The sequence below is a fragment of the Amorphus suaedae genome (assembly GCF_053629675.1).
The window spans coordinates 963,802-1,019,838 of record NZ_JBRJIT010000001.1 but is presented as its reverse complement, the minus strand read 5'-3'; the positions used below and the strand labels follow the sequence as shown (position 1 = coordinate 1,019,838).

53 protein-coding genes and 1 riboswitch (2 of these 54 cut by a window edge) are annotated in these 56,037 nt (G+C 70.0%); of the genes, 29 read left to right on the top strand and 24 right to left on the bottom strand.

Features of this window, described 5'->3' with window-relative positions; all coding sequences use genetic code 11:
• Positions 1-128, bottom strand: partial view of an EAL domain-containing protein gene (locus AB7M35_RS04580; RefSeq protein ID WP_453957633.1) — the start only. 3,628 nt of this gene lie to the left of the window's left edge; the window shows 128 of its 3,756 coding nt (coding positions 1-128); its start codon is at positions 126-128; its stop codon lies beyond the left edge, outside the window.
• Between the two features lie 570 nt (positions 129-698).
• Here AB7M35_RS04580 and AB7M35_RS04575 point away from each other — a divergent pair.
• The 3 genes from AB7M35_RS04575 to AB7M35_RS04565 all read left to right on the top strand — a co-directional run bounded on the left by AB7M35_RS04575 (position 699) and on the right by AB7M35_RS04565 (position 4,271).
• A complete protein-coding gene (locus tag AB7M35_RS04575; RefSeq protein WP_453957631.1) occupies positions 699-1,031 on the top strand; it encodes an SMR family transporter in 333 nt (110 codons plus the stop codon).
• 542 nt (positions 1,032-1,573) lie between these two features.
• Complete coding sequence (locus AB7M35_RS04570; RefSeq protein WP_453957630.1) at positions 1,574-2,950, top strand: aspartate aminotransferase family protein; 1,377 nt, start codon at positions 1,574-1,576, stop codon at positions 2,948-2,950.
• Positions 2,951-3,041: 91 nt separating this feature from the next.
• Positions 3,042-4,271: a PrpF domain-containing protein gene (locus AB7M35_RS04565; protein WP_453957629.1), complete on the top strand. Its 1,230-nt coding sequence runs from the start codon at positions 3,042-3,044 to the stop codon at positions 4,269-4,271.
• 19 nt (positions 4,272-4,290) lie between these two features.
• Here the strand turns inward: AB7M35_RS04565 and AB7M35_RS04560 are convergent, their stop codons facing one another.
• The 4 genes from AB7M35_RS04560 to AB7M35_RS04545 all read right to left on the bottom strand — a co-directional run bounded on the left by AB7M35_RS04560 (position 4,291) and on the right by AB7M35_RS04545 (position 7,962).
• The gene (locus AB7M35_RS04560; protein WP_453957627.1) at positions 4,291-4,854 is read right to left on the bottom strand and encodes a hypothetical protein; all 564 of its coding nucleotides are present in this window, start codon (positions 4,852-4,854) and stop codon (positions 4,291-4,293) included.
• A 164-nt stretch (positions 4,855-5,018) separates the two neighbouring features.
• A complete protein-coding gene (locus AB7M35_RS04555; RefSeq protein WP_453957626.1) occupies positions 5,019-6,251 on the bottom strand; it encodes a patatin-like phospholipase family protein in 1,233 nt (410 codons plus the stop codon).
• 169 nt (positions 6,252-6,420) lie between these two features.
• The gene (locus tag AB7M35_RS04550; protein ID WP_453957625.1) at positions 6,421-6,636 is read right to left on the bottom strand and encodes a hypothetical protein; all 216 of its coding nucleotides are present in this window, start codon (positions 6,634-6,636) and stop codon (positions 6,421-6,423) included.
• A 159-nt stretch (positions 6,637-6,795) separates the two neighbouring features.
• Positions 6,796-7,962, bottom strand: coding sequence for an MFS transporter (locus tag AB7M35_RS04545; RefSeq protein WP_453957624.1), 1,167 nt, complete (start codon positions 7,960-7,962; stop codon positions 6,796-6,798).
• A gap of 363 nt (positions 7,963-8,325) precedes the next feature.
• Between AB7M35_RS04545 and lipA the strand changes: the two genes are divergently transcribed.
• A complete protein-coding gene (gene lipA / locus AB7M35_RS04540; RefSeq protein WP_453957622.1) occupies positions 8,326-9,306 on the top strand; it encodes a lipoyl synthase in 981 nt (326 codons plus the stop codon).
• Between the two features lie 371 nt (positions 9,307-9,677).
• Positions 9,678-10,130, top strand: a complete 453-nt coding sequence (locus AB7M35_RS04535) for a type II toxin-antitoxin system RatA family toxin (protein ID WP_453957620.1) — start codon at positions 9,678-9,680, stop codon at positions 10,128-10,130.
• Positions 10,131-11,833: 1,703 nt separating this feature from the next.
• Here AB7M35_RS04535 and AB7M35_RS04530 read toward each other — a convergent pair.
• On the bottom strand, positions 11,834-13,363 hold the full coding sequence (locus AB7M35_RS04530; RefSeq protein ID WP_453957619.1) for a YifB family Mg chelatase-like AAA ATPase: 1,530 nt from the start codon (positions 13,361-13,363) through the stop codon (positions 11,834-11,836).
• Between the two features lie 119 nt (positions 13,364-13,482).
• Positions 13,483-14,409 (bottom strand): LysR family transcriptional regulator, encoded by a 927-nt coding sequence (locus tag AB7M35_RS04525; RefSeq protein WP_453957618.1) that lies wholly within the window; start codon positions 14,407-14,409, stop codon positions 13,483-13,485.
• A gap of 129 nt (positions 14,410-14,538) precedes the next feature.
• Between AB7M35_RS04525 and AB7M35_RS04520 the strand changes: the two genes are divergently transcribed.
• Entirely contained in the window at positions 14,539-15,255 is a 717-nt protein-coding gene (locus AB7M35_RS04520) for an SDR family NAD(P)-dependent oxidoreductase (protein WP_453957617.1), read from the top strand.
• Positions 15,256-15,270: 15 nt separating this feature from the next.
• Here AB7M35_RS04520 and AB7M35_RS04515 read toward each other — a convergent pair whose 3' ends face one another.
• The gene (locus AB7M35_RS04515; protein WP_453957616.1) at positions 15,271-15,819 is read right to left on the bottom strand and encodes a TetR/AcrR family transcriptional regulator; all 549 of its coding nucleotides are present in this window, start codon (positions 15,817-15,819) and stop codon (positions 15,271-15,273) included.
• Positions 15,820-15,909: 90 nt separating this feature from the next.
• Here AB7M35_RS04515 and AB7M35_RS04510 point away from each other — a divergent pair, with 90 nt between their 5' ends.
• Positions 15,910-16,929, top strand: coding sequence for an NADP-dependent oxidoreductase (locus AB7M35_RS04510; RefSeq protein ID WP_453957614.1), 1,020 nt, complete (start codon positions 15,910-15,912; stop codon positions 16,927-16,929).
• Between the two features lie 89 nt (positions 16,930-17,018).
• On the opposite strand, the gene AB7M35_RS04505 is transcribed toward AB7M35_RS04510, so the two are convergent.
• Complete coding sequence (locus tag AB7M35_RS04505; RefSeq protein ID WP_453957613.1) at positions 17,019-17,231, bottom strand: tautomerase family protein; 213 nt, start codon at positions 17,229-17,231, stop codon at positions 17,019-17,021.
• Positions 17,232-17,333: 102 nt separating this feature from the next.
• A complete protein-coding gene (locus AB7M35_RS04500) occupies positions 17,334-18,074 on the bottom strand; it encodes an SDR family oxidoreductase (RefSeq protein ID WP_453957611.1) in 741 nt (246 codons plus the stop codon).
• A 100-nt stretch (positions 18,075-18,174) separates the two neighbouring features.
• Here AB7M35_RS04500 and AB7M35_RS04495 point away from each other — a divergent pair, with 100 nt between their 5' ends.
• Positions 18,175-19,068 (top strand): LysR family transcriptional regulator, encoded by an 894-nt coding sequence (locus AB7M35_RS04495; protein WP_453957610.1) that lies wholly within the window; start codon positions 18,175-18,177, stop codon positions 19,066-19,068.
• Positions 19,069-19,121: 53 nt separating this feature from the next.
• Here the strand turns inward: AB7M35_RS04495 and gshB are convergent, their stop codons facing one another.
• The 3 genes from gshB to rsmI form a co-directional block, all read right to left on the bottom strand.
• Positions 19,122-20,063, bottom strand: a complete 942-nt coding sequence (gene gshB / locus AB7M35_RS04490; RefSeq protein WP_453957609.1) for a glutathione synthase — start codon at positions 20,061-20,063, stop codon at positions 19,122-19,124.
• 103 nt (positions 20,064-20,166) lie between these two features.
• Positions 20,167-20,538 (bottom strand): YraN family protein, encoded by a 372-nt coding sequence (locus AB7M35_RS04485; RefSeq protein ID WP_453957608.1) that lies wholly within the window; start codon positions 20,536-20,538, stop codon positions 20,167-20,169.
• 2 nt (positions 20,539-20,540) lie between these two features.
• The gene (gene rsmI, locus AB7M35_RS04480) at positions 20,541-21,461 is read right to left on the bottom strand and encodes a 16S rRNA (cytidine(1402)-2'-O)-methyltransferase (RefSeq protein ID WP_453957606.1); all 921 of its coding nucleotides are present in this window, start codon (positions 21,459-21,461) and stop codon (positions 20,541-20,543) included.
• 132 nt (positions 21,462-21,593) lie between these two features.
• Between rsmI and AB7M35_RS04475 the strand changes: the two genes are divergently transcribed.
• The 11 genes from AB7M35_RS04475 (at position 21,594) to AB7M35_RS04425 (ending at position 32,999) form a co-directional block, all read left to right on the top strand.
• On the top strand, positions 21,594-22,784 hold the full coding sequence (locus tag AB7M35_RS04475; protein WP_453957604.1) for a penicillin-binding protein activator: 1,191 nt from the start codon (positions 21,594-21,596) through the stop codon (positions 22,782-22,784).
• 35 nt (positions 22,785-22,819) lie between these two features.
• Entirely contained in the window at positions 22,820-24,061 is a 1,242-nt protein-coding gene (coaBC, locus tag AB7M35_RS04470) for a bifunctional phosphopantothenoylcysteine decarboxylase/phosphopantothenate--cysteine ligase CoaBC (protein ID WP_453957602.1), read from the top strand.
• Between the two features lie 10 nt (positions 24,062-24,071).
• Positions 24,072-24,545, top strand: a complete 474-nt coding sequence (gene dut / locus AB7M35_RS04465) for a dUTP diphosphatase (protein ID WP_453957601.1) — start codon at positions 24,072-24,074, stop codon at positions 24,543-24,545.
• A gap of 125 nt (positions 24,546-24,670) precedes the next feature.
• Positions 24,671-25,468 (top strand): HesA/MoeB/ThiF family protein, encoded by a 798-nt coding sequence (locus AB7M35_RS04460; protein WP_453957599.1) that lies wholly within the window; start codon positions 24,671-24,673, stop codon positions 25,466-25,468.
• Between the two features lie 104 nt (positions 25,469-25,572).
• A complete protein-coding gene (locus AB7M35_RS04455) occupies positions 25,573-26,847 on the top strand; it encodes a multidrug effflux MFS transporter (RefSeq protein WP_453957598.1) in 1,275 nt (424 codons plus the stop codon).
• A gap of 174 nt (positions 26,848-27,021) precedes the next feature.
• Entirely contained in the window at positions 27,022-28,482 is a 1,461-nt protein-coding gene (ccoG, locus tag AB7M35_RS04450; protein ID WP_453957596.1) for a cytochrome c oxidase accessory protein CcoG, read from the top strand.
• 62 nt (positions 28,483-28,544) lie between these two features.
• A complete protein-coding gene (locus tag AB7M35_RS04445; RefSeq protein ID WP_453957595.1) occupies positions 28,545-29,075 on the top strand; it encodes a FixH family protein in 531 nt (176 codons plus the stop codon).
• Positions 29,072-31,315 (top strand): heavy metal translocating P-type ATPase, encoded by a 2,244-nt coding sequence (locus AB7M35_RS04440; protein ID WP_453957594.1) that lies wholly within the window; start codon positions 29,072-29,074, stop codon positions 31,313-31,315. The genes AB7M35_RS04445 and AB7M35_RS04440 overlap by 4 nt, the downstream gene beginning before the upstream one ends.
• Positions 31,312-31,488, top strand: a complete 177-nt coding sequence (gene ccoS, locus AB7M35_RS04435; protein WP_453957593.1) for a cbb3-type cytochrome oxidase assembly protein CcoS — start codon at positions 31,312-31,314, stop codon at positions 31,486-31,488. Before AB7M35_RS04440 ends, ccoS begins: the two co-directional genes overlap by 4 nt.
• Before the next feature lie 144 nt (positions 31,489-31,632).
• The gene (locus AB7M35_RS04430) at positions 31,633-32,007 is read left to right on the top strand and encodes a DUF427 domain-containing protein (protein WP_453957591.1); all 375 of its coding nucleotides are present in this window, start codon (positions 31,633-31,635) and stop codon (positions 32,005-32,007) included.
• A 125-nt stretch (positions 32,008-32,132) separates the two neighbouring features.
• Entirely contained in the window at positions 32,133-32,999 is an 867-nt protein-coding gene (locus tag AB7M35_RS04425) for a dienelactone hydrolase family protein (RefSeq protein ID WP_453957589.1), read from the top strand.
• A 223-nt stretch (positions 33,000-33,222) separates the two neighbouring features.
• Here AB7M35_RS04425 and AB7M35_RS04420 read toward each other — a convergent pair whose 3' ends face one another.
• The 7 genes from AB7M35_RS04420 to AB7M35_RS04390 all read right to left on the bottom strand — a co-directional run bounded on the left by AB7M35_RS04420 (position 33,223) and on the right by AB7M35_RS04390 (position 41,867).
• Positions 33,223-33,417: a heavy-metal-associated domain-containing protein gene (locus AB7M35_RS04420; RefSeq protein WP_453957587.1), complete on the bottom strand. Its 195-nt coding sequence runs from the start codon at positions 33,415-33,417 to the stop codon at positions 33,223-33,225.
• Between the two features lie 124 nt (positions 33,418-33,541).
• On the bottom strand, positions 33,542-34,876 hold the full coding sequence (locus AB7M35_RS04415) for a M16 family metallopeptidase (RefSeq protein ID WP_453957585.1): 1,335 nt from the start codon (positions 34,874-34,876) through the stop codon (positions 33,542-33,544).
• Between the two features lie 133 nt (positions 34,877-35,009).
• Positions 35,010-36,380: a M16 family metallopeptidase gene (locus AB7M35_RS04410; RefSeq protein ID WP_453957583.1), complete on the bottom strand. Its 1,371-nt coding sequence runs from the start codon at positions 36,378-36,380 to the stop codon at positions 35,010-35,012.
• Between the two features lie 294 nt (positions 36,381-36,674).
• On the bottom strand, positions 36,675-37,391 hold the full coding sequence (locus tag AB7M35_RS04405; protein WP_453957582.1) for a hypothetical protein: 717 nt from the start codon (positions 37,389-37,391) through the stop codon (positions 36,675-36,677).
• A gap of 170 nt (positions 37,392-37,561) precedes the next feature.
• Positions 37,562-38,095 (bottom strand): signal peptidase II, encoded by a 534-nt coding sequence (gene lspA / locus AB7M35_RS04400; RefSeq protein ID WP_453957580.1) that lies wholly within the window; start codon positions 38,093-38,095, stop codon positions 37,562-37,564.
• 25 nt (positions 38,096-38,120) lie between these two features.
• Positions 38,121-41,117, bottom strand: coding sequence for an isoleucine--tRNA ligase (gene ileS, locus AB7M35_RS04395; RefSeq protein WP_453957578.1), 2,997 nt, complete (start codon positions 41,115-41,117; stop codon positions 38,121-38,123).
• A 264-nt stretch (positions 41,118-41,381) separates the two neighbouring features.
• Positions 41,382-41,867 (bottom strand): redoxin family protein, encoded by a 486-nt coding sequence (locus tag AB7M35_RS04390; protein ID WP_453957577.1) that lies wholly within the window; start codon positions 41,865-41,867, stop codon positions 41,382-41,384.
• 222 nt (positions 41,868-42,089) lie between these two features.
• Between AB7M35_RS04390 and AB7M35_RS04385 the strand changes: the two genes are divergently transcribed.
• The 5 genes from AB7M35_RS04385 to AB7M35_RS04365 all read left to right on the top strand — a co-directional run bounded on the left by AB7M35_RS04385 (position 42,090) and on the right by AB7M35_RS04365 (position 49,218).
• A complete protein-coding gene (locus tag AB7M35_RS04385) occupies positions 42,090-42,686 on the top strand; it encodes a YqgE/AlgH family protein (RefSeq protein ID WP_453957575.1) in 597 nt (198 codons plus the stop codon).
• A 139-nt stretch (positions 42,687-42,825) separates the two neighbouring features.
• Complete coding sequence (gene thrC / locus AB7M35_RS04380) at positions 42,826-44,238, top strand: threonine synthase (RefSeq protein ID WP_453957574.1); 1,413 nt, start codon at positions 42,826-42,828, stop codon at positions 44,236-44,238.
• Positions 44,235-45,539, top strand: a complete 1,305-nt coding sequence (locus AB7M35_RS04375) for a M16 family metallopeptidase (RefSeq protein ID WP_453957572.1) — start codon at positions 44,235-44,237, stop codon at positions 45,537-45,539. Before thrC ends, AB7M35_RS04375 begins: the two co-directional genes overlap by 4 nt.
• A gap of 3 nt (positions 45,540-45,542) precedes the next feature.
• Positions 45,543-46,169 carry a GNAT family N-acetyltransferase gene (locus AB7M35_RS04370; RefSeq protein ID WP_453957571.1) on the top strand — a complete coding sequence of 209 codons (627 nt, stop codon included), beginning with the start codon at positions 45,543-45,545 and terminating at the stop codon, positions 46,167-46,169.
• Between the two features lie 166 nt (positions 46,170-46,335).
• The gene (locus AB7M35_RS04365) at positions 46,336-49,218 is read left to right on the top strand and encodes an EAL domain-containing protein (RefSeq protein ID WP_453957569.1); all 2,883 of its coding nucleotides are present in this window, start codon (positions 46,336-46,338) and stop codon (positions 49,216-49,218) included.
• Positions 49,219-49,254: 36 nt separating this feature from the next.
• On the opposite strand, the gene AB7M35_RS04360 is transcribed toward AB7M35_RS04365, so the two are convergent.
• Genes AB7M35_RS04360 through ispH form a run of 4 tightly spaced genes read right to left on the bottom strand, consistent with a single transcriptional unit; the run spans position 49,255 to position 52,683 of the window.
• Complete coding sequence (locus AB7M35_RS04360; protein ID WP_453957568.1) at positions 49,255-50,220, bottom strand: diacylglycerol/lipid kinase family protein; 966 nt, start codon at positions 50,218-50,220, stop codon at positions 49,255-49,257.
• A 40-nt stretch (positions 50,221-50,260) separates the two neighbouring features.
• A complete protein-coding gene (gene rnhA, locus AB7M35_RS04355; RefSeq protein ID WP_453957566.1) occupies positions 50,261-50,740 on the bottom strand; it encodes a ribonuclease HI in 480 nt (159 codons plus the stop codon).
• Entirely contained in the window at positions 50,737-51,702 is a 966-nt protein-coding gene (locus AB7M35_RS04350; RefSeq protein WP_453957565.1) for a homoserine kinase, read from the bottom strand. The genes rnhA and AB7M35_RS04350 overlap by 4 nt, the downstream gene beginning before the upstream one ends.
• A gap of 9 nt (positions 51,703-51,711) precedes the next feature.
• Positions 51,712-52,683: a 4-hydroxy-3-methylbut-2-enyl diphosphate reductase gene (gene ispH, locus AB7M35_RS04345; protein ID WP_453957563.1), complete on the bottom strand. Its 972-nt coding sequence runs from the start codon at positions 52,681-52,683 to the stop codon at positions 51,712-51,714.
• 171 nt (positions 52,684-52,854) lie between these two features.
• Here ispH and AB7M35_RS04340 point away from each other — a divergent pair, with 171 nt between their 5' ends.
• The 5 genes from AB7M35_RS04340 to gcvPA form a co-directional block, all read left to right on the top strand.
• Positions 52,855-53,325 (top strand): GNAT family N-acetyltransferase, encoded by a 471-nt coding sequence (locus AB7M35_RS04340; RefSeq protein ID WP_453957562.1) that lies wholly within the window; start codon positions 52,855-52,857, stop codon positions 53,323-53,325.
• 99 nt (positions 53,326-53,424) lie between these two features.
• Positions 53,425-54,006 carry a hypothetical protein gene (locus tag AB7M35_RS04335; RefSeq protein ID WP_453957560.1) on the top strand — a complete coding sequence of 194 codons (582 nt, stop codon included), beginning with the start codon at positions 53,425-53,427 and terminating at the stop codon, positions 54,004-54,006.
• Positions 54,007-54,130: 124 nt separating this feature from the next.
• Positions 54,131-54,218, top strand: a riboswitch (glycine riboswitch).
• Between the two features lie 165 nt (positions 54,219-54,383).
• Positions 54,384-55,523, top strand: coding sequence for a glycine cleavage system aminomethyltransferase GcvT (gcvT, locus tag AB7M35_RS04330; RefSeq protein WP_453957559.1), 1,140 nt, complete (start codon positions 54,384-54,386; stop codon positions 55,521-55,523).
• A 52-nt stretch (positions 55,524-55,575) separates the two neighbouring features.
• On the top strand, positions 55,576-55,947 hold the full coding sequence (gene gcvH, locus AB7M35_RS04325) for a glycine cleavage system protein GcvH (protein ID WP_453957557.1): 372 nt from the start codon (positions 55,576-55,578) through the stop codon (positions 55,945-55,947).
• A 46-nt stretch (positions 55,948-55,993) separates the two neighbouring features.
• A protein-coding gene (gene gcvPA / locus AB7M35_RS04320) for an aminomethyl-transferring glycine dehydrogenase subunit GcvPA (protein WP_453957556.1) crosses the window boundary here: on the top strand, positions 55,994-56,037 show its 5' portion. Its footprint extends 1,297 nt past the window's final position; 44 of the gene's 1,341 nt are visible here — the first part of the coding sequence; the start codon lies at positions 55,994-55,996; the stop codon falls past the right edge of the window.

Here is a 56,037-nt window from a genome sequence, read left to right as displayed (position 1 = left end):
GCCAGCCGACCTGGCAGGTCGACGAACGCCATGCTCGCAAGGGCCAGCACGAAGCAGCCGGCGGCCAGGCTGAGCGTGCGCGCCGTGCGGCCGTCAAGCCGATGAAAATGGTCTGTCGCGCCGGTCACCAGTAACGCTTTCACCTTCCGAGACGTGCTGTGACCCAGCGGCAACCCGAAGCCTGTCCAGGCGCGTCCGCCGTGGTCTGTCGCGAACCTGCTTCCCCGCCGGCCTTCCGTTCATTCGCCCCGCTGCGCTGGCCGACGCGAAGCAATCCAGTCGGGTAGAATCATCTGCGGGTCGGGCGAACACAAGTCCTCCCTCTCATTTGCGCGGCGATGGGAGGGCGTGGCGCGTTGCTCGGACCGGGTTTTTCGGCATCACAGTATGCCTCCGGAACTGGCGCCAGGCTGGCTGTGGATGTGTCGTCCCCGAGCCTCGCGGAAGCTCCATGGGTAGCACGCCACGGCCGCCGCGTCTGGTCCGCACGCGGATTGCGATGCAAGCCCATGGCTGGCCGGCCCGGTTTGCCTGTAGTGTCGGCCGGGATGCGGCCGGCCCGAAGGCTCCGGATCCCGCTCGCTTTCTGCCGAATTGACGACCGCCGGCGCGCTCGAGGCCGGCCTTCATGCGCGGAGCGCAGGCCCCAGGGGCCCGTGCCCCGCTCTCCCATCCGCGCCCGACGGAGGTTGCCGGCGGTGAAGACCTATCTGCTCCTGTTCGCCGCGATCGTCGCCGAGGTGATCGCCACGACGGCGCTTGCGCGCTCGGAAAGCTTTACCCGGCTCGCACCGAGCCTCATCGCCGTGGTCGGATACGCCGCCGCGTTCTGGTTCCTGTCGACGCCGCTGAGGACGATGCCCACCGGCATCGTCTACGCCATCTGGTCCGGCCTCGGCATCGTGCTGATCGCGCTGGTGGCCTGGGTCTGGGCGAAGCAGCCGCTCGACACCGCGGCCATCGCCGGTCTCGGCCTGATCCTGGCCGGGGTGATCGTCGTCAACGTGTTCTCCGACACCGTGAAGCACTGAACGAGGCAGCCGGGGGAGGGTGTCCCGCCCCCGGGCAGCGCATGCGGTGTCCCGAAACGCCCCGGCCGGACAGTACCGCGCCGCGCCCTGTTGCCCGCCCGCAGAGCTTCCTCCGGAGGACGCGATAATGTATGATGCATCATCTTGAGGCGCTGCGCCTCTGGAACGGGTGCTGAGCGGGGCGCTTCCGCCCCGTCAGGGGCGCGTGGCTGTGGCCCGGCGCCTGTCGCCGTCGCGCAAAGGCGTCACAATGACGGGCTACGGCCGGGGAGGAAAAGCGGGTGCCGACGTCCCGCCGCATCCGCCCTGGGAACTGCCGGCTTCAGGAAATGCGGGGACGGATTTCCCGCCCGCGTCCGACCCCGGAAAAATTCCGGATGACGAAGGGCCCTTGGCGGCTTTTCGCCGGCATCCGGGTCTAGACTGTGTAAATCGATCACGCTTCACGGCCTCCGATCGGACGATCAGGAGCCGGCGTGATCTCCGAGAAGGTCCGGCCGCAACGCGCCGGGCGGCGCTTTCAGGCAGAGGTTAGCTGAGCGATGACCGTTTCCCCCAATTCTCCCGAGGCGCGCGACGTCGCGTTCCACCTGCATTCCTACACCAATGCCCGCAAGCATCTGCAGGACGGCCCCCTCGTCATCGAGAAGGGCGACGGCATCTACGTCGAGGACAACCAGGGCAAGCGCTACATCGAGGCGATGTCGGGGCTGTGGAGCGTCGGGCTCGGCTTCTCGGAGAAGCGGCTCGTCGAGGCGGCCACGCGGCAGATGAGCAAGCTGCCCTTCTACCACACCTTCTCCCACCGCTCGCACGGGCCGGTCATCGATCTCGCCGAGAAGCTGATCGCGCTGGCGCCGGTGCCGATGTCGAAGGTCTACTTCACCAATTCCGGCTCCGAGGCCAACGACACCGCGCTGAAGCTCATCTGGTACCGCTCCAACGCCATGGGCGAGCCCCAGCGCAAGAAGGTGATCGCCCGCCAGCGCGGCTACCACGGCGTCACCATCGCCTCGGCGAGCCTCACGGGCCTGCCCAACAACCACCGCTCCTTCGACCTGCCGATCGCCAACGTGCTGCACACCGGCAGCCCCCACTACTGGCGCAGCGGCCGTCCCGGCGAGAGCGAGGAGGCGTTCGCCACCCGTCTCGCCACCGAGCTCGAGGAGCTGATCGTCGCCGAGGGTCCGGAAACCATCGCCGCCTTCTTCGCCGAGCCGCTGATGGGCGCGGGCGGCGTCATCGTCCCGCCGGCCACCTACTGGGAGAAGATCCAGCCGGTGCTCCAGAAGTACGGCATCCTGCTGGTCGCCGACGAGGTGATCTGCGGCTTCGGCCGGACCGGCAACATGTTCGGCACCGAGACCTTCGGCCTGAAGCCCGACATCATGGTGATGTCGAAGCAGCTGTCGTCGTCCTACCTGCCGATCTCCGCGCTGATGATCAACGACCGCGTCTTCGAGCCGATCGCCGAGGAGAGCAACCGCATCGGCGTGCTCGGCCACGGCTACACGGCCGCCGGCCATCCGGTCGCCGCCGCCGTCGCGCTGGAGAACCTCAAGATCATCGAGGAGCGCGACCTCGTCGCCCACGCCCGCGAGATGGGCGAGCGGATGCACGCCCGCCTGGCGCCGCTGAAGGATCACCCGCTGGTGGGCGAGGTCCGCGGCCGCGGCCTGATCGGCGCCGTGGAGCTGGTGGCCGACAAGTCGCTGGAGGTGCCGGCCGAGCCGACCGGCAAGCTCGGCGCGGCGATGAACGCCATCCTGATGGAGAAGGGCCTCATCTCGCGGCCGATGTACGACGCGCTGGCGCTCTGCCCGCCGCTCATCGTCACCGAGAAGGAGATCGACACCATCGTCGACATCATGGCCGCCTCCCTCGACGAGCTGCAGCGCTCCGACGCCGCGGCCGCCTGAGGCCCGGCCCCGCGCCGGCGGGGCTCGGCATCGCCCGCGTCTCGCGGTATGCGTTGGGCGTCAGCCCAACCATCGGACCGCGAGGCCAGCGATGACCGTTTCCCCGCCTGCGCCTCCGCTTGAGCTCCGTTCCCGCCGCGTGGCGGGGACGGTCGAATTCCCGGTCCATCACATGCGCGGCGGCACCTCCACGGGGCTCGTCCTGTGGGAGCCGCTGGTCCCCGCGGACCCGGCGCTGCGCGAGGAACTGCTGCGCCATCTGATGGGCGTGCCGCTTGCGGGCGACCGTCCGGGCAACCGCCAGGTCACCGGCCTCGGCCGCGGCATCCCCACCTCAAACAAGGTCTTCCTCGCCGGCGTCGAGGAGGCCGGGGGCATATCCCGCATCGTCAGCACGCTCGCCCAGCTCGCAGCCGACCACGCGGCCATCGACTGGAGCGTCAACTGCGGGAACATGTCGTCCTCCCTGCAGCTCTGGGCCCTCGACACCGGCTTCGTGCGCGCCGCCGCGCCGGGCCCGTGCGAGGTCGACATCCGCAACACCAACACCGGCGTCCTGACCACCTCCCGCATGAGCCTGGAGGAGGACGGGCGCTTTGCCCTGGCCGAGATCCCCGGCGTCGACGGGGCGTTTGCAGGCGTCGACCTGTTCCTGCACGACCCGGTCGGTTCGAAGACCGGCGCGCTGCTGCCGACCGGCTCGGTCACCGACCAGGTCGCCGGCCACACCGTCTCCTGCGTCGACGTCGCCGTGCCGATGCTGATCGCGGAGGCCGCGAGCTTCGGCAAGACGGCGCGCGAGCCGATGGCGGAGCTCGTCGCCGATGCGGCGTTCATGGAGGCGTTTCGGGCGGTCTGGATCGAGGCCGGGCTGCTGATGGGCCTGAAGCGCCGCGACGGCGGGACGATGAGTGCGGAGGAGATCGCCCGCAGCGAGACCGTCCCGAAGGCCTGCATCGTCGGAACGCCCGAAGGCGCAGGGTCCATCTCGGTGCGCTATTTCACGCCGCAGACCGGCCACCCCTCGATGGCGGTCTCCGGCGGCTGCTGCCTGGCGGCGGCCGCGCTGGTGCCGGGCTCCGTCGCCCACCGCGTGGCGCGCGGTCTGGCCGAGCCGGGAGCGGAGTTCGGGGATATCGAGGTGGGCATCGAGAACCCGGCCGGCATCCTCGATGCCACCGTGGTGGCGCGCCGCGAGGGGGAGGGCATCGCCATCCGCAGCGCCGCCTACCGCCGCAGCACCCAGATCCTGCTGCGCGGCCATGTCCCGCTCTATCGCGCGTCGGAGGCGCTGGAGCGGGCGCTGCTGGCGGCAGACTGAGGCGCCGCCGCCGCCGGGCTCAGGTGCTCCAGGCGCAGTAGAGCTGGGTCGGCGCGCCCGGTGCCTGGGTGTTGCGCTCGATGCCGATCTCCAGCCCGTCGCCTTCGCCCTGCAGCACTTCCTTGACGCGCTGGCGCGCCGCCTTGAGGTCGTCGGCGAACACCTTCGCCACGTCCTCCTCCGGCGCGTCGAAGCCGACGGCCCAGAACGAGAAGCCGCATTCGCAGGGCAGGCTGAGCGAATAGGAGACGATCGGCAGCGACTGGTAGGTGCCCTGGGCCTTCACCGTGACGGCGCCGATCTCGGTCTGCGGGCCGGGCTGCTCGGCGGTGACGTTCTCGGCCGGCGTGTTCAGGACGCCGGCGATCGCGTCGCGCACCTCGGCGGCGGGGGCCTGGCTCAGGTTGTTGTCGTCGGACAGGTAGCGGTTCTGCACCACCTGCATCGCCTCGGCGTCGTCCAGGCAGCCGCCGAGGATGCTGTCCACCAGCCCCTGCAGGTAGGGGTCCTTGGTCTCGACGGACGCGGCCTGGGCCGTGGCGGTCGAGGCGATGAGGGTGAGGGCAAATGCCAGGGGTTTCATTGACGGATCACACGCCTCCTGAAGACACCGGATTCAGTCCGACAGAGTTCGCCTCAACAATGCGATCACCTTATGGCGCCGCGGGTGCAATCGTCCTGCGGGGACGGTCCTGAGGCCTTCATCCGCGTCCGGCCCGGTCGCGTTCGCAACCGGGCCTCGACGGATCATTTCACCGCGACCGCTCCCTGGGGAAGCGCCCCGCCGGTGGGCGGCGCCGTGCGCCAGACGTCGCCGGCCAGCGCCCGCTTGTAGCCGTAGTCGTAGAGCGCCTGCATGTAGACCGGGTCGAACGGCGACGGCAGGTCCTCCACGAAGTCCAGCCCGACATAGGTCACGAAGAAGTCGAAGCCGCGTGCCTTCGTGAGGTCGTACATGATCTCGATGGACTGGATGCCGTGGCGCTTGATGATGGTCGACAGCGAGCGCCCGGCGATCGAGAACGTCTTCGGCTTGGTCTGCTCGAAGCGCGGCCGCATCGTGTTGTTCATCAGGATGTACAGCGCGCGCTTGCGCTTATCCATCCGCCGCCGCGGGTCCTCCTTCGCCTGGATGGTGGTGGGCAGCGTCAGGATCTGCATGGTCGACCCGCCGTCGACGTGCATTTCCTCGAAGGTCTGCCCGTCCGCCTGCGCGGTGATGAAGACCGGCGGGAAGATGCCCGGAATGCTGGCGGAGGCCTGCAGCACGTCGAGGAACAGCTTGCGCTTGTTCGGCGCCGGGCTCGCGGCGATGGCGCCCATGTCCCATACCACCGGGCGCTGGGCGTCGAGGTCGGTGGTCACCACGTAGAGCCGCCGGCCGAGCCGGTGCTGGGCAGCGATCTCCTCGATCACCTTGTCGGAGACCTTCTCCTCCATCGTCGCCCGCAGCGGCGCGGAGCTTGCCGCCGCCATGCCGCCGAGGATGCCGCGCAGGCCGAGGATCTTGAAGATCTGGTTCTTGTTGATGTCGGTGTAGATCGACTTCAGCTGCGGATCGTAGGAGGGGCCGAGGAACACGAACGGCGCCATCAGCGCGCCCGTCGAGACGCCCGAGACGAGGTCGAAGTCCGGCCGCTTGCCGGCCTTGGTGAGCCCGACCATGACGCCGGCGCCATAGGCTCCGTCCTCGCCGCCGCCGGAGATCATCAGCCAGTCGGAACGGCCCTTCTTCAGGATGCCCATCCCGCCGACCTGCACCTGGTTCATCACCTGGGCGAACACGTGGTCGCGGAAGTTGGTGCCGTCGTCGTCGGCGTAGAAGCGGATGTTGTCGAAGCCCGGAACGACCGGATTGGCCTCTTCGGTGAGGGTGAACTCCGGCCGGTTCGGCCCCGACGCGCACGCCGCCAGCATCAGCGTCACGGCGACGACGCCGGCCAGGCTCTGCAGGCGTCGGATCTGTTCTGGATATGCCAAGGTGTGCCCCCTCGCGTCGCCGGTCGTGCGTGGGAGCACCCCGAACGGCAGATCGCATCGTCTTCCCAGCCGTTCGTCGTTGCGCCGCTTCGGCGCGACGGACGGTCCCCTGCCGTCCGTCAGGATCCGGCGGCCGGCGAGGGCCGGGCGCCGGACCGAGGGGTCGGTCTTACTTGCCGGCCTGCTGCAGGGCCGTCTGGCAGGCCTGCGAGAGCTGCGGCTTGTTGGCTTCCAGGCAGGCCAGAACCTTCTGCTGGTTCGGAATGGCGCTCGCGCACAGCTTCTGGGCGTCGGCGGCGCACGCCTTGCGCGGCGACTCGGCCTGGGCGGCGGCGAAAGCCGAACCGGCGAGGAGAATGCTCAGGGCAAACACGATCGGCTTCATGGTCGTCTTCCTCCAGGGGCGGAAATGCGTTCCGCGGTCAGTCGCTTTGTGTGCTCAAGGCTATAGAGGTGCGGCCATGCGGCGGCAACGGAATTGCCGCGGCGGCACCGCTTGCCGGTCAGGTTCGCGACAGCCCCGGCGCGGTCCGAAGGTGCGCCCTCAGCGCGGGGCCCCGAGCCAGAGCCCGCGGGCCGACCAGGCCAGCAGCGCGGCCACGAGCGCGGAGGCCGCCGACAGCCCGGCCGCCGCGCCGAACCCGAACAGCGCGTAGGCCGTCCCCAGCACGATCGGACCGATGAAGATCGCGGTGTAGGTCACCGTCGTCTGCCATCCCATCAGCACGGCCCTGGCTTCGGTGCTGCGGCGCGACAGCAGCAGGATGATGAGGTTCACCGCGACGTGGTTGGCCGCTCCCCAGAGGAAGACGGCCGGCACCGCCGTGACGAACCGCTGGGTCGCCGCGTCGAGGCCGAGATAGAGGAGGGCGAGCACCAGGAGGGCCGCCGGAAGCACCTGGCGCGGGCCGAAGCGATCGACGGCACCCATCGCGAAGCTCGCCGCGCCGAAGCCGGCGCCATAGCCCAGGACCACTAGCCCCGCCTGGCTGGCGCTGGCGCCGAAGGCGGTGCGGACGTGGTCGCCCAGATAGGCGAACAGCCCGTAGAAGGCGATCATGTAGAACAGGCAGATGCTCAGCGTCCGCACCGCTCCCGGCAGGCGCAGCGCCTCGAGGCGCCGCATCGTCGGGCGCGGGCCGCTCACCGCTTCCGGCAGCGGCAGCTGGCGGAACCCCAGCGACGCCAGCGCCGAGAAGCCGGCCAGCAGCCCGTAGACGGTGCGCCAGCCGGCGAGGTCGGACACGAACGACGAGAACGGCACGCCCAGCACCAGCGCGATGCCCCATCCGCGAATGACCCGGCCCAGCACCTGTCCGCCCTTGCCCTCCGGCGCGATCGACGTTGCGACGCCGTAGATGGTTGGCAGCATCAGCCCCACCGAGGTGCCGATCACCGCCTGGCAGGCGGCGAGCTCGATCCAGGAGCGGCTGGCCGCGCTGCCGGCAAGCGCCGCCGCCATCGCCAGGCTGCCCAGGCTGAGCACGCGCCGGGCGCCGATGCGCGCCGCGGCGCCCGCGAACAGGAACGACGAGATGGCGGTCGCGGCGCCGAACGCCGACACCGCCCGCGCCACCTTCACCGGAACGGTGTTCAGGGAGGCGGCCACGTCGGTCAGGATCGGCGTCAGCACGAACGAGTTCGAGCCGATGATCATGATGCCGAGCGTCAGCAGCCAGATGACCCGGTTCGCCGAGTGATCTTCGGTCATCCTGGTGGCTTGCCTTGTTCTGCGGGGATGGGTGCGCGGGACGGGAGACGGATCAGTCTAGGCCCTGGCGCGCGGGACATCCATGGATGGCAGCCATGCGCATGGCGTCGAACCTCGTTGGGCGCCCGCCGTCCGCCATGAAGAGGACCCGCCGGGGAGGGCGCGACAGGGGCGCCCGGCGCGCCGCGGATGGCTGCTCTGCGGGCCGGAACGGTTTCGCAGCGGCCCCGGCTCGGCTATGCCTCTCGGGTCCGTGAACCCCGGGGGCTTGACCCCGGGCGCGGAAGGCTCAGCTATGACGGACGGGGGCGTCTGGTCGCCCCGCCTTGATTCAGAGCGTCCGGCGCTCGACAATAGGTCATCATGGTAACGCTTCTCGATCTCAACGACCGCCCCCGCCCGGCAACGGCCGAGGCGCGCCCGCGCCATCCCGAAAAGGCCCGCCGTCCCGAGACGCCGATGCTGCGCAAGCCCGACTGGCTGCGCGTCAAGGCACCCGGCTCGCCGGTCTACCGGGAGACCCAGGCGATCGTGAAGGACAACGGCCTCGTCACCGTGTGCGAGGAGGCGGGCTGTCCGAACATCGGCGAGTGCTGGTCGAAGAAGCACGCCACCTTCATGATCATGGGCGACACCTGCACCCGCGCCTGCGCCTTCTGCAACGTGCGCACCGGGATGCCCGAGGCGCTCGACCCGGCCGAACCCCAGAAGGTCGCCGAGGCGGTCGCCAAGCTCGGCCTCAACCACGTCGTCATCACCTCCGTCGACCGCGACGACCTCGCCGACGGCGGTGCGGAGCATTTCGCCCAGGTCATCGAGGCGATCCGCGCGGCCGCCCCGGGCACCACCATCGAGATCCTGACGCCGGACTTCCTGCGCAAGCCGGGCGCGCTGGAGCGCGTCGTGGAAGCGCGTCCCGACGTCTTCAACCACAACCTGGAGACCGTGCCGGGCCTGTACCTGACGGTCCGTCCGGGCGCCCGCTACTACCACTCGATCCGGCTGCTCGACCGGGTGAAGCAGCTCGATCCGGGCATGTTCACCAAGTCCGGCATCATGGTCGGCCTCGGCGAGGAGCGGAACCAGGTGCTCCAGCTGATGGACGACCTGCGCTCCGCCGACGTCGACTTCCTCACCATCGGCCAGTACCTGCAGCCGACCCGCAAGCACCACGCCGTCATCCGGTTCGTGACGCCGGAGGAGTTCAAGTCGTTCGAGACCATCGCCTACACCAAGGGCTTTCTGATGGTCTCCTCCAGCCCGCTCACCCGTTCGTCCCACCACGCCGGCGAGGACTTCGAGCGCCTGCGCGCCGCCCGCGACGCGAAGATCGGCGCCGCCTGAGCCGCGGCTTGGGGCGGGACCTCCTCGCTCCCGGTTTCAGGGCGCGGCGGACCCGCCGGCGCTAAGCCGGGCAGGGCGCACGCGCCGACGAATGTGCCGATCCCCGCGCCGACCGGCACGCGGGTTGCACGCCAAATCCCCGCCCCGGGTGGACTCTTGCCGCCCGGGGCTCGTAAATCGACGAAGGACACATCGGGCATCGCGCCGGCGCGCCAGGGCCCTTTCCGACCGCGCCGACCGGCCCGGTCGTCGCGGAAAGGGTGCGGGGTCAATCGGTTGGGCACGCCTCTTCGGCCGGGTTTCGGCCGGAACGGAACATGCTCACCGCCGGCGGGTTGCTCCAGGGATCGTACAGGAACCGCTGCCGCCCCATGCCGCACTTCGAGACCACACGCCGCGTCGCCCACTCCGCCGAGGACATGTTCGACCTCGTCGCGGACGTCGACAAGTATCCGGGCTTCGTGCCGCTGTGCCAGTCGCTCACCGTGCGCGGCCGCCGCGAGCAGGACGACGGCACCGAGCTGCTGATCGCCGACATGACGGTCGCCTACCGCTTCATCCGCGAGACGTTCACCTCCCGGGTGGTGCTCGACCGGGCGAACCGGACGATCTCGGTGGAATATCTCGACGGCCCGTTCCGCCACATGGAGAACCGCTGGACCTTCAAGCCCATCGACGAGGGCCATTCCGAGGTCGGCTTCTTCATCAGCTACGAGTTCAAGAGCCGGGCGCTGTCCGCCGTGATGGGCTCGGTCTTCGACCGCGCCTTCCGCCGCTTCGCCGCCGCCTTCGAGGAACGCGCCGACCAGGTCTACGGCACCTGACGGAAGCGGGCTCGGCCGGTTACCTAGGGGATAGGGCAGGGCACATGAGGCCCGCCCGTGTGAGGAACCCGAAACCGGAGTCCGTCAGGCGGCCAGGGGTCGGGTCATCCTTGCCTGCGCGCTACGTGCAAGGGCCGGGAGGGACGGGTATCTGACAGTCGTGGGATTGAGGTTGGTGGACGACGCCACCTGAGATCGTGAGCCCCCGAGCACGGGGTGCCCGTACCCGAGAGCCGCCGTGCTCAAGGAGCGCGCTGACTAGGACTATGGCACCTGATGGCATTGGCTGGGGCCGAGGCGCGCCAGCACCTGAGAGCCGCTTGCCCTATGCCAGGGCGGCACCTTAGGGCGATGAAACCGGCCGAGAGGGTCGGGCCCTGCCTACCGTTGGGTCAGAGGCCCTGCATCGCGAGGCCGTCGGGATCCGAGCCGCCGTCGGCGCCGAACGCAGCTCAGCCCTTGTGGACGCGTGCAGGCCGGCCACCGCCGGACCCGCGGACTTTCCACTCCCCCGCAGAGGGCAAACCTCAGCGCCTGTGATCGCCGGCCCTGATTGGGCAGCACCGTTCGCTCGCCGGCCTGTTCCGCCCCGCCTTCCGGCGCGTTGTCGATGACGAAGGTCTCGAGCGCGTGGGAGGTCGCGACGGCATCAGAGGCCGGTCGTGCCGGATGCTGCGACTGAAGCCCTCTGGAGCGGACACCCGTCCGGCACTCTTTCCGTTGGCGATGGCGACGGCCCTCGGACGCGCTCCCGCGCCCTTCATTTCGGCGCCGAGGCGCCGCGCACGCGGTCCTCACGCCGTTCGCTGTGCACGCCGACCTCCGTGCGCAGTTTCGCGCAAATTCGTGCACGATCGCGCAGTCAGGTGCGCGCGCCAGCGCGGTGCGCATGGGCGGGCACAAGCGCGCGTGCATGCGGCTGCGAAGGGAAGTGCAGGGACCCGCCCGCCGGCCGGCCCGGCAGCAAGGTGCCCGGCGGCAGGTCGTCCATCAACGCGGCGTCCGTCCGCAAGGCGGTCCCCCGCAAGGGGCCGGTTGGCCGGGCGCCCATATCTGCATTGCCGACAGCACTGCCCCAACAGCATTCCCCGACAGTACTCCCCCCGGCGGCAGGACGCCCGTCAGCAGGTCGCCCGTCGGAAGGTCGTCCGGCAGCAAGGCATCGTTTGCACGACGGGTCCGCCCGACCGTCCTCCCGAGCCCGGTCGGGCGGGGCGGGCGTCGTTGGTGGCGCCGCACGAGACGCTCGCAAGATCGCCCGCAAGCCTGCCAACATCGCTCGCAGGCAGGCCACTCTGCCGGATGGCATCGGCCCATCACCCGCGCGAACAGAGCCGCCGGTTCGGACGATCGGAGCGGCCAGTCACCCGTCTCGTAAAGCCGCGGCCGGGACCTCCGTTCGCCGGAAGGTAAGCCGGCAAAGCAACTCTCTTCGCCGCGAACCTGTCCGCCGGTTCCCACCCCGACGCCGCGCCCCCGGTCGCAGCCGGACGTGGACCAAAGTCATTTCTGCCGCCGCCTTCGGCGCCGGGATGATCGCGAGGAACAGCCGACCAGAATCGACCGTGAAACACATCAGGGACAATCTTATATTCCGAAATAATATTGTTATTTTTCAATAATTTATATGGTTAAATTCACGTTTACCATAAACTTGAGCGTCGGCCCGTCCGACCCCGGGGTCGGCGGGACGCGGGGGCGTCTCAGGCGGCGATCGCCATGCGCGGGCCCGCCTGCCGGTAGGCGAGTGCCTCGGCCAGATGGAGCCGGCCGACGGTCCGCGCGCCCTCCATGTCGGCGAGCGTCCGGGCGACCTTGAGGACGCGGTGGTAGCCGCGCGCCGACAGGTGCATGGCGTCGGCGGCGTCGCGAAGCAGCCGGGCGCCATCCGGGTCGGGCGCCGCGATCTCCTCGATGAGGCGGGGGCCGCACTCGGCGTTGGTGCGGGCGCTCACCCCGAGCTCGGCGAAGCGGGCCCGCTGGATGGCGCGGGCGGCGGCGACCCGGAGGGCGGCCTCGCGGGAGCCTTCGGCCGGCGACGGCATCGCCATGTCGGAGGCGGTGACGGCGGGCACGTCGATGCGGACGTCGATGCGGTCGAGGAACGGGCCGGAGAGGCGGGCCTGGTAGTCGGCCGCGCAGCGGTCGCCGCGCCGGCACTGGTGGCCGGGCTCGCCGTAGTAGCCGCAGCGGCACGGGTTCATGGCGCAGACGAGCTGGAACAGCGCGGGGTAGCTGACCCGGTGGTTGGCGCGGGCGATGACGGCGCGGGCGGTCTCCAGCGGCTCGCGCAGCGCATCCAGCACCGGCGGCGCGAACTCCGGCAGCTCGTCGAGGAAGAGTACGCCCAGATGGGCGAGCGACACCTCGCCGGGACGCGCCCGGACGCCGCCGCCGACCATCGCCGCGGTGGAGGCGGAATGATGGGGGGCGCGGAACGGCCGCCGCGCCGACAGCCGGCCCTCGCCGAGCTGGCCGGCGATCGACTGGACCATCGAGACCTCCAGCAGTTCGCGTGGCGCCAGCGGCGGCAGGATCGACGGCAGGCGCTGGGCGAGCATCGACTTGCCGGAGCCAGGCGGCCCGACCATCAGGAGGTTGTGGCCGCCGGCGGCGGCGATCTCCAGCGCGCGCTTGGCGGTCTCCTGGCCCTTCACGTCGGCGAGGTCGGGCAGGGGAGCGCCGTCCTCGCGCACCTTCGGGTCCGGCCGCGACAGCACCTGGGTGCCCTTGAAGTGGTTGGCGAGCGCGATCAGGCTGCGCGGCGCCAGGATCGCCATGTCGCCGGACGCCCACGCCGCCTCGGGCCCGCACGCCGACGGGCAGATCAGCCCCTTCGAAAGCGCGTTGGCGCCGATCGCCGCCGGGAGCACCCCGGCCACGGGCGCGATCGTGCCGTCGAGCGAGAGCTCGCCCAGGACCACGTAATCGAGCACCTGGTCGGCCGGCACGACACCCATGGCGGCCATCAGCCCGACCGCGATGGGCAGGTCGTAGTGGCTGCCTTCCTTCGGCAGGTCGGCGGGGGCGAGATTGACGGTGATGCGCTTGGGCGGCAGCGACAGGCCGGAGGCGATCAGCGCCGAGCGCACCCGCTCGCGGCTTTCCGCCACCGCCTTGTCGGGCAGGCCGACGATGGTGAAGGCGACGGTGCCCGGACCGATCTGGACCTGCACGTCCACCGGCACGGCCTCGACCCCCTGAAACGCCACCGTCGTCACGTGCGAGACCATCTGCAACCCTCCCGGCCGATCCGCAATCAAAAGTAGCGGATGGCCGAAAGTCGCGCAAGAACATTATGAGAACAACCGCGGATGGCTGGGATCGGGAGGATCGTGCCGCGCGGCCGGGATCACCTCGGATAGGCCGTCCGGCAGACGGACATGACGGTGTCGCGCAACCAGCGATGCGCCGGGTCGGCGTCCACGCGGGGATGCCACATCGCCGAGACCTTGAATTCCGGCGTGGGGACGGGGAGGTCGAAGCTTGCGAGGCCGTCGAGCGCGCCGTGGTCGGTCGTCAGGCGGTTGCCGAGGCACGAGCGGGGCACGATCGCGACGAGGTCCGAGGCGCGCGCGATCCGCATGGCGTCCGGGTAGCCGGGCACCACGACGCGGATGCGCCGCGTCAGGCCGAGTGCCGAAAGCGCGCCGTCCACCGGCTCGATGACGTCGCCCGTCCGGGATGCCACGACATGGCCGCAGGCCGCATAGCGCTCCGCCGTGACCCCGGCGCCCGTCAGCAGCGGATGCCCGGCACGCGCCACGCCGACGCGCCTGTCGTCGAGCAGGAACCGGGTGCGGATCTCCGGCGCGGCCGTTCCGAGGACGCCGATCTCCAGATCGATCAGGCCTTCCCGAAGCGGCGCCGCGTCCTTGTTCGGCTTGGGCGCGAAGCGGAGGCGGACGCCGGGCGCGGCCTCGACGACGGCGGCCACGACGGGCGTCGCCAGGAATTCCAGGAACGCTTCGCTGGCCCGCACGGTGAACGTCATTTCGAGCGAGGCGAGATCCAGCTCGGCGACCCGCGGCTGGAGGACCGCACGCGCGTCGCGCGCCAGCTCATGGACGTGGTCGCGCATCTCGGCGGCGCGCGGCGTCGGCACGAGCCCTCTGCCGGCGCGCACCAGAAGCGGGTCGCCGGTTGACGCGCGCAGCCGGGCGAGCGTCCGGCTCATGGCGGAGGTGCTCAGGCCGAGGCGGCGGGCGGCGCCCGTCACGCTTCCCTCGGCAAGCAGCGCGTCCAGCGCGACGAGCAGGTTGAGATCGACCTCGGTCATGACGGTGGCTTCCCGGGCGCGGCGCCAGGCATGGCGTTTGATGCAACTATTCTTTGCCTGCCGTGCGTCTGGCGCAAGCCGGGTGGCGACGCCTATCTCCGGCGAACCGCAGAAACGGAGACATCAGCCATGCAGACCGCAGCCGATTCCATCGCCCCCGCCGGCACAATCCTTCTTATCGGCGCGTCCCGCGGCCTGGGCCACGCCATGGCCGCAGAGTTCCTGAAGAAGGGCTGGCGCGTCGTCGGCACGGTGCGCGGCGATGCCCGCACCAGGCTGCACGACCTGGCGGATGCGTTCGAAGGCCGGGTGGAGATCGAGAAGGTCGACATCTGCGTGCCGGACCAGGTCGCTGCGCTCCGCGACCGCCTGTTGGGCAGGGCGTTCGATATCCTGTTCGTCAACGCCGGGGTCAGCAACGATCCGTCGGAAACGATCGCGGAGGTGACGACGGACGAGTTTGTGCGCGTGATGGTGACGAATGCCCTGAGCCCCATGCGGGTCATCGAGAGCCTCGAGGACACCGTCGCCGCGACCGGGCTGATCGGCGTGATGTCGTCCGGGCAGGGCAGCGTCGGCAACAACGAGACCGGCATGCGCGAGGTCTATCGGGGCAGCAAGGCGGCGCTGAACATGTTCATGCGGAGCTATGCGGCGCGCAAGGCGGCGACGGCGCGCCCGATGGTGCTGATGGCGCCCGGCTGGGTGCGCACCGATCTGGGCGGCCCGGACGGCCGGCTCAGCATCGAGGAGAGCGTGCCGAGCCTCGTCAACGTCCTGCTGTCGAAGCGCGAGAGACCGGGCCTGGACTATCTCGACTATCTCGGCCGCACGGTTCCCTGGTGAGCGGGGGCGCGGGGCTCAGTCCCCCTTGAGGAGGGCGCCGGCGATGAGATCGAACAGGCGTTCGGCGCGGGGCGCGAGCGCCCGCTGATCGCGCATCCAGGCGAGTGCCCCCAGCAGGGCGAACAGGTCCGTGCCGTCGATGTCGGCGCGGGCGTGGCCCTGTTCCTGGGCGCGGACGAGAAGGCGCGTCCCCGCCGCCCGCATGGTGTGGCAGGAGGCGTGGAGCGCGGAGCCCGGGTCGGCGATGGCCGCCACCATGGAATCGATCGCGCCCCTGTAGGCGTGCGCGACGGCCACGGCTTCGTGCAGCCACGCGATCAGCGCCTCGTCGGGAACCTTCGATCGCTCCAGCTCGCTCGCCCGCACCGTCAGTTCGTCGAAGCGGGCGCGCAGCAGGGCGTCGAGCAGCGCCTCGCGCTGCGGAAAGTGCCGGTAGAGCGTGCCCAGACCCACGCCCGCCCTGCGCGCGATGTCGCGCAGCGAGGCGTCGGCGCCCTGTTCGGTGATCACCTCCCGCGCGACGTCCAGCAGGTGCTCGTAGTTCTTTCTGGCGTCGGCGCGCACGGTAGCCTCTTGAAAAGCGGAGCAGTGATCCGGATATTCGGATCACTGCTCCGGTATGAGCATAGGGCAGGCGTGTCAAAGGGGAAAGCGATGGCGACTGAGACGATGATGGCGGTGCGGCAGCATGCGTTCGGCGGGCCCGAGGTGCTGCGCTACGAGGCGGCTCCGATCCCCCGGCTGAAGGCGGGCGAGGTTCTGGTCCGCGTCCGCGCGGTCGGGCTCAATCCGCCCGACTGGTACCTGCGCGAAGGCTACAAGGCGCTTCCTCCCGAATGGCGGCCGCAGGGCGACTTCCCCCTGATCCTGGGAACCGACGTGTCGGGGGAGGTGGCCGCCACGGCCGACGACGTGACGGATCTTGCCGTCGGCGACGAGGTCTACGCGATGGTCCGCTTTCCGGACGGCATGTTCGGCGAGAGCCGGGCATACGCCGAATACGTGACCGTTTCCGCGTCGGAAGCCGCCCGCAAGCCGGCCGGTCTCGACCACGTGCACGCCGCCGGCGCCCCGATGTCGCTGCTCACCGCGTGGCAGTTCCTGATCGCGCTGGGCCACGACGCGCCGAACCCGCTGCAGCCGTACCGGCACGAGCCGGTGCCGCTTCAGGGCAGGAGCGTCCTCGTCAATGGCGCGGCGGGCGGCGTGGGTCACTTCGCCGTGCAGCTCGCCCGGTGGCGGGGGGCGCGTGTGATCGCGGTGGCCTCGGGGCGTAACGAAGCATTCCTGCGCGATCTCGGCGCCGGCGACTTCATCGACTACACGACGCGCGTTCCCGAGGAGGTCGTCCGCGACGTCGATCTGGTGGTCGATGCCGCGGGTGGCCCGACGACCGGGCGCTTCCTGCAGACGCTCAAGCCAGGCGGTGCCCTGTTCCCGATCTTTCCGCTCGGCTTTTCCGCCGCCGAGGAGGCGAAGAATCTGGGCGTGACGGTGTCGGCGACGCAGGTTCGCTCCAGCGGCGCGCAGCTTGCTGAGGTCGGGCGGCTGCTGGCCGACGGCACCGTCCGCGTGGCGATCGACAGCACCTATCCGCTGGCCGAGGCCGGCAAGGCGCACGAGCGGGCCGAGCGTGGCCACATCCAGGGGAAGATCGTGCTGACGGTGGACTGAAAGACGGGGACCCGGATCTCCCTGATCCCTCACCGGTTGCGGCGGGGGCCGGCCGCGGCGCGAACCGCCGCGGCCGCCGGGAGAAGGGACTAGTCCTTGGCCCGATACGCCTCGGGAATGACGAACACCTCGTCGGCGCGGCCATAGCCGCCGTCGGGCACCTCCTCGATCAGCACCATGCAGTGAGGCCGGGCGGCCTCGCTGAAGTAGTCGACGAACAGCGCGGTGACGCGGTGGACGATCTCTTCCTTCTGGGCACGGGACAGGGCGGCCTGGGGAACCTTGATGTTGGCGAAGGGCATGGAAGTCTCCTTTTGGGGTTTGCGGTGGCTAGGAGTGTCAGGGGCGGGGACTGGCCGGTCGGCTAAGCGACCGGCAGTCGATCGGCGGATGGTGCGGCGTGCTCAGACGACGCCGCCGTTGGCGCGGACGACCTGGCCGCTCACCCAGCGGCCCTCGGGCCCGGCCAGGAAGGCGACGACCTCCGCGATGTCGTCCGGCTGCCCGAGGCGCTTGAACGGGTTCATGTTGGCGATGGCGCGCACCTGCTCCTCGCTCTTGCCGGCCAGGAAGAAGTCCGTCTCGACCGGCCCGGGCGCCACGGCATTGACCGTGATGCCGCGGGGTCCGAGTTCCTTCGCCAGCACGTGGGTCAGCGCCTCCACGGCCGCCTTGGTCGCGGCGTAGACGCCGTAGCCGGGCTGGTAGAGGCCGACCACGCTGGAGGAAAAGCTGACGATGCGGCCGCCGTCGCGCAGGCGACGCGCCGCTTCCCGCATGCCGCGGGCGACGCCCAGAAGGTTCAGGGCGACCTGGGCCTCGAGGTCGGTGTCGGCGACCTCGGCGATCGGGCCGAGGGTCATCATGCCGGCGTTGTTGACCAGGACGTCGACGCCTCCGAACGCCTGCTCGGCGGCGTCGAAAAGGCGGGCGGCCCCGTCCGGCGCGCCGATGTCGGCCTGCACGGAAACGGCCTGGCCGCCCGCCGCCTCGATGTCGCGAACAACGGCCTCGGCGGCGTCGCGGCCCCTGACGAAATTGACGACGACGGCGAACCCGTCGCCCGCGAGCCGCCGGGCTGTGGCGCCTCCGATGCCGCGCGACGCCCCGGTGACGATGGCGACGGGGTGTGGGTGGTTCGTCATGGCACTCTCCATTGGCTTCGGACAGGAGATAGCCACCTGGCCCGGAGAGATAATCACCCCGGTCTTGCCATCAGTATTCCGGTTCTGCGAACAATGGCGCATGGACCATCTCGATCGCATCCGCCTGTTCGTCCGTGTCGTGGAACGGGGCAGCTTCACCGCGGCGGCCGCCGATCTCGGCGTGCCGCGCTCCACCGCGACGGCGGCCATGAAAGCGCTCGAGGCGCACCTGGGCACGCGCCTGCTCGACCGCACGACGCGCCACGTGGCGCCGACGCTCGACGGCGAGGCTTACCATCGCCGCTGCCTCACCATCCTGGCCGACCTCGACGAGGCCGAAAGCGCGCTCAAGGGCGCCGCGCCGCGCGGGCTCCTGCGCGTCGACGCGCACGGGCTGCTCACCCGCACGTTCCTGCTGCCGGGGCTGCCGGCCTTCCTCGAGCGGTATCCGGAGATCGATCTTCACCTCGGCCAGGGCGACCGGCTGGTGGACATGGTCCGCGAGGGCGTGGACTGCGTGATCCGGGCGGGCGATCCCGGCGACAGCGGCATGATCCAGCGCCGCCTCGGGCTGATCGACGAGATGACGGTGGCAAGCCCCGGCTATCTGGAGCGATACGGGACGCCCCAAACGACCGACGACCTCGATGGCCACAAAATGGTGGGCTTCGTGTCCTCCAGGACGCGCGAGGTGATGCCGCTGGAGTTCACCGTCGGGGGCAAGGTGCGCCATGTGGTGCTCGGCGGGCGTGTCACCGTCAACGATTCCGACACCGCGCCGGAGCTGGCGCGGCTCGGCTTCGGGCTTTTCCAGGCCCCGCGCTACCGCTTCGCCGACGATCTCGCGGCGGGCCGGCTCGTGGAGGTGCTGCCGGACTTTCCGCCGCCGCCGACGCTGCTGTCGGCGCTCTATCCCCAGAACCGCCAGCTCGCACCCCGGCTGCGCGTCTTCCTCGACTGGGCCGCGACGCGGTTCCGGGAGGCCGTGCTGTAGCGGGCGATCCGGCCACGAGCGGTGGCCGGACCGGGGATCGTGGCCGGCGGCGTCTAGCCCCGGTCGGCCTCGATCTTGTCCCAGATCATCGCCGCGACGTCCGGGCCGCCCAGGCGGGCGATGGCGCGGATGCCGGTGGGCGAGGTGACGTTGATCTCGGTGAGGTTGCCGTCGATCACGTCGATTCCGGCGAACAGGATCTTCTCCTCGCGCAGCGCCGGGCCGACGGTGGCGACGATCTCGCGTTCGCGCTCGGTCAGCTCGGTCGCCGCCGCGGCACCGCCGCGCACCATGTTGGAGCGCAGGTCGCCCTTCTGGGGGACTCGGTTGACGGCCCCGGCGAACTCGCCGTCGACCAGGATGATGCGCTTGTCGCCTTCGCTCACCTTCGGCAGGAAGCGCTGGATCACCCAGGGCTCGCGGAAGGTCGCGGCGAAGAAGTCGTAGAGCGAGCCGTAGTTGAGGTCGTCGGCCGTCAGCCGGAACACCGCCTGGCCGCCGGCGCCGAACAGCGGCTTCATGACGATGTCGCCGTGCTCGGCCCGGAAGGCGTCGATGGCGGCGCGGTCGCGGGTGATCAGCGTCGGCGGCATTAGCTCCGGAAAGCGCATGACGAACAGCTTTTCCGGCGCGTTGCGCACGGCGGCCGGGTCGTTGACCACCAGCGTGCCCGGATGGATGCGCTCCAGCATGTGGGTCGCGGTGATGTAGGCGAGGTCGAAAGGCGGGTCCTGGCGCATCAGGACGACGTCGACGTCCTTCAGCGAGGTGAGCACCGGCGCGCCGAGGGTGAAGTGGGCGCCGACCTCGTCCTTGACGGTCAGCGGCTCAAGGGCTGCGACCAGATCGTCTGCCGTCTGGGCCAGCCGGTCGGTGGTGTAGTGGAAGAGGGCGTGGCCGCGGGCCTGGGCCTCCAGCAGCATCGCGAAGGTGGAATCGCCTGCGATCTTGATCGTTTCGATGTGGTCCATCTGGACCGCGACCTTGAGGGTCATGCTGGTCTCCAAAACGCTGTCAGGGGCCGCGCGGGCCCGGTTGGGTTCTTGATGCGCCAGATTGGAGGGCGGGTCCAGACGGCGAGTGCCGGGACGCGACCGGCTAGCGGCTCGCGTCGAAGGCGCTGACCAGGTGCATCGGCCAGCGGGCCGGCCGCACCACGACGATGTCGAAACGGATGGTGTGGTTGCCGTAGCGGGGATTGCGCGCCAGCCAGGCGGCCGAGGCGCGCACGAGCCGTGCCTGCGATCCGGGGCCGACGGCCTCCAGCGCGGCGGCGGTCTCGGCGCGCGCCTTCACCTCGACGATGGCGACGGTGGCGCCGCGCACGGCGACGAGGTCGATCTCGCCGGCGCCGGTGCGCACCCGCCGGCCGATGATCCGGTATCCCTTGACCATCAGCGCCAGCGCCGCGCGGGTCTCCGCCGCGAGCCCCAGGCGGTAGGCCCGCCGGCGGGACGGCGCGGCGGCCATTCTCAGGCCTCGCCGCCGCTGCTGCCGGCCGGCGCGTCCTTGAAGGACAGCGCCAGCCGGAACAGCTCCTGGCGATCGCGGCCGGTGATGCGGGCGACCTCGGCGGCGGCCTTGCCGGCCGGCAGCCGGGCGAGGGCGGCCTTCAGCAGGTCCTCCGCGTCGGCCTCGCTGACGGCCTCTTCCTCCGGCGGGGAAATCACCACGGCGATCTCGCCCTTGATCTTGGTGTCGGCGGGATAGGTCTCGCACAGGCTGCCCAGCGTGCCGCGCGAGATGGTCTCGAAGCGCTTGGTGAGCTCGCGGCAGACCGCGGCGGGGCGCTCGGAGCCGCAGATCTCGGCCGCCTCCACCAGTGCTTGGGCGAGCCGGTTCGGCGATTCGTAGAAGACGAGGCTCGCCGGCTGGCGCGAAAACGTCTCAAGCCGGCGGCGGCGCGGCCCGGATTTCGAGGGCAGGAAGCCGAGAAAGACGACCGTGTCGGTGGGCAGGCCCGCCGCCATCAGCGAGGCGGTCAGGGCCGACGCGCCGGGAATCGGGAACACCCGGTGTCCGGCTTCCGCGACCTCCTCCACCAGCCGGAAGCCCGGATCGGAGACCAGCGGCGTGCCGGCGTCGGAAACCAGCGCGATCGCCTCGCCGGCGGCCAGCCGTTCGAGGATCTTCGGCCGCTGCTTGACCGCGTTGTGCTCGTGGTAGCTGGAGGTCTTGGTGCGGATGCCGTAGCGGTCGAGCAGCACCCGGGTGACGCGGGTGTCCTCGCAGTACACCACTTCCGCGGCGGCCAGCGTTTTCAGGGCGCGGAGGGTGATGTCGTCCAGGTGCCCGATCGGGGTTGCGACGATGTACAGCCCCGGGTCGAGCGGCGGGGCATCGAAGCGGGCGCTGTCGATGGAAAAGTTCGGCGTTCGTCGCGATTCGGTCATAGGGCTTTGTAACTATTGGAAGACGAACCCCTTGCGGATCCGCATTCACCGGTGTTTGGTGGGGCCAATCCCCCAGAGACCCTGCGCCGGGTTCGGGGGGACGCGCAAGGCTCGGGAGAGGATCCGTTCGTCATGACTAGCCTCCGGTCGCACCGGTTCGCCGTTCTCGCCCGTCTCGGGGCCGTCGTCGGCGTCGCGGCTCTGGTCGCCGCGTGTGTCAGCTCGCCCACCGGGCCGCAGACGCCGGTTCAGCCCACCCAGCCGACGGCGCAGCCGCGTGGCGAGGTGCTGGGTTCCGGCTCGGTGCCGGTGGCGCTGCTGCTTCCGATGTCGGCCGGCGGCGAGGCCTCGGGCCTCGCGACCGCGTTCCGCAACGCCGCCGCGCTGGCGATGAACGATTTCCCCAATTCCGACATCCGCATCCTCGTGCGCGATACCGGCGGTACCGACACGGGTGGCCGCGATGCCGCCCAGGGCGCCATCGGCGAGGGCGCCAAGCTGGTGCTCGGACCGGTGTTCTCCTCCGCGGTGGCCGGCGCCTCGGTGCCGGCGCGCCAGGCGGGCGTGCCCATCATCGCGTTCTCCACCGATGCGACCGTCGCGCGCCGCGGCGTCTACCTGCTCAGCTTCCTGCCGCGCCAGGATGCCGACCGCATCATCTCCTACGCCGCCTCCCAGGGCCGCACGTCGTTCGCCGCCCTCGTGCCCGACAACGGCTACGGCCTGGTGATGGAAGCCGCCTTCCGCGAAGCCGTCTCCCGCACCAAGGGTCAGGTCGTCGCGGTGGAACGCTACAAGCCGGACCCGGCCGACATGGCCGCCAAGGCGCGCGCCATCGCCGCCAAGGGCTCGGTCAACGCGGTGTTCATGCCGAACGGCGGTCAGGACCCGCAGATCCTCGCGGCCGCGCTGTCGGAAGCCGGCCTGTCGAGCGCCAAGCTTCTCGGCTCCGGCCAGTGGGACAACCCGAACGTCCTGCAGGCGCAGGCGCTGACGGGGAGCTGGTATCCGGCGCCCCAGCGCAAGGGCTACGAGGCGTTCGCCGCCAAGTACCAGCGCCAGTACGGTTCGGCCCCGCCGCGCACCGCCTCGCTCGCCTATGACGCGACGAGCCTGGCCGCCGGGCTGGTCCGCGCCCGCAGCGCCGGTGCCTTCACCGACGAGATGCTGACCAATTCGGACGGCTTCCTCGGCGTCGACGGCATCTTCCGCTTCCTCGCTGATGGACGCAGCCAGCGTGGGCTGGCCGTGTACGAAGTCGGCGGCGGGAACAGCCGCGTCGTCTCCGCCGCGCCGCGGAGCTTCACCAGCGGCGGCTTCTGACCGGGTTTCGCGTCGTGTCGCCCGAGGGCCGAACCATGCTTGCCGGCAAGCGCATCCTGCTCGTCATCGCCGGCGGCATCGCGGCCTACAAGGTGCTCGAGCTGATCCGTCGCCTGAAGGAGAGGGGGGCGACCGTCGTCCCGGTCATGACGCCGGCCGCCGAGGCCTTCGTCACGCCGCTGAGCGTCGGCGCCATCGCCGGCGAACCGGTCCACCGTGATCTCTTCGACCTCACCCGCGAGAGCGACATCGGCCACATCCGCCTGTCGCGCGAGGCCGACCTCCTGGTGGTGGCGCCGGCGACCGCCGATCTGATCGCGAAGATGGCCGGCGGCCATGCCGACGACCTGGCGACGACGGCGCTGCTGGCCACCGACAAGCCGGTGCTGATCGCCCCGGCGATGAACCCGCGCATGTGGGAGCACCCGGCTACCCGCCGCAACATGGACCAGCTCCGCGCCGATGGCGTTCGCATCGTCGGGCCGGGAGTGGGCGCGATGGCGGAGCGCGGCGAGGCGGGCGTCGGGCGCATGGCGGAGCCCATGGACATCCTCGCCGCGATCGAAACGGCGCTCGGGTCCGGGCCGGCGCTGATCGGCGCCCCGAAGCGGCTTTCCGGCCGGCGCGTGCTGGTCACCTCCGGGCCGACCCACGAGCCCATCGATCCCGTGCGCTATCTCGCCAACCGGTCGTCCGGCCGCCAGGGTCACGCGATCGCCGCCGCCGCTGCCGCGGCGGGCGCCGACGTCACCCTGGTCAGCGGCCCCGTCGAGATCGCGCCGCCCGCCGGCGTCTCCGTCGTCAATGTCGAGAGCGCCGCCGAGATGCTGGCGGCTGTCGAGGCGGCGCTGCCGGTTGACGTGGCCGTGATGGCCGCCGCCGTCGCCGACTGGCGCGTCGCAAGCTCGTCCGAACGGAAGCTCAAGAAGCAGGCCGATGGCGCGCCGCCGACCCTCGAGCTCGTCGAGAACCCCGACATCCTCGCCTCGATCGGCCGCCACCACACCCTGCGTCCGCGCCTCGTCGTCGGGTTCGCCGCCGAGACCAACGACCTCATCGACAACGCGCGCGCGAAGCTCGCCCGCAAGGGTGCCGACCTGATCGTCGCCAACGACGTGAGCCCCGCGACCGGCGTGATGGGCGGCGTCGACAACACCGTGCGCATCGTCAGCGCCGAGGGGGTCGACCCGTGGCCGAAGCTCTCCAAGGACGACGTCGCGACCCGTCTGGTGGCGCTGATCGCGGACCGGCTGGCGGCCCGAACGCTCACCGAGTGATGGATTTCGCATGAGCACCCCTCCGAGCCTCGTCGTCCGCCGGCTGCCCCATGCGGCCGGCCTGCCGCTGCCGGCCTATCAGACCGCATCGGCCGCCGGCCTCGACCTGGTGGCCGCGCTTGCCGTGGACGCCCCGCTGACGGTGGCGCCCGGTGCGCGGGTGCAGGTGCCGACCGGGCTGCAGATCGCCCTGCCGGCCGGAACCGAGGGCCAGGTCCGCCCGCGCTCGGGGCTGGCGGCGAAGCACGGCCTGACCGTGCTGAACGCCCCCGGCACCATCGATGCCGACTATCGCGGCGAGGTGGGGGTGCTGCTGGTCAACCTCGGCGCCGAGCCGGTGACCATCGCGCGCGGCGACCGCATCGCCCAGCTCGTCGTGGCGCCGGTGCTGCAGGTGCCCATCGAGGAGGCAGACACGCTGCCGGACACGGCGCGCGGCGGCGGCGGCTTCGGCTCGACCGGCGGTCTGTCGTCGCGATCCTGAGCGCCGTTCGCCTCTCGGTTAAGCTTCGCCTTTTCAGATACTTCTACCGAAATTCTGAATCTGTGCGACAGCAGCCGGGCTCGCGGCGCGCTTGACCCGGGCGGCCGGCGTGGTCAGATCAGGGCATGAGCTTTTCCCCGGACGAAATCGAACGCTATGCCCGCCACCTGGTGCTGCCCGAGGTCGGCGGCCCGGGTCAGCAGAAGCTGAAGGCCGCGCGGGTGCTGGTGATCGGGGCAGGCGGGCTCGGCTCGCCGGTGATCCAGTACCTGGCCGCCGCCGGCGTCGGCACCATCGGCATCGTCGACGACGACACGGTGGCGCTGTCGAACCTGCAGCGGCAGATCCTGCATGGCACCACCGACGTTGGCCGCACGAAGGTCGCCTCCGCCACCGATGCCGTCGCCGACCTCAACCCCAACGTCAGCGTCGTGGCGCATGTCGTGCGGCTGACCGACGACAATGCCGGGGAGCTGGTGCGCGGCTACGACATCGTCGCCGACGGGTCGGACAACTTCGCCACGCGCTACGCCGTCTCGGACGCATGCTGCCGCGAGGCGCGCCCGCTGGTGACGGCGGCGGTCGGCCGCTTCGACGGATCGCTGACGACGCTGCGACCCTTCGAGACCGCGCCGGACGGCACCCCGAACCCCACCTACCGGTGCCTGTTTCCCAAGGCACCACCGGCCGGCATCATCCCCACCTGCGCGGAGGCCGGCATCCTCGGCGTGCTCACCGGCCTTGTCGGCACGCTGCAGGCGCTGGAGGTGCTCAAGGAGATCCTCGGCATCGGCTCCGGCCTGGTCGGAAAGCTGCTTCTGGTGGACGCGCTGTCGCTGCGCTTCGAGACGTTCGGCTACGGCTTCGATCCGTCCAATCCGCTCACCGGCACCGCCGCCAGCCTGGCGAAACCGGCCATCTGACGCGCCGGTTCGTGACGCTGGTGACACTATCGCCATGCAGCGCGGGTGGGGGAGCAATCCGGTGCGCGCATGGCGAGAATGCCGGAGACCGGGTATCAGAACCTATGCGAAATCCTGAAACATCCGCCGTCGACCCGCTGGAAGCTGCCCGCCGGCAGGCCCGCGAGGCGCTCGGCCTGCCGTTCGTCGAATTCATCGCGATCATTGCCCTGATGATGGCGCTGACCGCCTTCTCGGTCGACATCATGCTGCCGGCGCTGCCGGAGATCGGCGACGCCTTCTCCGTGAGCGACGTCAATCACCGCCAGCTGGTGGTGGGCGTCTACATGATCGGCTTCGCGCTTGGGCAGATCATCTACGGGCCGCTGTCCGACCGGTACGGCCGCAAGGCGATCCTCTATCTCAGCCTCGGAATCTACCTTCTCGGCACCGTCCTCTCGATGCTGGCGCCGGAGTTCGGCTACCTGCTTGCCGGGCGGCTGGTCCAGGGCATCGGCTGCGGCGGACCGCGGGTGATCGCCATCGCCATGGTGCGCGACCGCTTCGAGGGCCGGGCGATGGGCAAGGTGATGTCCTTCGTCATGATGGTGTTCATCATCGTGCCGGTGATCGCGCCGTCGGTCGGCGGGGCGATCAGCGCCTTCGGTCCGTGGACCTGGATGTTCGCCTTCCTGCTGCTGGTGGGGGTGACGCTGCTCATCTGGGCCGGCATCCGCCTGCCGGAAACCTGCCCGCCGGAGGACCGCACGCCGCTGTCCGTCACCGGGCTCGTCGGTGCGTTCAAGGTCGTGCTGACGACGCGCCAGACGGTCGGCTACGCGATCTCGCTGGGCTTCATGTTCGGCGCGCTCATCGGCTACGTGAGCTCCGCCCAGCAGGTCTACCAGGGCGTGTTCGGCCTCGGCGGCTCGTTCCCGATCTTCTTCGGCGCGGTGGCGATCTTCATGTCGGCCGCCTCGCTCACCAACGCGACGATGGTCGAGCGGCTCGGCATGCGCCGGCTGTCCCACGGCGCGCTGGTGGCGATGGCGCTGATCATGTTCGTCTGCATGGTGGTGGACGAGATCTCGCCGCTGTCGCTGGTGGCGTTCACCTGCTTCTTCGGCGCCGCGTTCTTCTGCGTCGGGCTGATCCTGCCCAACTTCAACGCCATCTCCATGGAGCCGCTCGGCCACGTGGCCGGCATGGGCTCGTCGCTGATCGGCGCCTACATGACCGGCATCGGTGCGGTGCTCGGCACCCTGGTGGGCCAGAGCTTCGACGGCACGGTGCAGCCGATGATCCGGGGCTTCGCCGGCTTTGCCGTCGCCTCGCTGGTCGCGGTGCTGATCACCGAACGCGGGCGGCTATTCGGGGTGGGCGAAAACCGCCGCCACTAGCGCCGGTTTCGGCCGGATCCGGCACCACTAGACCAGGTCTTCCTTTCTCTCGTTTTTGCGCTGCGGCATTGCGCCCCGCCCTTGATGCCAATCAAGGCGGGGCGGCCGCGACGCGCCCACATTGCCGGAAGAGCCGCGTTCGGGCTCGGGGCGGGCCGAGAGATTGCGAAGGTTATGACGATGCGTGTCGATACATCGGGTGGCGGAGCGGCTGGCGATGCACCCATGTACGTGGCGGCGAAGAAAATCTATCCGCAGGCCGTGCACGGGCGCTTCCGGCGCATCAAGTGGGGCGTGCTCGCCGTCACGCTGAGCATCTACTATTTCCTGCCGTTCGTGCGCTGGGACCGGGGCATCAACGCGCCCGACCAGGCGCTGCTGATCGACCTGGACGGACGCCGGGCCTATTTCTTCTCCATCGAGATCTGGCCGCAGGAGGTCTACTACGTCACCGGCCTGCTGATTCTGGCGGCCCTCGGCCTGTTCCTCATCAACGCCGTCGCCGGGCGGATCTGGTGCGGCTATCTCTGCCCGCAGACGGTCTGGACCGACCTGTTCATGCTGATCGAGCGCTGGATCGAGGGCGACCGGCGCGAGCGCATGATCCTCGATGCCAAGCCGATGTCGGCCCAGAAGCTCGCCAAGAAGGGGATCAAGCACATCCTCTGGCTGGCCATCGCCATGTGGACCGGCGGCGCGTGGATCCTCTATTTCGGCGACGCGCCGACGATGGTGGTGAACCTCTTCACCGGCCAGGCGTCGATGGTCACCTACGTGTTCGTCGCGGTCTTCACCTTCACCACCTACGCGCTCGCCGGCATGATGCGCGAGCAGGTCTGCATCTACATGTGCCCCTGGCCCCGCATCCAGGCGGCGCTGACCGACGAATGGGCCCTCAACGTCACCTACCGCACCGACCGCGGCGAGCCGCGCGGCTCGCTGAAGGAGATGGCCAAGCGGGCGGAGAAGGGCCTGCCTGCCGGCGACTGCATCGACTGCTACCAGTGCGTCCATGCCTGCCCGACCGGCGTCGACATCCGCGAGGGGCTGCAGCTCGACTGCATCCAGTGCGGACTGTGCATCGACGCCTGCGACACGGTGATGGAGAAGATCGGCCGGCCGACCGGGCTGATCGGCTACGACACCGACATGAACCTGGAGCTGCGCGCCGCCGGCAAGCCGCCGATCTACAAGATGGTCCGTGCCCGCACGGTCATCTACGCGGCGATCATCGCGCTGGTCGGTTCCATCATGCTCTACACGCTCACGTCGCGCTCGTTCTCCGACATCAGCGTGCTGCACGACCGCAACCCGGTGTTCGTCGAGCTCTCCGACGGCGGCATCCGCAACGGCTACACGGTGCGCCTCCTCAACAAGCGGCCGATCGAGCGGACGTTCCTGCTGCGGGTCGCCGGCCTGCCCGCCGACGCGCGGCTGGAGGCGGTCGGCGTCGACCAGTCCATCGACGGCAATCCGCTCATCACCGTCGGTCCAGACCGCAGCCGCGAGATCCGCGTGCTGGTGTTCATGCCGACGGGCGAGGACATCCCGCCGGCGACCGACGTGACGTTCCAGATCGTCGACGTGAAGGACGGCGAGCGGGCCACCGCCGTGGACACCTTCAAGACGAAATAGGCAACCGATAGGGTGTGCCGCCGATCGGCGGCACGGAAACGGCTTCCCATGGGGACAACGACATGACGACGGCTTCCGCGGACACCGCCACCGGCTTCCGGCTCACCGGCCGCAAGGTCTTCCTCGGGCTGGTGGGCTTCTTCGGGATCATCACGGTGGCGAACGTCGTGCTGATCTGGCTGGCGGTCGGCACCTTTCCGGGCGTGGTCACCAACAGCGCCTACCAGGCGGGCCGGGAGTATCCGGAACTCCTGGAGGCGGCGCGGCTCCAGCGCGATCTCGGCTGGGAGATGGACGAGAGCGTCTCGGCGGGCGGACCGACCGACCCGGTCGCGATCCGCCTCGACGCGAACGACCGCGACGGCGCGCCGCTCTCCGGCCTATCGGTGACGGCGACGCTGGCGAGCCCCACCCACACCGGGCTCGACCGGCAGGTCAGCCTGTCGGAGGGCGAGGTCGGCCTCTACGGCGGCCTCGCGGACCCGCTGCCGGCGGGGCAGTATGATCTCACGATCGATGCGCAGGCCGGCAACGGCGCCACGTTCCGTTCGGTGAACCGCATCGTCATCACGGGGAACGGCCAGGTGCGATGACCATCGCCGCGCGCGACTGGACCGCCTTTTCGCAGGCCGAGGCCGACGGCCGGCGCTCCATGGAGCTCGCCGTCGACGGGATCCACTGCGCCGCCTGCATGAGCAAGATCGAGCGAAGCCTGGGCGGCGTGCCGGGCATCGAGCGCGCGCGGGTGAACCTCTCCAACCGGCGGCTCGCGGTCACCTGGCGCCCCGAGGAGGTCGACGGCGGGTCGATCGTCTCGACGCTCGCCGACATCGGCTACGAGGCGCGACCGTTCGTCCGCGGCCAGATCGACGACAGCTTCCGCCGCGAGCGCAACGCGCTGCTGCGCGCGCTCGCGGTCTCGGGCTTCGCGGCGATGAACGTGATGCTGTTCTCCGTCTCGGTGTGGTCGGGCAACGTCACCGACATCACGCCCGAGACCCGGCTGCTGTTCCACTGGCTGTCGGCGCTGATCGCGCTACCGGCGGCGGCCTATGCCGGCCAGACCTTCTACCTCAGCGCCTTCAACGCCATCCGCCACGGGCGGGTGAACATGGACGTTCCGATCGCGCTCGGGGTGATCCTGGCGCTCGGCCTCTCCTTCTACGGGACGCTGACGGCCGGGTCGGACACCTATTTCGAATCGGCGCTGATGCTGCTGTTCTTCCTGCTCCTGGGGCGGGTGCTCGACCACGTCATGCGGCGGCGGACCCGGACGTTCGCCGAGAACCTCGCGGCGTTGCGCGCCGACACGGCGGTGCTGGTGGCCGACGACGGCTCGCTGCGCGAGGTTCCGGTCACCGAGGTCGGCGCCGGGGCGCTCGTGCAGGTGGCGGCCGGCGGGCGCGTGCCCGTCGACGGCACTGTGATCGGCGGGACCTCCGAGATCGACCAGTCGCTGGTGACCGGCGAGACCATGCTGCAGCCGGTGGGCGTTGGTGACCGGGTGTTCGCCGGAACGCTCAACGGCGAAGGCCTGCTCACCGTGCGGGTCGCGGCGGCGGGCGAGGGGACCTTGCTCGACGAGGTCAACCGGCTCCTCGACAAGGCGATGACCGCGCGCTCGCGATCGGTGGCGCTGGCCGACCGGGTGGCGCGCTGGTACGCGCCGTTCGTGCATGGCGCGGCGCTCGTCACCTTCCTAGCCTGGCTGGCGCTCGGCGCCAGCGTGGAGCGGTCGCTGGTGGTGGCGATCACCGTCCTCATCATCACCTGCCCCTGCGCCATCGCGCTCGCCGTGCCGGCGGTGCAGGTGACGGCGGCGGGCGCCTTCTTCCGCAACCGCCTGCTGCTGCACGCGGGCGATGCGTTGGAACGTCTGGCGGTGGTCGACACCGTCGTCTTCGACAAGACCGGCACCCTGACCACGCCCTCGGCCCGGATCGCCAACGCCGGCGACGTGCCCGACGTGGCCCTGGAGGCCGCCCGGGCGCTGGCCTTCGGCTCGCGCCACCCCGTCTCGCTGGCGATCGCCGGCGACGGCAGGCCGACGAGGGTGGCGACCGACGTGCGCGAGGTGGCGGGCACCGGCGTCTCGGGCCGGATCGACGGCCTTGAGGCGCGCCTCGGCAAGCCGGCCTTCGTCGGCGCGGAGGCGGAAGCGGCCGCTGTCGCGCTGCGCTATCCCGATGCGACGCTGGTGGGCCTGAGCATCGAGGGGCAGCGCCCGGTCGTGCTGGCGCTGCAGCAGGTGCTCCGTTTGGATGCCGCCGAGACGGTCGCCGCGCTGAAGCGGCGCGGCCTCGACGTGAAGATCCTCTCCGGCGACCGCGGGCCGGCGGTGGCCCGGGTGGCCGGACAGCTGGGCATCGAGGACTGGCAGTCGGGTCTGAAGCCCGCCGACAAGATTGCGGCCCTGGAGGCGCTGGAGGCGCGGGGGCGCCGGGTCCTGATGGTGGGCGACGGCCTCAACGACGCGCCGGCGCTGGCCGCCGCCAGCGTCTCCATGTCGCCCGTGTCGGCCGTGGACCTGAGCCAGGCCGCCGCCGACGTGGTGTTCCTGGGCGACCGGCTGGCGCCGATCCTGCTGGCGCTTTCCATCGGCCGGCGGGCGCGGCGGATCATGTCGGAGAATCTCGGCCTCGCGCTCGCCTACAACCTGATCGCCGTGCCGATCGCCGTCACCGGACATGCGTCGCCGCTTGTCGCCGCCATCGCCATGTCGGGATCGTCGCTGCTGGTGACCGCCAACGCGCTCCGCGCCCAGTCGGTCCCGCGCGCCGCGAAGGACGACGTGGCGGAACCGGCGGCGGGCGGAGAGGCGGTGCCGGCATGAACATCCTGCTGATCCTCGTGCCGGTGGCGCTTGCCCTCGGCCTGATCGGCCTCGCGGCCTTCCTGTGGTCGCTGCGCGCCGGCCAGTACGACGACATGGAGGGCGCGAAATGGCGCATCCTGTCGGATGACGACCTGCCGCCCGACCACACCCCGGACGACGGCAAGGACTAGGACATTCGGCCGCAGATCGGTTCTATCCTGCCGCTCGGGCGTTTCCGGCGCTCGCTCGATCGTGAGGGGATCGCGTGGAACGTTCGCGGCCCCTCGCGACTTATCGCGCTGAGAAGGCCGGGCCTTCGCCCAAAGGAGAGCACCGTGATCGATTCCAGCCGCGATCATCCGATCACCATCACCCCGTTCGACGGGCACATCACCGTTACGGTCGGCAACACCGTCGTCGCCGATACCAGGCATGCGCTCGCGCTGCAGGAGGCGAGTTATCCCGTGGTCTATTACGTGCCGAAGGCGGACGTGGCGTCCTCCTTCCTGGTGCCGTCGGACCACTCCACCCACTGCCCCTACAAGGGCGACGCCAGCTACTGGTCCATCGCGCTCGCCGGCACCCGCATCGACAACGCCGTCTGGAGCTACCAGCGGCCGCTGAACGGCGTGGCCGCCATCAAGGACTATCTCGCCTTCTATCCGAACAAGGTGACGATGAGGGTCGATCCGGTCGCCGGCGCGGCCTGACGCAGGGCGTTCGTCGCGTCGTGTGGCGGGGCGGTCCCCTCCGCTCCGATCACTCCGATCTGAACGGGTGATCGGCCGGCCGTCCGCTATCCTCCGTCCTTCCAGCCGGTCAGGGAGGACGGGACATGCCGATACGCCAGGAAATCATCCAGCTCTTCGACGCCTTCACCCATGGAGGCATGAGCCGCCGCAGCTTCATGACGCGGCTCGCCGGCCTTGCCGGCGGGACCGCCGCGGCGGCCGCGCTGCTGCCGCTTCTCGAAAACAACTACGCCCAGGCGGCGATCATCGCCGAGGACGACGGCCGCATCGAGACGGAGCGGGTGAGCTTCGACGCCGGCGGCACCGAGGTCAGCGCGTACCTCGCCCGTCCCAAGGGCGCGGAGAAGCGGCCCGCCGTGATCGTCATCCACGAGAACCGTGGCCTCAACCCGCACACCGAGGACGTGGCCCGCCGCCTTGCGGCCGACGGGTTCGTGGCGCTCGCCCCCGATCTCCTGTCGGTGAAGGGCGGCACGCCGTCGGATCCGGACCAGGCGCGCGACCTGATCGGCCAGCTCGACGACGCGGATGTCGAAGCGGGGCTCAAGGCGGCCGTCGCCTGGCTGGCGGACAACCCGGCGACCAACGGCCAGGTGGGGGTGGTCGGCTTCTGCTGGGGCGGTGGCTGGGCCAACCGCCTGGCCGCGGCCGGCACGCCGCTCGCCGCCGCCGTCGCCTATTACGGCCGCCAGTTGCCGGCCGATCAGGTGGGCAACCTGTCGGCCCCGCTGCTCCTCCACTACGCCGGGCTGGACGAGCGCATCAACGCGGGCATCGCCGCCTACACCCAGGCCCTCGACGCCGCCGGAAAGCCCTACGAGGTGTTCGTCTACGAGGGGGTGAACCACGCCTTCAACAACGACACCAACGCGGCGCGCTACGACAAGGCGGCGTCGGACCAGGCATGGGCGCGCACGACGGCGTTCCTCAACGAAAACCTCGGCGGGTAGGAGGCAGGGCGAGCAAGCGCTGTCCGCATCCGGTGTCGCCGATGCTGCGGACAGTGGCCCTGGATTCCCGCCTTCGCGGGAATGAGCGGAGTTTGGGGTTGGCGCTGGGATTTTCGACGACTTTGCGGGATCTCTCCCGTCAGCCCGCGAAGGCGGGGAGGGCACAGGGCCGCCCACCCGGAGCCGATGCGCGGAGCGCACCCAGCGTGAGGGCATAGCTCATCTAGTGCTCGACGTTGAAGCCGGCGCGCTCGATGGCGAGGATGAACCGTTCCAGGGGGGCGGGGGTGTCGATGTCGACGCGGCCCTCTTCGATGTCTACGTCGACATCGGCCGCGGGATCGACGGAGTGAACCGCTTCGCGCACCGCGCCGCCGCAGCTCCTGCAGTCCATCCCGCTGACGATCAGGGTGATCACGCGTTCCGCCTCGTTTGCCCGAGAGACAGCCACGGCACACTGCCAAACCGCCTCATGACGCGCGTTCCGGCCCGATTCGTCAAGCTGCGGTGCGGCACGCCGGGCGCCGCACCGCCGTTGTCGGTCAGGTCCCGGACGGCCCGACGGTGACGAAGGTCGGTTCGCCGTTTCCGAGCACCCGGGCGGCGACGCGCTTCACGTCGTCGAGCGTCACCGCCTCGATCAGGGCGTTGCGCTTGTCGACGTAGTCGATGCCGAGCTTCTCCAGTTGGATCTGCAGCAGCTGGGCGGCGATCGAGCTGGAGGAATCGAAGCGCAGCGGATAGGCGCCGGTGAGGTAGGCCTTCGCCTCGTCGAGCTCCGCCTGGGTCGGGCCGCTCTCCGCCATCCGCGCGATCTCCGACTTGATCAGCCCGACCGTCTCGTCGACGCGGTCGGCGCGGGTGGCGGTGCCGCCGCCGAACACGGCGGAGTGGTCGAGCGGCACCAGGTAGGAATAGACCGAATAGGCGAGGCCGCGCTTCTCGCGGATCTCCACGAACAGGCGCGAGGAGAACGAGCCGCCGCCGAGGATGTAGTTCATCACGAAGCCCGGGATGAAGTCCGGATCGGAGCGGTCGAGGCCCGGCCCGCCGAAGCGGATGGCCGTCTGCGGCACGTCCATGGTCTCCGTTGCCGTCTCGCCGGACTTCGGCATCACGTTGGCCACGGGCTGCAGCGTCGCGGTGGCGGGCAGGCCGGAAAAGGCCTCGTCCAGCAGCGGTTTCAGGGTCTCCGCATCGATGGCGCCGACCACGACGACGTGCAGGTTGTCGCGCGCCATGGTCGCGTCCTTGAACGCCTGCAGGTCGTCGTGGGTGATGGCGGCGACGCTGTCCTCGGTGCCCTCCAGCGGGCGGCCGTAGGGATGGTCGGGATAGGCCTTGCGCGACCAGATGTCGGCGGCGACCTCCATCGGATCGCGCTGGTCCTGCCGGATCCCCGAGATGATCTGGTTGCTCATCCGGCCGATGGCCTCGTCGGCCAGGTGCGGCTCGCCGAGCGCCACCTTCAAGAGCTCGACACCCTCCTGCGGGTTGTCGGCGAGCATCTGCAGGTTGCCGTAGAAGTTGTCGCGGTCGGCGGAAAACGACATGCGGACCGACTTGTCCTGCAGCGCCGTCTGGAACGCCTCGGAATCGTAGGGACCGGCGCCCTCGTCGAGCAGCGCGGAGAGCAGGTTCGCCACCCCCGGCTCGTCGGCGGGGTCCTGGGAGGCGCCGGCGCCCTGGAAGGCGAAGTTCATCACCACCACCGGCACGGTGTCGTCGGAGACGAGCCAGGCCTGGATGCCGCCGGGGCTGGTCACCGGCTCGATGGTGATGGCTTCGGACGGGGTGGTGCCGGCCAGCACCGCCGCGGCGGTGAAGCCGACGGCGGCGAGCGACAGGCGGGTGCGGCGGGCGAGAATGGTCAGCATGAAGAGATCTCCTCTCCTTCAGGGGCGCGCGGGAAGCGTGCGCGGCGCCCCAAGACGGGCGAACACGGGCGACGGGACGGGGCAGGCGGCGATCCGGGCGGGCACGCGCTCATGGCGGTCCCGCCCGGATCCGTCAGGAGTCCTTGCCGGGCGCCTTCTTCTCCAGGTAGCCGGTGACGCCCTGGTCGGCGGGCAGGTAGGTCCGCGCCGCCGCCTGCACCTGGTCGGCGGTGACGGCGGCGATCCGCGACGGCCAGGTCTGCACGTCCTCGATCGTCTGCCCGGTGGTCAGCGCCAGCCCGAAGATGCGGGCCAGCCTCTGCTGGCTGTCTTGGGCGAACAGGGCGCCGGCGACGAGGGCGCGCTTGGCGCGCTGGAGCTCCTCGTCGCTCACGCCGTTCTGGGCGATGTCCTCGATGGTCTTGCCGATGGCGGCCTCGATGGCCGGGAACGCCACGCCATCGCGCGGCACGGCGTAGACCATGAAGGTGTCCGGATCGAGCGCGTTGCCCTGGTAGTAGGAGCCGACGGAGGAGGCGAGCCCGTCGGTGCGCACCAGCGTGTCGTAGAGCCGGCTCGTGGAGCCGCCGCCGAGGATCTGGGAGAGCACGTCGAGGGCCTCGGCCTGGCCGGGCTCGGCGGTGGCGTAGCTCGGCACCACCCAGCCGTGGCGCAGCGACGGCTGGCCGACGCGCGGGTCGTCGTAGCGCACCGTGCGCAGCGCGTTGAGCGCCGGCGTCGCGGAGCGCACCCGCGGCTTCACCTCGGCCCGGCTCTTCACCTCGCCGTAGGTCTTCTCCGCCAGCGTCTTCACCTCGTCGGGCGTCACATCGCCGGCGATCACCACCACGGCGTTCTCCGGCGTGTAGAAGCGGTCGTAGAAGGCGTAGGCGGCCTCGCGGTTCAGCGCGGAGACCTCCTTCGGCCAGCCGATGACCGGGTCGCCGTAGGGGCTGTTGACGTGAAGCGTGGCGTCGAAGGCCTCGCCCAGCAGCGACGACGGGTCGTTGTCGACGCGCATGCGGCGCTCTTCCAGCACCACGTCCAGCTCGCGGGCGACCTCTTCCGGCTCCAGCGAGAGATGGGCCATGCGGTCCGCCTCGAGCTCCATCATGCGGCCGAGGTGTTCCTTGGCGATCTGCTGGAAATAGGCGGTGTAGTCCTGGGAGGTGAAGGCGTTCTCCTGGCCGCCGAGCTCGGTGACCACCTTGGAGAAGCCGTCCGGGTGCGCCTCGGTGCCCTTGAACATCAGGTGCTCGAGGAAATGCGCCGCGCCCGATTCGCCGGCCGCCTCGTCGGCGGCGCCGGCCCGGTACCAGACCATGTGGGTGACCACGGGGGAGCGGTGATCCGGGATGACGACCACCTGGAGGCCGTTGTCGAGGGTGAAGCTGGAGGTGTCCGGGGCGATCTTCAGATCGGCAAACGAGGTCTCGGCCGCGCTGGCCGGGACGGCGAGGAGGCTGGCGCCGAGAGCCGCGACGAGCGCGTATCGTGCCTTCATCCGCTGCAATCCTTCCGTTGTGGTGGTCGGTCCGCGCGGGCGATGCGGGTGCCGCGTTCGGATCGGGACCGTTCGGTCCGGCCCGCAATCCGGGCCATCGTCCATTCGAGCGGAAGGTACAGGAGGCGTCGCCGGGGGCGCCACTGAACATTCCGTAATGTTGGCGCGAGCGTCGGGACGGGCCGGGGTGACGGGCGTCCGGCCCGGGGAGCCGCCGTCAGGCGGCACCCGAAAACGCGAATGCCGCGCGGGGGCGCGGCATCCGGAGTGGGTTCGGTGAGGCGGAAGCGACCGTCAGTTGACGGTGTCGTAGACCGGGTTCGACTTTTCCTGGCCGCCGTAGAGCTGCTTGCGCGCCCACTTGCTGTTCTTGATTTCTTTCTTCTGCGGGAGCTCCGCCGTCTCCGCCGGCTGGCGATACTCGTCCGGCGGCTGGATCAGGTACTGGCGCGGCTTCGCCGCGCCTTCGGCCGTCAGCACCTTGCCGGAATTCTTGCCGTCGGGGCTGGAGAAGCCGGCCTTCATCTCGGTCGGGCTGAGCGCCACGTTGCCGGTGTCGCGCAGGAACCGCTTGTCGTAGCTGAGCGACCCGTTCGTCGTCGGCATCCCGCCGGCGACGCGGCCGGCCTGGATCTCTTCCGGCGTCAGGCGCTCGCCGTTGAGCGTCGACGAGGCGGACGGGACCGGCTCGGAGGCGGCGGCCTTGTCCGGGTCGTTCGGCCAGTCGACGGCGGCGATCGCCTTGCCGCCCTCGGGCTCCGGCGGCGGCAGCTCGTTGGTGGGCGGCAGCGCGATCGGCGAGCGCTGCTTGTAGTCGATCTCGGTGGCCGGGCGGTTGACCATGCCGGTGGATTCCAGGATGCCGCCGAACAGGCCGACGTCGCGCTGCTGGCTCGGCTGCTTCTCTTCGTAGAAGTAGCTGCTGCTTGTGTTGCAGGCGGCGGTTCCAGCGGCGATGAGCGTCAGCGTCAGCAGCCGGGTTGCCGTTGCGAACGAATGCGAACGCTTCACCACAGTTGTCACCCTTCGGTTATGCGCCGCGCCGGCGCCAGAAGGCACCGTGACGGGCGAAGCTTCAGTCTATCACAAGATGTCGAACCGCCCGCCATCGTTCCTGCGCGTCGAAGCTGCACGAACGGCGACACGGACTGCCGGATCAGTATGGCCGACATATGTCCATGTCAGCTTTCACGGGACGTTTCCTTTGCGGCATTATTACGACGCCCGCCCACCGCATCGACGAGCAGGCCGATCACGCCCAGCGCGATGGCCGCATCGGCGATGTTGAAGACGTACCAGGAGAACGTTCCGACGAAGACGTGCACGAAATCGGCGACCGCGCCGTAGGCGATTCGGTCGATGGCATTGCCCACCGCGCCGCCGACGATCAGCGCCAGGCTGGCCGAGGTCCAGCGGTCGCGCGCCACCGCCAGCCAGTAGCCGAGGAAGAGCGTGATGATGCCGGTGAACACCACCAGCAGCCATCGGCCGAGGTCGGTTTCCTGCTGGAACATGCCGTAGCTGATGCCCTGGTTCCAGACGAGCACGAGGTCGAGGAACGGCGCCACCCGGATCGGCCCGGTCGCGGCGAGGTCGACGACGTTCAGGAGCCAGAGCTTGATCGCCTGATCGACGACGAGCACCAGCGCCGCGACCGTGAAGCCGAAGCGCCAGTGCGCGTGTCTGGCGGGGAGGGGGCGCGTGGCCTCGGTCATGGCGTCAGTCCTCCTCCCGCCCCGGTCACGCCGACGCCGTCCGGCCGTCGAGCTCCCGCATCGCTTCCGCATCGCGGATGGTCAGGTCCGGATAGTCCGGATCGCTGCCGACTTCCGGCAGCACCTTCCACGACCGGGCGCATCGCGTGCCTTCGGCGAGCGTCACCACGACGGCGACGCCGGGCACGTCGTCCAGGCGGAACGCGTCGGCCGGGCCGTTCTCGTGGGTGAGCGTCGCCTGGCTGGTGATCGACACGTCCGCCAGCTCCAGGTCCGCCACCGCGGAATAGAGTGCCGGGTTGGTCACGTAGACCGTCACGTGCGCCTCCAGCGAGCCGCGGATGCGCTTTTCGCGCCGCTCGATCTCGATGGCGCCCAGCACCACCCGGCGCACCTCGCGGATCTTCCCCCACTTCTCGGCAAGCTGCGGGCTCTGCCAGGTGGCGTCGATCTCCGGGAACAGCTCCAGGTGGATCGACCGGCCGTCATCCGCGCCGTGCAGCGACAGGTGCGCCTCTTCCATGGTGAAGGGGAGCATCGGGGCCAGCCAGCGGGTCAGCGCCTGGAAGATGATGCCGATCACCTGCAGCGCCGCCTTGCGGCGCACCGAGGAGATCGGATCGCAGTAGAGCGCGTCCTTGCGGATGTCGAAGTAGAAGGCCGACAGGTCGATGGTGGTGAAGTTGATCAGCGCGTGGGCGATCCGCTTGTAGTCGTAGTCGCGGTAGCCCTGGCGGACGAGCGCGTCGAGCTCGAACAGCCGGTGCAGCATCAGCCGCTCCAGCTCCGGCATGTCGGTGAGCGCCACGGCCTCGCCGTCGGCGTGGGCGAGCGTGCCCAGCATCCAGCGCAGCGTGTTGCGCACCTTGCGGTAGGTCTCCGACGTGCCCTTGAGGATCTCCGGGCCGATGCGCTGGTCGTCGGCGTAGTCGCTGGTCATCACCCACAGGCGCAGGATGTCGGCGCCCGACTGGGCGATGACGTCCTGGGGCGCGACCGTGTTCCCGTCCGACTTCGACATCTTGCGGCCGTCCTCGGCCATGGTGAAGCCGTGGGTCACGACGGTGCCGTAGGGCGCGCGGCCGCGGGTGCCGCAGGATTCCAGCAGCGACGAGTGGAACCAGCCGCGGTGCTGGTCGGAGCCTTCCAGGTAGACGTCGGCCGGCCACTTCAGGTCGGGGCGCTGCTCCAGCACGAAGGCGTGGGTGGAGCCTGAATCGAACCACACGTCGAGGATGTCGGTGACCTGGTCCCAGTTCTGCGGATCGTCGACGAACGCGCCGAGGAAGCGCTCGCGGGCGCCGTCCTCGAACCAGGCGTCGGCGCCTTCGGCCTGGAACGCGTCGGCGATCGCGGCCACCAGCGCCTCGGAGGCCGGAAAGTCGGGCCCGGGCGCGAGGCGGCCGTTTTCCTTGTGGCGGAACACGGTGATCGGCACGCCCCAGGCGCGCTGGCGCGACAGCACCCAGTCGGGGCGGTTCTGGATCATGCCGCGCAGGCGGTTCTGGCCGCCGGCCGGCACGAAGCGCGTCTCGCTGATCGCCTTAAGCGCGCGCTCGCGCAGCGTGTCCTCGCCGGCAGGCGCCTGGCCGTCGGCAAGGCCGTAGCCACCCAGCGGCTTGTCCATGTGGACGAACCACTGGGGCGTGTTGCGGAAGATGACCGGCTTCTTGGAGCGCCAGGAGTGGGGATACTGGTGCTTCAGGCGGCCGCGCGCGAACAGCAGTCCCCGTTCGATGAGCGCCTCGATGACGGCCTTGTTGGCGTCGCCCTTCTTGCCGTCGACGGTGTAGACCGCGCGACCCTCGAAGCCCGGCGCGTCGCTCGTATAGGTGCCGTCGCCGTCCACGGTGTAGGGGATGGCCGTGTCGATGCCGCGCGCTTCCAGCTCGCGGCGGCGATCCATCCAGACCTCGAAGTCGTCCGTGCCGTGGCCAGGCGCGGTGTGCACGAAGCCCGTACCGGTGTCGTCGGTGACGTGGTCGCCGGCGAGCAGGGGAACGTCGAAGGTGTAGCCGCCATTTAGCCCGCTCAGCGGATGCGCACAGCGATACGGAAAGTGCTCATCGGGGTCCAGATCACAGAGCCGCTCAAACTGAAGCTTCGCTTTGGCGAAGCTCTCCTCGGCCAGTGCATCGGCGAGGATGAGCTTTTCACCCGGCTGCGGACCGAAGTCGTTCTCGGCAGCCGTGACGCGATAGAGCCCGTACTTGATACGGGGAGAGAAGCAGATCGCGCGGTTGCCGGGGATGGTCCAGGGCGTCGTGGTCCAGATGACGACGAAGGCGTCGGTCAACGGTTCGCGCTCGTTGCCTTCGCTCACATGGGCAGCCGTCACCGGGAACTTCACCCAGATCGTGTCGGACTCGTAGTCCTGATACTCGATCTCCGCCTCGGCGAGCGCCGTCTTCTCCACGACCGACCACATCACCGGCTTGGAGCCGCGATAGAGCTGGCCGGACACGGCGAACTTCATCAGCTCGCGGGCGATCTGCGCCTCGGCCGGATAGCTCATGGTCAGGTAGGGGTTGGCGAAGTCGCCCTCGACGCCGAAGCGGCGGAACTCCTCCGACTGGACGCCGACCCAGCGCTCGGCGAACTGGCGGCATTCCTTGCGGAACTCCACCACCGGCACCTCGTCCTTGTCGCGGCCCTTGGCGCGGTAGCTCTCTTCGATCTTCCACTCGATGGGCAGGCCGTGGCAGTCCCAGCCCGGCACGTAGTTGGAATCGTAGCCCAGCATCTGGTGCGAGCGGGTGACGACGTCCTTGAGGATCTTGTTCAGCGCGTGGCCGATGTGCAGGTGGCCGTTGGCGTAGGGCGGGCCATCGTGCAGCACGAACTTGTCGCGGCCGGCGGAGGCTTCGCGCAGCCGGCGGTAGAGGCCCATGTCCTCCCAGCGCGCCAGGAGCTCGGGCTCCTTCTTGGGCAGGCCGGCCCGCATCGGGAATTCGGTCTTCGGCAGGAACAGGGTGTCGGAATAGTCGCGCGCCTCGGGCTGCGCGGTCGTGGTGTCGGTCATCGGTTCGATTCCGCTCGGCGGTTGTTGCGGGGCATATGTGCTCTGGCGGATGGCGGCGGAAACCCGCACGGCCACGACCGCAATCCCGGTCCGCCGCGCTCTGTCATCGCACGGCGGCCGGGCCGCTAATTCGCCGGATCTGGACCAGGAGGCAGGATTGTCTGCGCATGGGCGCCTTCTAGCAGCGCGCGCCGCCAGGATAAAGCCTTCCGCGGGCGTCGGAACGCCGCGGAAGGCAATGGCGAAGGCGCGGGGTGTCGGGCCTCAGAGGGCTTCGAGGACGGCGGCCGCACCCGAGGTCACCGCCTGGCCGGGGGTGTCCTCGATGGCGAGCGTCTCCACGACGCCGTCGTTGACGATCATCGCGTAGCGCTTGGAGCGCAGGCCCATGCCGAAGCCGGAGGCGTCCATCTCCAGGCCGGTCGACTTGGTGAAGGCGGCCGAGCCGTCGGCGAGGAACACGATCTTGCCCTTGGCGCCGGTGGCTTCGGCCCAGGCGTTCATCACGAACACGTCGTTGACCGCCACGACGGCGACGGTGTCGACGCCCTTCTCCTTGATGATGTCGAAGTTCTCGAGGAAGCCGGGCAGGTGGTTGCGGTGACAGGTGGGCGTGAACGCGCCGGGCACCGCGAACAGGACCACCTTCTTGCCGGAAAACAGTTCGTCGGACGTGATCGGGGTCGGGCCGTCGCTTCCCATGGTGGTGAAGGTCGCGCTCGGGATCTTGTCGCCAGGTTGAATTGCCATTCGTATCTCTCCATGGCTCGTCGCAGGCTTTCGGTCCCCATGTAGCGGCTTGTTGGCCAAACGTCCAAGCCGAACCGCGTTCGGCGGAGGGCTCGCGCGGCCGAAGCGAGCGAGAGCGTTAACAATCGGCCCCGGGCGCATTACGTTTATGGGAACGCGCGGGTTCGGCGGCGGTTGATCCGCGCACGTTCGACGTCAGAGTAGTTGGTAAGGGTGCGGTCGATGAGTGGCACGAGCATGGACGGCTATCTGGAGGGACAGCTCCTGGTGGCCATGCCGGGCATGGGCGACACGCGCTTCGAGCGCGCCGTCATCTTCATGTGCGCGCATTCGGAGGAGGGGGCGATGGGGATCGTCCTCAACCATCCCTCCGAGGAGGTGTCGTTCTCCGATCTCCTGGTGCAGCTCGACATCGTCCCGGACGGCGAGCCGATCCGGCTGGCGGTGCCGGAGGGCGAGGTGACCGTGCACCGGGGCGGGCCGGTGGAGACCGGGCGCGGCTTCGTGCTGCACTCCGGCGACTTCTTCATCAGCGATTCCACGCTGACCATCGACGACGAGGTCTGCCTGACCGCGACGGTCGAGATCCTCAAGGCGATGGCCGAGGGGCGGGGGCCGAAGAAGGCGCTGCTGGCGCTCGGCTATGCCGGCTGGGCGCCGGGGCAGCTGGAGGCCGAGATCCAGCGGAACGGCTGGCTGACCTGCCCGGCCGACCCGCGGATCGTGTTTGCGCCCGACCTCGATCAGAAATATGACCTTGCGCTCAAGAAGATCGGCATCGACCCGCGGCTCCTGTCGGGGCAGGCCGGGAACGCCTGACGGACCGCGCGGACGCGGCCCCCGGGACATCCTTGTCGAAGGGTCGGGGGGCGGTTAGGTTCGCCGGCAATTCGGACGATCCAGCAAGCTGCGACGCCGCCGGCGGTCCCGGCTGGCGAACACAGAAGGAAATGCCCGCGTGAAATATGTCAGCACCCGCGGCGAAGCGCCGGTGCTTGGATTCTCGGACGTCCTCATGGCGGGGCTCGCCGCCGACGGCGGCCTCTACGTGCCCGAAACCTGGCCGACCCTGTCGCGGGAGGAGATCGCGAGCTTCGCGTTCCGTCCCTACGCGGAGATCGCCGAGCGCGTCATCGCCCCGTTCGTCGGCGACGACATCGAGCGGTCCGCGCTGTCGGAGATGATCGCGGCGGCCGCCGGTACCTTCCGGCATCCGGCCACGACGCCGATCGTCCAGATCGCGCCCAACCACTTCCTGCTCGAGCTCTTCCACGGCCCGACGCTCGCCTTCAAGGACGTGGCGATGCAGCTGCTCGCGCGCCTCGTCGACCGGCGGCTCGCCGAGACCGGGCGCCGCGCCACCATCGTCGGCGCCACCTCCGGCGACACGGGCGCCGCGGCCGTGGAGGCCTTCCGCGGCCGGCACAACGTCGACGTGGTCATCCTCTATCCCCACGAGCGGGTCTCGCCGGTGCAGCGCCGGCAGATGACCACGGTCGGCGACGACAACGTCCACGTGCTCGCCATCGACGGCACGTTCGACGACTGCCAGACCATCGTGAAGGACATGTTCGCCCACACCGCCTTCCGCGAGGCGGTCGGCCTCACGGGCGTGAACTCCATCAACTGGGCCCGCATCGTGGCGCAGGTCGGCTACTATTTCGCCGCCGCCGCCGCCCTCGGCGCGCCGGACCGGCCGGTCTCCTTCACCGTGCCCACCGGCAACTTCGGCGACATCTTCGCCGGCTACGTCGCCAAGCGGATGGGGCTGCCCATCGAGCGGCTGGTGATCGCCACCAACGTCAACGACATCCTGGTGCGGGCGCTGTCCAGCGGCGACTACCGAACCGACAGCGTCACGCCGACGGCTTCGCCGTCCATGGACATCCAGATCTCGTCCAACTTCGAGCGGCTGCTGTTCGAGGCCTACGGCCGCGACGGCGCCGCGATCTCCAGCCTGATGGGGCGCCTGAAGCAGGGCGGCGGGTTCGAGATCGATGCGGACGCGCTGGCGAAGATCCGCGCGGAGTTCTCCGCCGCCTCCACCGACGAGGCCGCGACGGCAGCGACCATCGCCAGCATTCACAAGGCGACCGACCTCGTCATCGATCCGCACACGGCGGTGGGTGTGGCGGCGGCCAGCTCCTACCTCGCCGACGGCGTGCCGATGGTGACGCTCGCCACCGCGCATCCGGCGAAGTTCGCCGAGGCGGTGGAAAAGGCGACCGGCCTCTCGCCGCGCCTGCCGGACTGGCTGGCGGACCTGGAAAGCCGCCCCGAGCGGATGACGCGCCTGCCGGCCGACTCCGCCGCCGTCGAGGCCTTCGTGACCGAGCATGCCCGCGCCACGCGCAAGGAAGCCGCCCAATGAGCGTCGAAATCACCAGGCTCGGCAACGGCCTGACCGTCGTCACGGACCATATGGGCCATGTCGACAGCGTCTCGCTGGGGCTGTGGGTGGGGCGCGGCTCGCGCTCGGAGAGCGAGGCCGAGCACGGCATCTCGCATCTGCTCGAGCACATGGCGTTCAAGGGCACCAAGCGCCGGACCGCCCGCGGCATCGCCGAGGAGATCGAGGCGGTGGGCGGCGAGCTCGATGCCGCCACCAGCGTCGAGACCACCGCCTACTACGCCCGGGTCTTGCGCCAGGACGTGCCGCTGCTGGTCGACATCCTCGGCGACATCATGCGCAACTCCGCCTTCGACAGCGAGGAGCTCGCCCGCGAGAAGCACGTGATCCTGCAGGAGATCGGCGCGGCGCGGGACACCCCCGACGACTACCTGTTCGACCTCTTTCCCCAGGCCGCCTGGCGCAGCCAGCCGATCGGCCGGCCGATTCTCGGCACCCCGGAAACGGTGATGGGCTTCGATGCCCATGCGCTGCGCAGCCACCTTGCCAGCCACTACCGCGCGCCCGAGATGGTGTTCTCCGCCGCCGGCGCCATCGAGCACGACGAGATCGTCCGCCTGGCGAGCGAGCAGTTCGGCGACTTCGCGGCCGACGCGGGCCCGCAGGTTCCGGCCGCAACCTATTCCGGCGGCTCGATGATCGAGGCCCGCGACCTGGTCGAGACCCAGATCGTGCTGGGCTTCCCCGGCGTCGGCATGCGCGACCACGACTATTTCGCCGCTCAGGCGCTCGCCACCCTGCTCGGCGGCGGCATGTCGTCCCGCCTGTTCCAGGAAGTGCGCGAGCAGCGCGGCCTCTGCTACTCGATCTACGCGTTCCACTGGGGCTTCTCCGATACCGGCGTGTTCGGCATCCATGCCGCCACCGGTCCGGAGGACGTGGCGGAGCTGATGCCGGTGGTGGTCGACGAGATCGTCCGGGTGCAGGACGACGTGACCGAGGCGGAAGTCGCCCGGGCGCGTGCCCAGCTGCGCGCCGGCCTGCTGATGGCGCGCGAGCGCTCGTCGGCCCGCGCCAGCCAGATGGCGCGCCACGTGCTGACCCACGACCGCGTCATCGGACCGGACGAGCTGGTCGCGCTGATCGACTCGGTGGACGTCGCGGCGGTGCGCCGGGCGGCCGGGCGGCTGCTCTCCGGCGGCGCGCCGACGCTGGCCGCCGTCGGCTCCGTCGATCAGGTTCCGAGCGTCGAGTGGATCTCCGACCGCATTGCCGCGCCCGCCCGCGAGGCGCCGCAGCGCAGGCTTTGCACGACGGGATAGGCAATGGGCTTCTTCACCCACGGCGCGGCAGGCAGTTTCGGACCGGTCCTGAGGGGCGAGCGGGTCTATCTGCGCCCGCCGACCGCGTCGGACTATCCGGCGTGGGCGCGCCTGCGGTCGGAAAGCCGGGAATTCCTGAGGCCCTGGGAGCCGACCTGGCCGGCGGACGATCTGACGCGGATCGCCTTTCGCCGCCGGCTCCGGCGCTATCAGCGCGACATGCGCGAGGACGACGGCTACGCCTTCTTCCTGTTCGACAGCTCCGACGACGCCATCGTCGGCGGGCTGACGCTCGCCCACATCCGCCGCGGCGTGACCCAGTCCTGCTCGCTCGGCTACTGGACCGGCCAGCGCTTCGCCGGCAAGGGCTTCATGACGGCCGGCGTGCGCCTCGCCATCGGATTCGTCTTCGACACGCTGCACCTGCACCGGCTGGAAGCGGCCTGCCTCCCCAGCAACGGTCCGTCGATCCGCCTCCTCGAAAAAGTCGGGTTTCAGCGGGAAGGCTATGCGCGCAGTTACTTGTGTATTAATGGGGCTTGGCAGGATCACCTGCTGTTTGCGCTCGTAAGGGGCGACCTTGGGGGGGACAGGGGCGCCAAGGGCATCCGACTCGTTGCCGCGAGTTAGTCGTGTCGATCGGCGTCCGGCCGCGGGAGAGGTGTCTCGCGGCGCCACGCCGGGCGATGTCAGCTTCCCGTTTCGGGTGCGCACGCGCGGCCATCGGCCGTGTCCCCGGATGCCCGAGCGATTGCCGAACGACCTGGTCCGTTTCCGACCATGGCGAACCGGAGAGATGTGTGTGTTTCGGCTGGAACTGATCGTCGCGCGCCTGCTGGCCCTGATCGTGATTGCGTTTGCAGTGGTGCCGGCCCATGCCCTCGAGGCCGTGCCGGTCTCGCGCGATGCCTCGGTCATCAACCTGATGCCCGACGTCGACATGTATCTCGACGTCGAGGACCGGCTGCAGGTGTCCACCGCGCCCGGGCCCGACGGCATCGTCCGGCGCATCGAGGTGCGCGCCATCTCCAAGGATCACCGCAACTGGGCGGTGTTCGCGCTGGCCAATCCGAGCGACGAGCAGATCGACCGCATCCTCGTGGTGCCGCACTTCCGGCTGGTCGGCTCCGGCATCATCTGGCCCGATCTCGGCTCCGAAAGGATCGCCGCCATCACGCCCAGCCAGGGTTTCCCGCCCGAGCGCGAGGCCAGCCAGGACGCCGACGTCTTCCGCATCACCCTCGATCCCGGCGCCGTCGTCACCTACATGGCCGAGCTGTCGTCGCCGCGCCTGCCGCAGCTCCGGCTCTGGGAGCCGAACGCCTACAAGGACTCCGTCAACGCCTACACGCTCTACAAGGGCATCATCCTCGGCATTTCCGGCCTGCTGGCGCTGTTCCTGACGATCGTCTTCGTCATCAAGGGAACCGTCCTGTTCCCGGCGACCGCGGCGCTCGCCTGGGTGGTCCTCTCCTACGTGATGGTCGACTTCGATTTCTGGGGGGAGGTGCTGCAGGTCGCCCCCACCGATGACAGGGTCTATCGCTCGGCGACCGAGGTGCTTCTGGCGCTGATGCTGGCGGTCTTCCTGTTCGCCTACCTCAACCTCAACCGATGGCACGTGCGCTACAGCCACACGATGATCGGCGTCTTCCTGCTGTTCCTCGGCGTGCTGGGCATCGCCATCGCCGATCCGCCGATCGCCGCCGGCATCGCGCGCATCGCGCTCGCCGTCATCGGTGTCGCCGGGCTGGTCATCGTCGGCATCTTCGCCGTGCGCGGCTACGACCGCGCGATCATGCTGATCCCCACCTGGTGCCTGTTCCTCGTCTGGCTGTTCGGCGCCGGGCTGACGGTCACGGGCCGGGTCGACAACGACATCGTGCAGCCGGCGCTGGACGGCGGCCTGGTGCTCATCGTGCTGCTGATCGGCTTCACCGTGATGCAGCACGCCTTCGCCGGCGGCGCCATCGCCCAGGGGCTCATCGGCGACGTCGAGCGCAGCGCGCTGGCGCTGGTGGGTTCCGGCGACATCGTCTGGGACTGGGACGTGGCGCGCGACCGCATCGTCGTCGGCAAGGAGGCCGAACAGCGCCTCGGCGCCGAGGCCGGCGCGCTGCAGGGTCCGCCGCAGGACTGGTTCGCGCTGCTGCATCCCCAGGACCGCGACCGCTTCCGCGCCACCCTCGACACCATGGTCGAGCAGCGCCGCGGCCGGATCTCCGACGCCTTCCGCCTGCGCGGCGTCGACGGGCATTTCCGCTGGTTCCACCTGCGCGCCCGGCCGGTCATCGGCTCCGACGGCGAGGTGATCCGCTGCGTCGGCACGCTGCTCGACGTCACCGAGGGCAAGACCCGGGAAGAGCGGCTCCTCCACGATTCCGTCTTCGACAACCTCACCGGCCTGCCGAACCGGATGCTGTTCCTCGACCGGCTCGACATGGCGATGGGCTGGGCCGACGAGGAGACGCGCTCGCGGCTGTTCGTCGTGCTGGTGAATATCGACCGCTTCTCCGACGTGAACGACCAGTTCGGCCTGTCGGTGGGCGATTCCGCGCTGCTCACCATCGGCCGGCGGCTTGCCCGCATCCTGAAGCCGCACGACACCATCGCCCGTCTCGGCGGCGACACGTTCGCCGTGCTGCTCTACTCCGATGCCTCCGACCTGCGCGGCTTCATCGACCACGCCCGCCGGCTGATCCGCACCGCCATCGAGTTCGGCGAGCGCGAGATCTTCCTGTCCGCCTCGATCGGCATCGCCGCGCTGCGCGCGGAAACCTCGAACGGCGAGGAACTGGTGACCGACGCCGAACTCGCCATGCGCCGGGCCAAGCGGCTGGGCGGCGACCGCGGCGAGATCTACGATCCGCTGATGCGCAAGCTGTCGGTGACCGGCAAGTCGATCGGGGTCGACCTGCGCCAGGCCATCCAGCGCGACGACATGGCGCTCACCTACCGGCCGATCGTGCGGCTGGTCGACAAGGGGATCTCGGGCTTCTCCGTCGAGGGCTCCTGGCGCCATCCGATCCAGGGCCAGTTCACCTGGTCGTCGCTGCTGCCGCTCGCCGAGCGCGAGGGCCTGTCGACGCCGCTGGTGCTGTCGGTTCTGGAGCGCGCCGCCCAGCAGATGCGCGAGTGGCAGTCCACCAATCCGGACGCCGCCCCCGACTTCGTCTGCGTGCCGATCCCCGTCGGCGGTCCGTTCCGCTCGGAGCTGGTCAACGACGTGAAGGCGGTGATCGTCCGCAACCAGCTTGCGCCCGGCGCGCTGAAGCTCGCCATCGCCGAACAGGTGGTGGCGCAGAATCCGGAATTCGCCGCCCAGCTCATGCACCGCCTGCGCGACGTCGGGGCCTCGCTGGCGTTCGACCGCTTCGGGGCCGGCTCCACCTGGCTCGGCTATCTGGAGCGCATGCCCATCGACACCATCCGCCTCGAGCCGAGCTACGTGCGCGGCAACGGCAAGGGCCGCCGGTCGCTGCTGCTGCGGTCGCTGGTGAGCGTGGGCCACGATCTCGGCCTGCAGGTGCTGGCCTCCGGCGTGGAGACCGACACCGACGCGCTGGACCTCCTGCAGCTCGGCGTGGAGATGGCGGAGGGCGACCTGTTCGGCCGCACGCTGGCCGCGCCGGCGGCGACGCGCATCCTTCAGGACAGCGCCGCCCAGGCCGCCGAGTAGGGCCGGCGGGCGCCGCGCGCGCCACGGTGTTCCGCTCTAGGGCACCAGGATGGGGATCGGACGCGGGCCGGGCTCGATCCTGACGGGGGTGGTGGCGAACCGGTCGCCGTCGATCTGGCACGGCACCGGCGCCATCGCGGCGAGGGTGACCCGCAGCGCCGGCCTGATCACCACGTCCGGCTGATGGGCGATCCGGCCGGCCAGCAGCGCGAGGCCGATGCGCACGATCGACAGCGGGTCGTCCTTCCGCAATCCGATGAAATGCAGCCCCGGATCCGTCGCCGCCGCCTCCGGGCAGATGACGAACGGACCGCCGTAGCGCGACACGTTGGTGACCGCCGCCAGCCGGCAGGTGATCGTCTCGCCGTCGACGGTGGCCAGCACGTCCGGCGTGCGTTTGCCGAAGACGTGCCGCATCGCCACCAGCGCATACGCCAGCTTGCCGAAGCGGCGCTTCAGGCTCGCCGACAGGGCATGCACCACGGCGGCATCGTACCCGGCGGAGACCACCAGCACGAACGGATGGCCGTTGGCGCGGCCGTAGTGGAGCGGCACCGTGCGGCCGGCCGAGATCATCGCCGCGAGCGTCTTGGGGCGGCGCGGCAGCTTCAGCTCGAGCGCCAGCACGTTGGCCGTGCCGAACGGGATCACCGCCAGGTCCGGCGGGTCGCTCACGCGCTGGAAGCCGTCGAGCGCCTCGTTCACCGAGCCGTCGCCGCCGGCGATCACCACCAGGTCGAAGCGGTCGGGAAGCGCCTGGCAGGTCTCGCGGATGTCGCCGGCGCGCCGCGTGAGCTGGACCGTCACCTGGTGGCCGGCGCGGCTCAGGTGCCGCGTCACCGCGTCGAGCTTCACCCGGCGGTAGGCGCCGGCGGTCGGATTGGCGAGAATCAGGATGCGCCGGAGCGCGGTCGCCGCGGATCCTGCCGCCGCGTCGCTCCGGGCGGAGGCGGGGGCGGAAACGAGCCCCGGATGGGACGGCTGAGAGCGATACAGAGGCACGGCCGGTCTCGCTTTCGACGTCTGGGATGAGGGCGCGGCGCTATCTGACCTTGGCGGCCCGGACGGAGTCCACGCCCTCGCGGGCCAGTTCGTCGGCGCGCTCGTTGCGCTCGTCGCCGGCGTGTCCGCGGACCCAGTGCCAATGTACATCGTGCTGCTGGGTCAGTTCGTCCAGGGTCTTCCAGAGATCGGCGTTCTTGACCGGCTTCTTGTCGGAGGTGCGCCAGCCGTTGCGGCGCCAGTTCTTGATCCAGCCGGTGATGCCGCCGCGCACGTACTGGCTGTCGGTGAAGATATCCACCGAGCTCTTCCGGGTCAGCGCCTTCAGCGCCTCGATGGCGGCGGTGAGTTCCATGCGGTTGTTGGTGGTCTCCCGCTCGCCGCCGTTCAGCTCGCGGACGTGGCCCTGCCATTCCAGGATCGCGCCCCACCCGCCGGGACCGGGATTGCCGCTGCAGGCGCCGTCGGTGTGGACGATGACGCGGCTGCCGTCCTTGGCGGGCCCCTTGGTGTCGCTCATCGGTCGAGTCCATAGTCGCGGGTGGAGGTGACGGCGTGATGAAAGCGCAGGCGGCGGAGATACTCCACCGGGTCCTTCGGCGTCACCAGCGCGCCCGGAGGTACGCGCAGCCAGTCGTGGAGGCGGGTGAGCAGGAAGCGGATCGCCGCGCCTTCGGCAAGCAGCGGCAGCGCCGCGTACTCCGCGTCGGTGAACGGCCGCACCTCCTCGTAGCCGGCGAGCAGCGCCCGGCCCTTGGTCACGTTGAAGGAGAGGTCGGGCTCGAAGCACCAGGCGTTCAGGCAGATCGCCACGTCGTAGGCGAGCGCGTCGGTGCAGGCGAAATAGAAGTCGATCAGGCCGGACAGCTTGCGGCCGAGAAAGAACACGTTGTCGGGAAAAAGGTCGGCGTGGATCGTGCCGGTGGGCAGTTCGCCCGGCCACCGCGTCTCGATGCGGTCGAGGGCGTTGCCGATCTCGCCGCCAAGCCCCGGAAACACCTCGTCGGCCCGGTCGGCCGACTGGGCGAAAAGAGGACGCCAGGCCTCCACGCCCAGCGCGTTCGGGCGGGTCATCGGGAAGTCGCTTGCCGCCGAATGCAGCCGCGCCAGCGCCCGGCCCAGCTCCGCGCAGTGATAGGCCTCCGGCCGGCGCCGCCACATGCCCTCCAGGAAGGTGATGATCGCCGCAGGACGTCCCGCCACCTCCGACAGGGCCGCGCCGTCGCGGGTGTGGACCGGCGTCGGGCAGGGCACGCCGCGGCTCGACAGGTGATCCATCAGGCCGAGGAAATAGGGCAGGTCGGACCGCTCCACGCGCTTCTCGTAGAGCGTCAGGATGTAGGGGCCCTTTTCGGTGCGGATCAGGAAGTTGGTGTTCTCGACGCCTTCGGCGATCCCCTTGGAGGAGAGCACGGTGCCCAGATCGAACTGGTCGACGAAACGCGTGAGCTCGTCGTCGGAAACCTCGGTGTAGACCGCCATCTTCGAACGCTACTCGGCCGCGACGGTGCGAAGTTCGCGCGGAAGGTTGAAGGAGATCGTCTCCTCCGCGGTGCGCACCGTTTCGACGTGCACGTCGTAGCGTTCGGCGAAGACGGAGATGATCTCTTCCACCAGCGTTTCCGGGGCCGAGGCGCCGGCGGTGATGCCCAGCGTGCGGACTCCCTCGAACGCCGTCCAGTCGATCTCTGCCGCCCGCTGCAGGAGCACCGCCACCTTGCAGCCCGCGCGCTCGGCGACTTCGCGCAGCCGCTGGGAGTTCGACGAGTTCGGCGCGCCGACGACGATCATCGCGTCCACCGACGGCGCGACGGCCTTCACCGCTTCCTGGCGGTTGGTGGTGGCGTAGCAGATGTCGTCCTTGTGGGGGCTGACGATCTCCGGGAAGCGGGTCGTCAGCGCCTCGACGATGGCGCGGGTGTCGTCGACCGACAGCGTGGTCTGGCTGACCCAGGAGAGGTTCGCCGGGTCGCGCGGCTCGAAGCGCGCCACGTCCTCGATGGTTTCCACCAGCGAGATCGCGCCTTCCGGCAGCTGGCCCATGGTACCCACCACTTCCGGATGGCCGGCGTGGCCGATCAGCACGACCTCGCGGCCGCGCTTGAAGTGGATCTGGGCTTCCTTGTGGACCTTGGAGACCAGCGGGCAGGTGGCGTCCAGGTAGAACATGTTGCGGGCCTCGGCCGCGGCCGGCACGGCCTTGGCCACGCCGTGGGCGGAGAACACCACCGGCGCGTCAGTGTCGGGGATCTCGGAGAGCTCCTCGACGAAGACCGCGCCCTTCGCCTTCAGCGAATCCACCACGAACCGGTTGTGCACGATCTCGTGGCGCACGTAGACCGGCGGGCCGTAGCGCTGCAGCGCCAGCTCGACGATCTGGATCGCCCGGTCGACGCCGGCGCAGAAGCCGCGCGGCGCGCACAGCTTGATGTCGAGACGGGGCAGGTTGCTCACGGAGTGCATTCCCAGTAGCTGAATCCAGGTCGTCGTGCAGCGCTTGCCGAACGCCGGCGCGCGCGTCAATGACCTAACACGTAATGACCCCGGCCTGCGAGTTGAAGTGGGCAGCCCCGGTCCGAGGCCGCCGGAGAGCCGCGCCGGAGGGGCGAGGGGCCGCGCGGAGGAGCGTTTGAAGTGGCAACCGATCCCGCACCGACCGCCCCGCGCCTCAGGCCGGCCGAGGCGCGCGATCTCGCCGCCGTCACCGCCATCGTCGATGCGGCCTATTCCCCTTACGTCGCGCGGATGGGGAAAAAGCCCGGCCCGATGCTCGACGACTATGCCGGCCTGATCTCCGCCGGGCGCGTGACGGTCCTCGACACCGCCGGGGAAATCGCCGGCCTCGTCGTGCTGGTTCCCGAGGCGGAGGCCATGCTGCTCGACAACGTCGCCGTCGCTCCGCATGCCCACGGGCGCGGCTTCGGCCGGATGCTGATCGATTTCGCCGAAGCCACGGCGCGGCGCGCCGGATACACCACAATTCGGCTCTACACCCATGAAGTCATGGTGGAGAACGCCCGGTTGTACGTCCGGCTGGGCTACGTCGAGACCGGCCGCCGCGAGGAGCGCGGCTATCGCCGGATCTACATGGAGAAAGCGCTGTGACGGCGCGAATGAGGGGCGTCTCGCGTGCGGCGCGCTGCCCCCTTCGCGTCCGGCGCGGCTCAGTGATATAGAAGCCTCGTTTCGTTGGGAGCCTTTGTCATGCGTCTTACCCGCCGCCTCGGCCGTATCGCCGTCATCTCGATGCCCGTCGTCGCCCTCCTCGGCCTCGGGGCGTGTTCGACGATCGACGCGATCACGCCATCCGCCCAGAGCGGGATGGGCAAGTTCCTGCGCGGCACGACGGCCGAGCCGACCACCATCGACCTGGAGGACTTCCGCAAGACGGTCTCGTGCCCGCCGGTGCAGATCCTGCCGGATACCCAGACGCTGCGGGTGACCACTGGCAAGAGCGAGTACGAGGAAGGCGTCGTGCGCTACCAGGCGACCCTGTCGCAGACGGCGCGCGAGTGCACGCCGGGCTCGGAAGGCAAGCAGGCCCGCGTGGGTCTCGCCGGCCGGGCGCTCTCCGGTCCCAAGGGCCCCGCCGGCACCATCAAGCTGCCGCTGCGCGTGGTGGTGCGCGAGGGCGATTCGGTCACCTACTCGAAGCTGCACGTGGTGACGGTCGACCTGACCGCGGCCGAACCGTCCAAGGACTGGGCGTTCGTGGACTCCGACATCGTCATCAAGGATCCGGAAATCGCCAAGATCCTCGTGGGCTTCGACGAAAAAGGCCGGTGACAAGCCGAGCGCCCGGCGCGCCGCGATTTGACATCGCGGGGCCCACGGCCATAATCGCCACCGTTCACCGGGCAGGTAGTCGCCGTCCGGTGGCGGCGGAGCGGCACTCGTTTCGCCGCTGAACTCAGACGTTGCGGGAGAGGCCGATTGAATTCGGCGCCGAAGGAGCAACCGCCCCGGAAACTCTCAGGCAAATGGACCGCAACGTCCTTGCGACTCTCTGGAAAGCAGCCGGTCGGGACTGATCCGATCTGCTCACCGAAGGGGTAACCGGCACGGTCTGCCGGGAATTCTCTCAGGTCATGTGACAGAGGGGGCACACAGTTGGCTCAGTGCGAGCCGGCGGCGTGTGTGTCCCTTTGTCGACGTGAGAGAACATGACCGAATCCACCGACACGACACTTCTCGAAACGCCGCTCGCGGACCGTCACCGCGCGCTCGGCGCGCGAATGGTCCCGTTCGCCGGCTACGCCATGCCCGTCCAGTACGAGGGCATCATGGCGGAGCACCAGTGGACCCGCGCCCACGCCGGGCTGTTCGACGTCTCGCACATGGGCCAGGTGGTCCTGAGCGTGCCGGGCGGCAGCCACGAGGTGGTGGCTGAGGTGCTGGAGGCGCTGCTGCCCGCCGACGTGCTGGGCCTCGCGCCCGGCCGGATGCGCTACAATTTTCTGGTCAACGACGACGGCGGCATTCTCGACGACCTGATGATCACCCGCCCGGGGGATCCCGCCGAGGCCGGCTCGCTGATGATCGTCCTCAACGCCGCCTGCAAGGACGCCGACATCGCGCACCTGCGCTCAAAGCTGCCGGACGCGGCGACGCTCGCAACCCTCGACGGCCGCGCGCTGCTGGCGCTGCAGGGGCCCGACGCCGAGGCGGTGATGGCCGCCCACGCCCCCGAGGCGACCGGGCTGTCGTTCATGGGCGCGATCGCCACCGCCTTCGACGGGATCGACTGCCACATCAGCCGCTCCGGCTACACCGGCGAGGACGGCTACGAGATTTCGGTGGCCGCCGCCGACGCCGGCACCGTGTGGGATGCGCTGCTCGCCGACGAGCGGGTGAAGCCCATCGGTCTCGGCGCCCGCGATTCGTTGCGGCTGGAGGCCGGGCTCTGCCTCTACGGCCACGATCTCGATACCACCACCAGCCCGGTGGAAGCCGGCCTCACCTGGGCGATCGGCAAGCGCCGTCGCGAGGAGGGGGGCTTTCCCGGCGCCGCGCGCATCCGGCGCGAGATCGCCGACGGTCCGGCCCGCCGCCGCGTGGGCATCCGGCCGGAAGGCCGCGCCCCGGCGCGCGAAGGCGCTCCCATCCTCTCCGAGGACGGCGCCGCCATCGGCGTGGTGACCTCCGGCGGCTACGGCCCCACCGTCGAGGCCCCCGTCGCCATGGGCTACGTCGCGCCCGCCTTCCAGGCTCCCGGCACGAAGATCTTTCTCGAGGTTCGCGGCAAGCGGCTCGCCGCCGAGGTCGTGAAGCTGCCGTTCGTTCCCAACCGCTTCAAACGATAACCCGGAAGCCCGCCTCCCGAAGCTTCCCCTTCCAGACGAGAGACCCATCCCGATGACCAAGCGCTACACCGAAGACCACGAATGGCTCGACATCGACGGCGACGTCGCGACCGTCGGCATCACCAGCTACGCCCAGTCGCAGCTCGGCGACGTGGTGTTCGTCGAGCTGCCGGAGACCGGCGTGCAGATTGCCAAGGGCAAGGAAGCCGCCGTGGTGGAATCCGTGAAGGCGGCCTCCGAGGTCTATGCCCCGATCTCCGGCGAGGTGATCGAGGTGAACACCGCGCTGCCCGACGCGCCGGACACCGTGAACACCGATCCGGAAGGCTCCGGCTGGTTCATGAAGATCCGCTTCGCCGACGAGGCCGAGGTCGCGAGCCTGATGGACGAGGCCGCCTACAAGGCCTTCCTCGAGACCCTCTGAGCGTTTCGCCCGACCGATCCACCCCATCGAAGCGGAGGCGACGCCGATGCGCTATCTCCCCCTGACCGATACCGACCGCGCCGACATGAT

Bases quoted from the DNA above. Each gene is read 5' to 3' on its own strand.
- AB7M35_RS04390 (WP_453957577.1), bottom strand. From the start codon at position 41,867: ATGGCAATTCAACCTGGCGACAAGATCCCGAGCGCGACCTTCACCACC.
- AB7M35_RS04505 (WP_453957613.1), bottom strand. From the start codon at position 17,231: ATGCCCTTCGCCAACATCAAGGTTCCCCAGGCCGCCCTGTCCCGTGCC.
- AB7M35_RS04520 (WP_453957617.1), top strand. From the start codon at position 14,539: ATGCAGACCGCAGCCGATTCCATCGCCCCCGCCGGCACAATCCTTCTT.
- rnhA (WP_453957566.1), bottom strand. From the start codon at position 50,740: ATGAGCGACACCAAGGGGCCCGCCAAGGACGGCAGCCGCGTCATCGTC.
- gcvT (WP_453957559.1), top strand. From the start codon at position 54,384: ATGACCGAATCCACCGACACGACACTTCTCGAAACGCCGCTCGCGGAC.
- AB7M35_RS04475 (WP_453957604.1), top strand. From the start codon at position 21,594: ATGACTAGCCTCCGGTCGCACCGGTTCGCCGTTCTCGCCCGTCTCGGG.
- AB7M35_RS04510 (WP_453957614.1), top strand. From the start codon at position 15,910: ATGGCGACTGAGACGATGATGGCGGTGCGGCAGCATGCGTTCGGCGGG.
- AB7M35_RS04425 (WP_453957589.1), top strand. From the start codon at position 32,133: ATGCCGATACGCCAGGAAATCATCCAGCTCTTCGACGCCTTCACCCAT.
- gcvH (WP_453957557.1), top strand. From the start codon at position 55,576: ATGACCAAGCGCTACACCGAAGACCACGAATGGCTCGACATCGACGGC.
- AB7M35_RS04495 (WP_453957610.1), top strand. From the start codon at position 18,175: ATGGACCATCTCGATCGCATCCGCCTGTTCGTCCGTGTCGTGGAACGG.
- AB7M35_RS04350 (WP_453957565.1), bottom strand. From the start codon at position 51,702: ATGGCGGTCTACACCGAGGTTTCCGACGACGAGCTCACGCGTTTCGTC.
- ispH (WP_453957563.1), bottom strand. From the start codon at position 52,683: ATGCACTCCGTGAGCAACCTGCCCCGTCTCGACATCAAGCTGTGCGCG.
- AB7M35_RS04550 (WP_453957625.1), bottom strand. From the start codon at position 6,636: ATGAAGCCGATCGTGTTTGCCCTGAGCATTCTCCTCGCCGGTTCGGCT.
- gshB (WP_453957609.1), bottom strand. From the start codon at position 20,063: ATGACCCTCAAGGTCGCGGTCCAGATGGACCACATCGAAACGATCAAG.
- dut (WP_453957601.1), top strand. From the start codon at position 24,072: ATGAGCACCCCTCCGAGCCTCGTCGTCCGCCGGCTGCCCCATGCGGCC.
- AB7M35_RS04440 (WP_453957594.1), top strand. From the start codon at position 29,072: ATGACCATCGCCGCGCGCGACTGGACCGCCTTTTCGCAGGCCGAGGCC.
- AB7M35_RS04560 (WP_453957627.1), bottom strand. From the start codon at position 4,854: ATGAAACCCCTGGCATTTGCCCTCACCCTCATCGCCTCGACCGCCACG.
- lipA (WP_453957622.1), top strand. From the start codon at position 8,326: ATGGTAACGCTTCTCGATCTCAACGACCGCCCCCGCCCGGCAACGGCC.
- AB7M35_RS04500 (WP_453957611.1), bottom strand. From the start codon at position 18,074: ATGACGAACCACCCACACCCCGTCGCCATCGTCACCGGGGCGTCGCGC.
- AB7M35_RS04370 (WP_453957571.1), top strand. From the start codon at position 45,543: ATGGGCTTCTTCACCCACGGCGCGGCAGGCAGTTTCGGACCGGTCCTG.
- AB7M35_RS04385 (WP_453957575.1), top strand. From the start codon at position 42,090: ATGAGTGGCACGAGCATGGACGGCTATCTGGAGGGACAGCTCCTGGTG.
- AB7M35_RS04335 (WP_453957560.1), top strand. From the start codon at position 53,425: ATGCGTCTTACCCGCCGCCTCGGCCGTATCGCCGTCATCTCGATGCCC.
- ccoS (WP_453957593.1), top strand. From the start codon at position 31,312: ATGAACATCCTGCTGATCCTCGTGCCGGTGGCGCTTGCCCTCGGCCTG.
- AB7M35_RS04565 (WP_453957629.1), top strand. From the start codon at position 3,042: ATGACCGTTTCCCCGCCTGCGCCTCCGCTTGAGCTCCGTTCCCGCCGC.
- ccoG (WP_453957596.1), top strand. From the start codon at position 27,022: ATGACGATGCGTGTCGATACATCGGGTGGCGGAGCGGCTGGCGATGCA.
- AB7M35_RS04570 (WP_453957630.1), top strand. From the start codon at position 1,574: ATGACCGTTTCCCCCAATTCTCCCGAGGCGCGCGACGTCGCGTTCCAC.
- AB7M35_RS04415 (WP_453957585.1), bottom strand. From the start codon at position 34,876: ATGCTGACCATTCTCGCCCGCCGCACCCGCCTGTCGCTCGCCGCCGTC.
- AB7M35_RS04445 (WP_453957595.1), top strand. From the start codon at position 28,545: ATGACGACGGCTTCCGCGGACACCGCCACCGGCTTCCGGCTCACCGGC.
- AB7M35_RS04525 (WP_453957618.1), bottom strand. From the start codon at position 14,409: ATGACCGAGGTCGATCTCAACCTGCTCGTCGCGCTGGACGCGCTGCTT.
- AB7M35_RS04460 (WP_453957599.1), top strand. From the start codon at position 24,671: ATGAGCTTTTCCCCGGACGAAATCGAACGCTATGCCCGCCACCTGGTG.
- AB7M35_RS04530 (WP_453957619.1), bottom strand. From the start codon at position 13,363: ATGGTCTCGCACGTGACGACGGTGGCGTTTCAGGGGGTCGAGGCCGTG.
- AB7M35_RS04545 (WP_453957624.1), bottom strand. From the start codon at position 7,962: ATGACCGAAGATCACTCGGCGAACCGGGTCATCTGGCTGCTGACGCTC.
- AB7M35_RS04365 (WP_453957569.1), top strand. From the start codon at position 46,336: ATGTGTGTGTTTCGGCTGGAACTGATCGTCGCGCGCCTGCTGGCCCTG.
- ileS (WP_453957578.1), bottom strand. From the start codon at position 41,117: ATGACCGACACCACGACCGCGCAGCCCGAGGCGCGCGACTATTCCGAC.
- AB7M35_RS04485 (WP_453957608.1), bottom strand. From the start codon at position 20,538: ATGGCCGCCGCGCCGTCCCGCCGGCGGGCCTACCGCCTGGGGCTCGCG.
- AB7M35_RS04535 (WP_453957620.1), top strand. From the start codon at position 9,678: ATGCCGCACTTCGAGACCACACGCCGCGTCGCCCACTCCGCCGAGGAC.
- coaBC (WP_453957602.1), top strand. From the start codon at position 22,820: ATGCTTGCCGGCAAGCGCATCCTGCTCGTCATCGCCGGCGGCATCGCG.
- AB7M35_RS04410 (WP_453957583.1), bottom strand. From the start codon at position 36,380: ATGAAGGCACGATACGCGCTCGTCGCGGCTCTCGGCGCCAGCCTCCTC.
- lspA (WP_453957580.1), bottom strand. From the start codon at position 38,095: ATGACCGAGGCCACGCGCCCCCTCCCCGCCAGACACGCGCACTGGCGC.
- AB7M35_RS04455 (WP_453957598.1), top strand. From the start codon at position 25,573: ATGCGAAATCCTGAAACATCCGCCGTCGACCCGCTGGAAGCTGCCCGC.
- rsmI (WP_453957606.1), bottom strand. From the start codon at position 21,461: ATGACCGAATCGCGACGAACGCCGAACTTTTCCATCGACAGCGCCCGC.
- AB7M35_RS04375 (WP_453957572.1), top strand. From the start codon at position 44,235: ATGAGCGTCGAAATCACCAGGCTCGGCAACGGCCTGACCGTCGTCACG.